This is a genomic window from Corynebacterium jeikeium (genome assembly GCF_000738175.1).
In the GTDB taxonomy this organism is placed as follows: Bacteria; Actinomycetota; Actinomycetes; order Mycobacteriales; family Mycobacteriaceae; genus Corynebacterium; species Corynebacterium jeikeium_C.
This window is the reverse complement of record NZ_JFCH01000008.1, coordinates 1-56,323: the sequence shown is the minus strand read 5'-3', so window position 1 is coordinate 56,323 and position 56,323 is coordinate 1. Positions and strand designations below refer to the sequence as shown.

51 protein-coding genes, 2 tRNA genes and 1 other RNA gene are annotated in these 56,323 nt (G+C 64.3%); 25 read left to right on the top strand and 29 right to left on the bottom strand.

Annotation, left to right across the window (positions count from 1 at the left end):
• Positions 1 to 90: 90 nt before the first annotated feature.
• Complete coding sequence (cspE, locus tag JQ46_RS00690) at positions 91 to 294, bottom strand: transcription antiterminator/RNA stability regulator CspE (RefSeq protein ID WP_005292238.1); 204 nt, start codon at positions 292 to 294, stop codon at positions 91 to 93.
• Positions 295 to 558: 264 nt separating this feature from the next.
• Here cspE and JQ46_RS00685 point away from each other — a divergent pair, with 264 nt between their 5' ends.
• Entirely contained in the window at positions 559 to 2,949 is a 2,391-nt protein-coding gene (locus JQ46_RS00685) for a DEAD/DEAH box helicase (protein WP_034984545.1), read from the top strand.
• Between the two features lie 60 nt (positions 2,950 to 3,009).
• Positions 3,010 to 4,350, top strand: coding sequence for an alpha/beta hydrolase (locus tag JQ46_RS00680; RefSeq protein WP_051876178.1), 1,341 nt, complete (start codon positions 3,010 to 3,012; stop codon positions 4,348 to 4,350).
• Between the two features lie 68 nt (positions 4,351 to 4,418).
• On the opposite strand, the gene JQ46_RS00675 is transcribed toward JQ46_RS00680, so the two are convergent.
• The 6 genes from JQ46_RS00675 to JQ46_RS00650 form a co-directional block, all read right to left on the bottom strand.
• Positions 4,419 to 4,742 carry an Rv3654c family TadE-like protein gene (locus JQ46_RS00675; RefSeq protein ID WP_034984543.1) on the bottom strand — a complete coding sequence of 108 codons (324 nt, stop codon included), beginning with the start codon at positions 4,740 to 4,742 and terminating at the stop codon, positions 4,419 to 4,421.
• 19 nt (positions 4,743 to 4,761) lie between these two features.
• Positions 4,762 to 5,070, bottom strand: coding sequence for a hypothetical protein (locus JQ46_RS00670; protein WP_034984541.1), 309 nt, complete (start codon positions 5,068 to 5,070; stop codon positions 4,762 to 4,764).
• A 152-nt stretch (positions 5,071 to 5,222) separates the two neighbouring features.
• Positions 5,223 to 5,582 carry a DUF4244 domain-containing protein gene (locus JQ46_RS11605; RefSeq protein ID WP_080719462.1) on the bottom strand — a complete coding sequence of 120 codons (360 nt, stop codon included), beginning with the start codon at positions 5,580 to 5,582 and terminating at the stop codon, positions 5,223 to 5,225.
• Positions 5,583 to 5,714: 132 nt separating this feature from the next.
• Positions 5,715 to 6,839 carry a type II secretion system F family protein gene (locus JQ46_RS00660; RefSeq protein WP_034984539.1) on the bottom strand — a complete coding sequence of 375 codons (1,125 nt, stop codon included), beginning with the start codon at positions 6,837 to 6,839 and terminating at the stop codon, positions 5,715 to 5,717.
• Complete coding sequence (locus JQ46_RS00655) at positions 6,836 to 8,029, bottom strand: TadA family conjugal transfer-associated ATPase (protein WP_155271069.1); 1,194 nt, start codon at positions 8,027 to 8,029, stop codon at positions 6,836 to 6,838. The genes JQ46_RS00660 and JQ46_RS00655 overlap by 4 nt, the downstream gene beginning before the upstream one ends.
• Before the next feature lie 27 nt (positions 8,030 to 8,056).
• Positions 8,057 to 9,262, bottom strand: a complete 1,206-nt coding sequence (locus JQ46_RS00650) for a hypothetical protein (protein ID WP_034984537.1) — start codon at positions 9,260 to 9,262, stop codon at positions 8,057 to 8,059.
• 154 nt (positions 9,263 to 9,416) lie between these two features.
• Here JQ46_RS00650 and JQ46_RS00645 point away from each other — a divergent pair, with 154 nt between their 5' ends.
• Positions 9,417 to 10,253, top strand: a complete 837-nt coding sequence (locus JQ46_RS00645; RefSeq protein WP_034984535.1) for an HAD family hydrolase — start codon at positions 9,417 to 9,419, stop codon at positions 10,251 to 10,253.
• Between the two features lie 9 nt (positions 10,254 to 10,262).
• Here JQ46_RS00645 and JQ46_RS00640 read toward each other — a convergent pair whose 3' ends face one another.
• Positions 10,263 to 11,048: a hypothetical protein gene (locus JQ46_RS00640; protein WP_034984533.1), complete on the bottom strand. Its 786-nt coding sequence runs from the start codon at positions 11,046 to 11,048 to the stop codon at positions 10,263 to 10,265.
• A gap of 118 nt (positions 11,049 to 11,166) precedes the next feature.
• On the opposite strand from JQ46_RS00640, the gene JQ46_RS00635 reads away from it, so the two are divergent.
• Both JQ46_RS00635 and JQ46_RS00630 read left to right on the top strand, forming a co-directional pair.
• Positions 11,167 to 11,652 (top strand): phage holin family protein, encoded by a 486-nt coding sequence (locus JQ46_RS00635; protein ID WP_034984586.1) that lies wholly within the window; start codon positions 11,167 to 11,169, stop codon positions 11,650 to 11,652.
• An 18-nt stretch (positions 11,653 to 11,670) separates the two neighbouring features.
• The gene (locus JQ46_RS00630) at positions 11,671 to 12,591 is read left to right on the top strand and encodes an alpha/beta fold hydrolase (protein WP_034984532.1); all 921 of its coding nucleotides are present in this window, start codon (positions 11,671 to 11,673) and stop codon (positions 12,589 to 12,591) included.
• Between the two features lie 11 nt (positions 12,592 to 12,602).
• Here the strand turns inward: JQ46_RS00630 and JQ46_RS00625 are convergent, their stop codons facing one another.
• From JQ46_RS00625 to nth, 4 genes are read right to left on the bottom strand one after another with little or no spacing between them, the layout of a single operon-like run.
• Positions 12,603 to 13,820: a MarP family serine protease gene (locus tag JQ46_RS00625; RefSeq protein ID WP_034984530.1), complete on the bottom strand. Its 1,218-nt coding sequence runs from the start codon at positions 13,818 to 13,820 to the stop codon at positions 12,603 to 12,605.
• Complete coding sequence (locus JQ46_RS00620; protein WP_034984528.1) at positions 13,817 to 14,707, bottom strand: NUDIX hydrolase; 891 nt, start codon at positions 14,705 to 14,707, stop codon at positions 13,817 to 13,819. Before JQ46_RS00620 ends, JQ46_RS00625 begins: the two co-directional genes overlap by 4 nt.
• On the bottom strand, positions 14,704 to 15,423 hold the full coding sequence (locus tag JQ46_RS00615) for a TlpA family protein disulfide reductase (protein WP_034984526.1): 720 nt from the start codon (positions 15,421 to 15,423) through the stop codon (positions 14,704 to 14,706). The genes JQ46_RS00620 and JQ46_RS00615 overlap by 4 nt, the downstream gene beginning before the upstream one ends.
• A 9-nt stretch (positions 15,424 to 15,432) precedes the next feature.
• On the bottom strand, positions 15,433 to 16,230 hold the full coding sequence (gene nth, locus JQ46_RS00610; RefSeq protein WP_034984524.1) for an endonuclease III: 798 nt from the start codon (positions 16,228 to 16,230) through the stop codon (positions 15,433 to 15,435).
• A gap of 213 nt (positions 16,231 to 16,443) precedes the next feature.
• Here nth and glxR point away from each other — a divergent pair, with 213 nt between their 5' ends.
• Entirely contained in the window at positions 16,444 to 17,127 is a 684-nt protein-coding gene (glxR, locus tag JQ46_RS00605; RefSeq protein ID WP_034984522.1) for a CRP-like cAMP-activated global transcriptional regulator GlxR, read from the top strand.
• Between the two features lie 127 nt (positions 17,128 to 17,254).
• On the opposite strand, the gene JQ46_RS00600 is transcribed toward glxR, so the two are convergent.
• From JQ46_RS00600 to JQ46_RS00590, 4 genes are read right to left on the bottom strand one after another with little or no spacing between them, the layout of a single operon-like run.
• Positions 17,255 to 18,085 (bottom strand): MBL fold metallo-hydrolase, encoded by an 831-nt coding sequence (locus JQ46_RS00600; protein ID WP_034984521.1) that lies wholly within the window; start codon positions 18,083 to 18,085, stop codon positions 17,255 to 17,257.
• A 28-nt stretch (positions 18,086 to 18,113) separates the two neighbouring features.
• Positions 18,114 to 18,581 carry a RidA family protein gene (locus JQ46_RS00595; RefSeq protein ID WP_034984519.1) on the bottom strand — a complete coding sequence of 156 codons (468 nt, stop codon included), beginning with the start codon at positions 18,579 to 18,581 and terminating at the stop codon, positions 18,114 to 18,116.
• Positions 18,582 to 18,609: 28 nt separating this feature from the next.
• On the bottom strand, positions 18,610 to 18,768 hold the full coding sequence (locus JQ46_RS11165; RefSeq protein ID WP_011274258.1) for a DUF4177 domain-containing protein: 159 nt from the start codon (positions 18,766 to 18,768) through the stop codon (positions 18,610 to 18,612).
• Positions 18,769 to 18,785: 17 nt separating this feature from the next.
• Positions 18,786 to 19,160 (bottom strand): WhiB family transcriptional regulator, encoded by a 375-nt coding sequence (locus JQ46_RS00590; RefSeq protein ID WP_034984517.1) that lies wholly within the window; start codon positions 19,158 to 19,160, stop codon positions 18,786 to 18,788.
• Between the two features lie 448 nt (positions 19,161 to 19,608).
• Between JQ46_RS00590 and JQ46_RS00585 the strand changes: the two genes are divergently transcribed.
• The 9 genes from JQ46_RS00585 to JQ46_RS00545 all read left to right on the top strand — a co-directional run bounded on the left by JQ46_RS00585 (position 19,609) and on the right by JQ46_RS00545 (position 31,101).
• On the top strand, positions 19,609 to 21,864 hold the full coding sequence (locus JQ46_RS00585; RefSeq protein ID WP_034984516.1) for a transglycosylase domain-containing protein: 2,256 nt from the start codon (positions 19,609 to 19,611) through the stop codon (positions 21,862 to 21,864).
• A gap of 129 nt (positions 21,865 to 21,993) precedes the next feature.
• The gene (locus tag JQ46_RS00580) at positions 21,994 to 22,941 is read left to right on the top strand and encodes a metallophosphoesterase (protein WP_034984585.1); all 948 of its coding nucleotides are present in this window, start codon (positions 21,994 to 21,996) and stop codon (positions 22,939 to 22,941) included.
• A gap of 115 nt (positions 22,942 to 23,056) precedes the next feature.
• Positions 23,057 to 23,133: transfer RNA gene (locus JQ46_RS00575), tRNA-Pro, on the top strand.
• Positions 23,134 to 24,077: 944 nt separating this feature from the next.
• Positions 24,078 to 27,344: a DUF4040 family protein gene (locus JQ46_RS00570; RefSeq protein ID WP_034984514.1), complete on the top strand. Its 3,267-nt coding sequence runs from the start codon at positions 24,078 to 24,080 to the stop codon at positions 27,342 to 27,344.
• Positions 27,341 to 27,877, top strand: a complete 537-nt coding sequence (locus JQ46_RS00565; protein WP_034984513.1) for a cation:proton antiporter subunit C — start codon at positions 27,341 to 27,343, stop codon at positions 27,875 to 27,877. The genes JQ46_RS00570 and JQ46_RS00565 overlap by 4 nt, the downstream gene beginning before the upstream one ends.
• Entirely contained in the window at positions 27,877 to 29,559 is a 1,683-nt protein-coding gene (locus JQ46_RS00560) for a monovalent cation/H+ antiporter subunit D family protein (RefSeq protein WP_034984511.1), read from the top strand. The genes JQ46_RS00565 and JQ46_RS00560 overlap by 1 nt, the downstream gene beginning before the upstream one ends.
• 3 nt (positions 29,560 to 29,562) lie before the next feature.
• A complete protein-coding gene (locus tag JQ46_RS00555; RefSeq protein WP_034984510.1) occupies positions 29,563 to 30,420 on the top strand; it encodes a Na+/H+ antiporter subunit E in 858 nt (285 codons plus the stop codon).
• The gene (locus JQ46_RS00550) at positions 30,421 to 30,699 is read left to right on the top strand and encodes a monovalent cation/H+ antiporter complex subunit F (RefSeq protein ID WP_011274270.1); all 279 of its coding nucleotides are present in this window, start codon (positions 30,421 to 30,423) and stop codon (positions 30,697 to 30,699) included.
• Positions 30,700 to 31,101 carry a Na+/H+ antiporter subunit G gene (locus JQ46_RS00545; RefSeq protein WP_011274271.1) on the top strand — a complete coding sequence of 134 codons (402 nt, stop codon included), beginning with the start codon at positions 30,700 to 30,702 and terminating at the stop codon, positions 31,099 to 31,101.
• 137 nt (positions 31,102 to 31,238) lie between these two features.
• Here the strand turns inward: JQ46_RS00545 and JQ46_RS00540 are convergent, their stop codons facing one another.
• On the bottom strand, positions 31,239 to 31,664 hold the full coding sequence (locus JQ46_RS00540) for an organic hydroperoxide resistance protein (RefSeq protein ID WP_034984508.1): 426 nt from the start codon (positions 31,662 to 31,664) through the stop codon (positions 31,239 to 31,241).
• Positions 31,665 to 31,780: 116 nt separating this feature from the next.
• Complete coding sequence (locus JQ46_RS00535; RefSeq protein ID WP_034984506.1) at positions 31,781 to 33,412, bottom strand: catalase; 1,632 nt, start codon at positions 33,410 to 33,412, stop codon at positions 31,781 to 31,783.
• Positions 33,413 to 33,493: 81 nt separating this feature from the next.
• Between JQ46_RS00535 and JQ46_RS00530 the strand changes: the two genes are divergently transcribed.
• Positions 33,494 to 34,114: an RNA polymerase sigma factor gene (locus JQ46_RS00530; protein ID WP_034984504.1), complete on the top strand. Its 621-nt coding sequence runs from the start codon at positions 33,494 to 33,496 to the stop codon at positions 34,112 to 34,114.
• A 67-nt stretch (positions 34,115 to 34,181) separates the two neighbouring features.
• Positions 34,182 to 35,456 carry a ferrochelatase gene (locus JQ46_RS00525; protein ID WP_034984502.1) on the top strand — a complete coding sequence of 425 codons (1,275 nt, stop codon included), beginning with the start codon at positions 34,182 to 34,184 and terminating at the stop codon, positions 35,454 to 35,456.
• A 93-nt stretch (positions 35,457 to 35,549) separates the two neighbouring features.
• Here the strand turns inward: JQ46_RS00525 and JQ46_RS00520 are convergent, their stop codons facing one another.
• Both JQ46_RS00520 and JQ46_RS00515 read right to left on the bottom strand, forming a co-directional pair.
• Entirely contained in the window at positions 35,550 to 36,608 is a 1,059-nt protein-coding gene (locus JQ46_RS00520) for an aspartate-semialdehyde dehydrogenase (RefSeq protein WP_034984500.1), read from the bottom strand.
• 38 nt (positions 36,609 to 36,646) lie between these two features.
• On the bottom strand, positions 36,647 to 37,912 hold the full coding sequence (locus JQ46_RS00515) for an aspartate kinase (protein ID WP_034984499.1): 1,266 nt from the start codon (positions 37,910 to 37,912) through the stop codon (positions 36,647 to 36,649).
• Positions 37,913 to 38,213: 301 nt separating this feature from the next.
• Between JQ46_RS00515 and JQ46_RS00510 the strand changes: the two genes are divergently transcribed.
• From JQ46_RS00510 to JQ46_RS00500, 3 genes are all read left to right on the top strand, one after another.
• Positions 38,214 to 39,194, top strand: a complete 981-nt coding sequence (locus tag JQ46_RS00510; protein WP_237744655.1) for a DMT family transporter — start codon at positions 38,214 to 38,216, stop codon at positions 39,192 to 39,194.
• 317 nt (positions 39,195 to 39,511) lie between these two features.
• Positions 39,512 to 41,353: a 2-isopropylmalate synthase gene (leuA, locus tag JQ46_RS00505; protein ID WP_034984497.1), complete on the top strand. Its 1,842-nt coding sequence runs from the start codon at positions 39,512 to 39,514 to the stop codon at positions 41,351 to 41,353.
• Positions 41,354 to 41,462: 109 nt separating this feature from the next.
• The gene (locus tag JQ46_RS00500; protein ID WP_155271068.1) at positions 41,463 to 43,376 is read left to right on the top strand and encodes a DNA polymerase III subunit epsilon; all 1,914 of its coding nucleotides are present in this window, start codon (positions 41,463 to 41,465) and stop codon (positions 43,374 to 43,376) included.
• Between the two features lie 309 nt (positions 43,377 to 43,685).
• Here the strand turns inward: JQ46_RS00500 and JQ46_RS00495 are convergent, their stop codons facing one another.
• Both JQ46_RS00495 and arsB read right to left on the bottom strand, forming a co-directional pair.
• On the bottom strand, positions 43,686 to 44,105 hold the full coding sequence (locus tag JQ46_RS00495; RefSeq protein WP_034984582.1) for a low molecular weight phosphatase family protein: 420 nt from the start codon (positions 44,103 to 44,105) through the stop codon (positions 43,686 to 43,688).
• A gap of 17 nt (positions 44,106 to 44,122) precedes the next feature.
• A complete protein-coding gene (gene arsB, locus JQ46_RS00490; protein ID WP_034984496.1) occupies positions 44,123 to 45,214 on the bottom strand; it encodes an ACR3 family arsenite efflux transporter in 1,092 nt (363 codons plus the stop codon).
• 79 nt (positions 45,215 to 45,293) lie between these two features.
• Between arsB and JQ46_RS00485 the strand changes: the two genes are divergently transcribed.
• From JQ46_RS00485 to JQ46_RS00475, 3 genes are all read left to right on the top strand, one after another.
• Positions 45,294 to 45,641, top strand: coding sequence for an ArsR/SmtB family transcription factor (locus JQ46_RS00485; protein WP_034984493.1), 348 nt, complete (start codon positions 45,294 to 45,296; stop codon positions 45,639 to 45,641).
• Between the two features lie 66 nt (positions 45,642 to 45,707).
• Positions 45,708 to 47,114 (top strand): MurT ligase domain-containing protein, encoded by a 1,407-nt coding sequence (locus JQ46_RS00480; protein WP_034984490.1) that lies wholly within the window; start codon positions 45,708 to 45,710, stop codon positions 47,112 to 47,114.
• A complete protein-coding gene (locus tag JQ46_RS00475; protein ID WP_034984489.1) occupies positions 47,115 to 47,906 on the top strand; it encodes a type 1 glutamine amidotransferase in 792 nt (263 codons plus the stop codon).
• On the opposite strand, the gene JQ46_RS00470 is transcribed toward JQ46_RS00475, so the two are convergent.
• From JQ46_RS00470 to JQ46_RS00445, 6 genes are all read right to left on the bottom strand, one after another.
• Positions 47,903 to 48,334, bottom strand: a complete 432-nt coding sequence (locus tag JQ46_RS00470) for a DoxX family protein (RefSeq protein WP_051876176.1) — start codon at positions 48,332 to 48,334, stop codon at positions 47,903 to 47,905. The genes JQ46_RS00475 and JQ46_RS00470 overlap by 4 nt on opposite strands.
• Before the next feature lie 70 nt (positions 48,335 to 48,404).
• Positions 48,405 to 49,136 carry a recombination mediator RecR gene (recR, locus tag JQ46_RS00465; protein ID WP_034984486.1) on the bottom strand — a complete coding sequence of 244 codons (732 nt, stop codon included), beginning with the start codon at positions 49,134 to 49,136 and terminating at the stop codon, positions 48,405 to 48,407.
• Between the two features lie 30 nt (positions 49,137 to 49,166).
• Positions 49,167 to 49,481: a YbaB/EbfC family nucleoid-associated protein gene (locus tag JQ46_RS00460; RefSeq protein ID WP_005292353.1), complete on the bottom strand. Its 315-nt coding sequence runs from the start codon at positions 49,479 to 49,481 to the stop codon at positions 49,167 to 49,169.
• Positions 49,482 to 49,597: 116 nt separating this feature from the next.
• A complete protein-coding gene (locus JQ46_RS00455) occupies positions 49,598 to 52,402 on the bottom strand; it encodes a DNA polymerase III subunit gamma and tau (protein WP_034984483.1) in 2,805 nt (934 codons plus the stop codon).
• A 43-nt stretch (positions 52,403 to 52,445) separates the two neighbouring features.
• Positions 52,446 to 53,024: a suppressor of fused domain protein gene (locus JQ46_RS00450; protein ID WP_034984482.1), complete on the bottom strand. Its 579-nt coding sequence runs from the start codon at positions 53,022 to 53,024 to the stop codon at positions 52,446 to 52,448.
• A 141-nt stretch (positions 53,025 to 53,165) separates the two neighbouring features.
• Positions 53,166 to 54,449, bottom strand: coding sequence for an aminotransferase class I/II-fold pyridoxal phosphate-dependent enzyme (locus JQ46_RS00445; RefSeq protein ID WP_034984481.1), 1,284 nt, complete (start codon positions 54,447 to 54,449; stop codon positions 53,166 to 53,168).
• Positions 54,450 to 54,659: 210 nt separating this feature from the next.
• Between JQ46_RS00445 and JQ46_RS00440 the strand changes: the two genes are divergently transcribed.
• The gene (locus JQ46_RS00440) at positions 54,660 to 55,703 is read left to right on the top strand and encodes a magnesium and cobalt transport protein CorA (RefSeq protein ID WP_034984480.1); all 1,044 of its coding nucleotides are present in this window, start codon (positions 54,660 to 54,662) and stop codon (positions 55,701 to 55,703) included.
• Between the two features lie 11 nt (positions 55,704 to 55,714).
• On the opposite strand, the gene ffs is transcribed toward JQ46_RS00440, so the two are convergent.
• Positions 55,715 to 55,809: signal recognition particle sRNA small type (ffs, locus tag JQ46_RS10860), an RNA gene on the bottom strand.
• Positions 55,810 to 55,979: 170 nt separating this feature from the next.
• On the opposite strand from ffs, the gene JQ46_RS00435 reads away from it, so the two are divergent.
• A tRNA-Ser gene (locus tag JQ46_RS00435) sits at positions 55,980 to 56,068 on the top strand.
• Positions 56,069 to 56,323 lie beyond the last annotated feature (255 nt).

Genomic DNA, 56,323 nt, shown 5'->3' with positions numbered 1-56,323 from the left:
GCAACCGGGGTAGGCGCGGCCTTAACCGGCGAAGCCCCCGCCTGGGCGCGATATGCACCGCTGGCGGGGGCTTGCTAAAACCCTGTGGGTTTAAAGCGCCGTGACGTTCTGAGCCTGCGGGCCCTTGGCGCCCTCGCCGATCTCGAACTCGACCTTCTGGTTCTCCTCGAGGGTGCGGAAGCCGCTGCCCTGGATCTCAGAGTAGTGGACGAAGACGTCGGAAGATCCGTCGTCCGGGGCGATGAAGCCAAAGCCCTTCTCCGCGTTGAACCACTTGACGGTTCCCTGTGCCATGAATTTCTACCTATCTTATTGAATCTGTCCGGCGCAAGTCTTCTGCGACCACCAAACGCCGAGGTCGGAAGATACTTCGTTTCCAACCCATTCGGCCCAAAACCCAACGAGACCCCACCTCACGCCGAGGCGAGCGGAAAAGTTCCGAGGATTTTAATAACCACACGACAGTCTGCCACGTTGCGGGTTAAACATTCGGACGAGTGTGGATTCCGCAGGACAATAACTTGTATCCACCCCCTAATGGGTCTAGAACTGACTTTAATGTCCGACCCCACGCCCCCTACCCCAGACTCCGCGCCCGACGATCCCGCGGGCAGCACGGCAAACAGCGCAGCGAGCGGCACAGCCCCGTCGTTCGGCGAGGAACTGCTGGCCGATCTGACGCCCGAATTTCCGCGCTCCACCGTCACCCATACACGCACCATCCCCGCCCGCCCATCACAGACGGCGCAGTGGCCGGACTGGGCCGACGAGACTCTGGTGAAATACCTGCATGAGCAGGGAATTCCTACCCCCTGGTCGCACCAGGTGGAGACCGCGAACCACGCGCACGCGGGCCGGGATGTGGTGGTTGCCACCGGCACGGCGTCCGGAAAGAGCCTCGGTTACCAGCTAGCGGCCCTGAGCGACCTCGCTACGGCGAGCACCGCGACGGCTCTTTATATTGCACCGACGAAGGCCCTGGCGCAGGACCAGCGGGCGGCGCTGGCGCGGATGTGCGCGGGCGCGGCGAACCTGAACGACATCATGGTGGCCACTTACGACGGCGACACTCCGCCTGAGACGCGACGGGTGATCCGCGACCAGGCGCGGGTGATTGTGACGAACCCGGACATGCTGCACGCCTCGATCCTGGGGAATCCGCAGTCGTGGAGCCGGCTGCTGCGCACGCTGCGCTATGTGGTGATCGACGAGTGCCACGTGTACCGCGGGGTGTTTGGCGCGCACGTGGCGATGGTGCTGCGCAGGCTTTTGCGGCTGTGTGGGACGGCGCCGACCATCGTTTTGGCGTCCGCGACCAGCGTGGATCCGGCGGCACACGCGCGCCGGCTGACGGGGCGGCCAGAGGTAGTGGCAGTGACCCATGACGGGGCACCCGCGGGCGAGCGAACCGTCGCGCTGTGGGAACCCGGATTCCTGCCGGACGTGGAGGGCGAGAATGGCGCTCCGGTGCGGCGGGCGGCGAACTCCGAGGCTGCGGACGTGATGGGGTTGGCGATCGCCCAGGGCGCGCGGACGCTGACTTTCGTGCGCTCCCGGCGCAGCGCGGAGGTGGTTTCCGTCGCCGCCGCGGAGAAACTGTCGGCGCTGGGGCGCAGCGCGGATGCGGTGCGGGTGGCGGCCTATCGCGCGGGTTACACCCCGGAGGATCGCCGCGAGCTGGAGCGTCGCTTCGACAACGGCGAGCTACTGGGCATCGCCTCGACGAATGCACTGGAGCTGGGCATCGACGTCGGCGGGCTAGATGTGGTGGTGACCAGCGGCTTCCCTGGCACTATCGCCAGCTTCCGGCAGCAGGCCGGGCGCGCGGGCAGGCGCGGGCAGGGTGCGCTAGTGGTGTTGGTCGGCGCAGACGATCCGATGGATACGTACCTTCTGCACCACCCGGAGGCTTTGCTGGATCGGCCAGTGGAGAACACAGTGTTCGACCCGACGAACCCCTACGTGCTGGCAGACCACGTGGTGTGCGCGGCCGCGGAGAAGCCCCTGTCCGAGGCGGAGGTTGAGCACTGGGGCGCGGAGCGAGTGGTGGAGCACCTGCTGCGCCAGGGCGCACTGAAGCGCAGGCCGCGAGGCATATTCGCAGACCTGAAGGTAGCGGAGCAGGTGCATTCGCGGGTCTCGATTCGCGGCGGGGCGGCGACCCAGGTGGCGATTGTGGAGGCCGATTCCGGCCGACTGCTGGGCACGGTGGATCAGTCGCGCGCGACGTCGGACGTGCACACCGGGGCGGTGTATATGCACCAGGGCGAGACGTTCGTGGTGCAACTGCTGGACCTGGAGGAATCCGTGGCGTGGGTGCGGCCGGAGTTCCCGGAGTACACCACCCAGGTGATCCGCGATACCGACATTGCGGTACGGCGCACCCGGGGGACGCGCAAGGTCTGCGACGGGGTGTGGCTGGCGGATGTGGACGTGGAGGTTTCGCATACCGTCAGCGGTTATCGTAAGCGCCTGCCGGGTGGCGAGATCCTGGAGACCGTGCCTCTGGACGTGCCGCCGGAGTCGCTGCGCACCCGCGCGGTGGCTTATACCGTGGATCCGGACGTGCTGCTGGATCTGGGACTGCCGGAGCCGACGTGGCCGGGGACGTTGCATGCTGCTGAGCATGCAGCGATCGGCCTGTTGCCACTGATTGCGACGTGCGACCGTTGGGATATTGGTGGTGTTTCTACCGCTTTGCATGCGGATACGGGTTTGCCGACGGTGTTTGTGTACGACGGTTATGCGGGTGGTGCGGGTTTCGCCGAGCAGGGCTTTGCACGCTTTGCCGAGTGGATGGCCGCCACCGCCGAGACCGTGGAGACCTGCGAGTGCGAGTCCGGTTGCCCGTCTTGTGTGCAGTCGCCGAAGTGCGGTAACGGCAACGATCCGCTGTTCAAGGCGGGCGCGGTGTTGTTGTTGCGGGCACTGGCCGGGGCGGCGGGTTAGTTCACTGTTTTTTCTTTGGGACGCCCACATCCCGGCTTGCCTAAGAATATACTTTTCCGCATGAAGTCTTTTCCTGGGAAAAATCACAATGGGTTCCGGCGGAGTTTTAAGGCGAGCATTGCCGCCACGATGTCCTTGATTGCGTTGTCCGGGATGGGCGGGGTGGCCACCGCGCAGTCCGCGGCGCCGTCTGGGCTCCAGTCGAGCGCTTCCGCGCTGGTCAACAAGGGCGAGCCGATGCGTACCCCGGCTCCCTTCGCGGGCAGCCCGGTGGATAGTGGGCTGAAGATCGGCGCGGTTCCAGCTAAGGCGGGGGCGCTGATGAACACTGTTCCACTTGATCCGGCTGTCGGCTTGACCGCTGCTGGCCAGCAGTTCCGTTTTAGCTACTCGACGACCAACCAGCACGGGGCGGTATCGCCTTCCACCGGCGCGGTGTTCTTCCCGAAGGGCAAGGCTCCGGCTGGTGGCTGGCCAGTGCTGGCGTGGGCACACGGAACGGTGGGGCTGGCGGATCAGTGCACCCCGTCAATGAATCCACGCTCCCAGCGGGATCAGGACTATCTGAACCATTGGCTCAACCAGGGGTATGCGATCGTCGCCAGCGACTATGCGGGTATGGGCACCGAGGGACTGATGAGCTACCTCAACGGCAAGTCCACCGCCGCTAACGTGGTAGATTCCGTGATCGCCGCGCAGGATCTGCCTGCGGTGAAGCAGGGTGGCCAGAAGCTTTCCCGCAACTGGGCGGTGATTGGCCAGTCCCAGGGCGGCGGCGCGGCCCTGCACGTCGCTTTGCGCGCCACGAAACGGAGCCAACAGGCGAACCTGAACTTCCTGGGCACGGTGGCCACGGGCGCTCCGGCTTATGTAGAGGAGATCGTATTGGCGGGCAGCCCGACCTTCCCGCCCGTTCCCTTGCCGGCAGGGTTGAACACTTACGCGATGTATATTGTCGCGGCGTTCCGGGAGGCCAACCCGAACGTGGACGTCGATTCCGCCCTGACTGACGAGGGCAAGCGCATGGTGAAGGCCGCTGAGGATTCTTGTTATCCGGAGCTTTCCGAAGCCCTGAAGGGCACGAATGTTGCCCGAGCGTTTTCGAAGCCGCTCCGCGAGGTGCCGGGCCTGGAGCCCGCGCTGCGCGAGTTCATGCAAACGCCTGCGACCGGCTACGATAAGCCGGTTTTCCTGGGCCACGGTCTGAAGGACATGGACGTACCCACCCCTATCGGCATCATCTTGAACACGGACATGTGGATCAACCAGTTCATAGGGGATATGCGCAGCCGTAACCAGCGGGTGGAGGTGCACTGGTATCCCACCGATCACGGCGGGACCGTCCCCGCTTCGCAGGTGCACTCCACCCCGTTCCTGGCTGAGCTGTTCCGCAACGCTTAGCCTGCGTAAGCGCGGCTTTGCGCCACGCCCCGCGCCACATCGCGGTACGCCCGCAGTACACTGCCTGGCTACTCCGCCGGCCCGGCAGTGGCCTGCGCCTTCTGCGGGAGGATACGCGAGTTCGATCCCATGCGGGTGGTGACGTCCACCGTCACGAACTCGCCTTTGACCTCGCAGCTTTCCACGTCGGCGCCGTTCGCGCCGGCGATGCTGCGCGCCGTATCGCACGGCTCGCCCTCGCCCGTCTGCACCACCATCGCGGCCGATAGCGCGGCTAGGTCCGCGGCCGTACTGGCCTGCTCCTTGTGTCCCAGCATGGCGCTGCCGAGCGCCAACAGGGAAACCATCGACAGGATGCCGAGCGTGATCATCGCCCCATAGACGGTGCTCATGAGCTCGTCTCCACCTCCCCTATTCCCCGTCGGGCTCCACCAGCGTGACGGCCTCGCCGTGAACGTCGAACAGCGCCCCGTCCTTGGTGACTTTCACCCGCACAAGCGGCGATTCCGCACTACCTTCGCGGGATGTGGAGACGTCAGCGGTGGCGTCAATCTGCCTAGCGAGAGCAACCCCATCGCCGCCGCGCGCTTCGGCCCGGGCCACGGTCCGTGCCAGTGATTGCGCCGTGGCGGCCTGTGACATGGTGACCAATCCCGCGGCGGATCCACCCGCGACGAGCGTTATGGCGGACAGGACGATAGCGCCTTCGACTGTGTTCATGTTCGTTCCTGGTTAAAGATTGTTGTGTGTAGTTCGTGATGTTGTAGTTCGTGGTGCGTATTTTTAGTGACGCCCCCACGCGCCCGAGCCTTGAAGAGCTCAGGAACGCGGGGCGCTGTGTGACCCCGGAGGCTAGCGAGGAGCCTTCCGGGCTACTTCGTGTTCAGTGCTCTATCGAAGATTCCACTGAGTGCCTGTTCCACGGTGTCCGAGGTCACGACGGTGTACAGCAGCGCTCCGAGTGCAGCTGCAGCGACGCATCCCAAGGCGTATTCCACCGTCGACATACCCCGATCATCGGCGTATCGACTATAGATAGCACCAATAATCTGGTTCCACCAACGGGTGATTGGGTGCAGGTCAGAATACGTTTCTTCCGAGATTCCAATGCTCGGATCCGTCTTGACCGGCGCAGGCTGGAGTTGCTCCGGCGCCACATCCGGCGTGAAAGCGGTTGACGTGGGTGTAGTTGGAGTGAGGGTAGTTGGCACGGTGATGGTTGGAGTGGTCATGGTCAGTATCCTTCCCCGGCGGTACGAAAGGCGCGCCGCCGTGTTGAGTGAGTTGTGATCGGTAGATGTCGGATGTCGGTGTGAGTTGCTTCTCCGGGAGTGGCCCTTACCTCGCGTCGGTACCCATAGCTCCTAGAGCGAGGCCATTCCGATGGCCAGCGGTATCAAGCCGACGAAGACGAAGGCCGGGAGGAAGCAGAGGGTCAGTGGTGCCGCTAAGGCGATCAAGACCTTTTCGGCTCCGGCGGTTGCCTTATCGGCGGCAACGCGGCGGAGGTGTTCGGCCTGTTGATGCATTCCATCGGCAAGCGATGTTCCGGCGCGGGTTTGCTGCGCCGCTTGGCGGGCGATGGGGCCAAAGAGGGAATGCTCGGCCAGCGTAAGCCAGGCGTCTTTTCCTCCACCGAGGTTCAGCAGCGCCATGGCGCGGCCGAGTTTCCCTTCCCCATCGTGTTCACCATCGTGGATTAACTGCCCCACCCCCACGTCCCAGGCTGGCAACAATGCCTTTCCGGCACGCAGCGCAGCCGCGGAAACGTCGAGGGCGCGGGCCGCATCCAGCGGACCCAAGGGTGTGGAGCCAGCAGGTCCGGCCCGCACACCCACTCCGCCCAGCGGTGATGTGGTCAGCGATTCGCTCAGATGCTCCGTCCACAGGGTGCCGGCGCACACCAACCCCACCCCGGCCAAGAAAAGCAGTACTCCCAGCACATTCGTCAGCAGGAAAGTCAGCGTGCCCAGCCCGCTGCTCTGCCCCAACACCACCGCGCCAACCGGCAGTGCCAGCAGCACCGTGACCGTTAGCCGCGCGCCCGCCGTCGCGGAGGTGGACTTGGAAATGTGCGCCAACTGCGCATCAATGTCGGTCACGTGTGCCCGTGCCAGCGCTGACAACCCCACGCCGTGGCGGTGGGAAATGCCCCAAATGTGAAATAGATGGGCCAGGAATCGAGGGGTGTCGCTGCCCGGCGCGGAACTAGCAGACTCTGCGCCCGGCGCTGCGCCCAGACGCACCTTCACGCAGGCGACGTCCAGCTCGTGACGCAGCGCCTCGGACTTCAACCCCTCAGCCGCGTGCTCGACGGCTTCCAGGGGGCGGGCGCCTGCAGCTACTTCGCGGGCGATGGCATCCACCACATCGCGCACGTCGGCCAGGGTTTTCATCTGCCGGCGCGTCCGCAGCATCCGTCCCACCACGATCTTGAGGGTGAAGGCCACCATCAATGCGGCCGCCACCACCGCAAGTGCTGGAATCATAGCGCTCCCCCTCCACAGCCCGGCTCATCGCTGAACTCCTCAAACCCCTCGCGGGCGCCGTCGCGCCAGTGCCACAGCACCTCGATGCGCGCCCGCTCGTCGCCGACCAGCCGCCCGATGTGCGTCAGCCGTCGCCCCTGCTCTGTGCGCGAAACGTGCAACACAACGTCTATCCCGTCGATTACCTGGCGGGTCAGTGCAATCCGATCCAGCCCGGCCATCGCGCCCAGCGCCTCCAGCCGCCCGGGCACACTGGCCGGGTCGTTCGCGTGGATGGTGCCCGCACTGCCCGCATGCCCGGTGTTCAGGGCAACCAACAGATCCGCCACTTCGGGGCCGCGGATCTCACCCACCACGATGCGGTCGGGACGCATGCGCAGGCTCTGCTTCACCAGCGCCGTCATGGAGATCGCCCCCGCCCCCTCCGCATTGCCTTCGCGGGTAGCTAGCGCCACGACGTGCGGATGGTCGATCAGCAGCTCCGGGGTGTCCTCCACCACGAGCAGCCGCTGGTCGTAGGCCACCTCCGCCAGCAGCGCGGCCAGCAGGGTCGTCTTCCCCGCACCCGTCCCGCCGCTAATCAGGATGTTCCTCCGCGCCCGCACGATACGCCGCAGCACATCCGCCGTCTCCTCGCTTGCCAGGCCGCCTTGCACCAGCGCGTCTAGGGAGTTCTTCTGCCCCTTGATCGCGCGCAGGCTAATGCAACTTCCGCCCGCCGCCGGCGGAGCCAGCAGTGTATGCACGCGGATCGCCTGCGCCGGTACGTCCGGAGGCAGCTCGCGCAGCACCCCGTCGGCAAAGGGCCGGGCCTCGTCCAGCCGCTCCCCGCACAGCGTTGCCATCCGCACCGCCAGGTCGCGCGCCGCCTCCACGCCTATCTGCACTCCATCTATGGGCTGCATTCCCTCGCCCCGATCCGCCCACACGCTGCCATCCCCGTTGAGCACCACGTCCGTCACCTGCGCATCCTGCAGCGGTCCTGCCAACGGCCCCAGCCCGCTAAACTCCCGCTGCAGAGTCCGCACGTTCTCTACACTCGCCTTTCCGATCAAATGCAGACTCCGCGAAAGATCGTGCTCGTCCGGCCTGCTAATCCCCTGTTCGGCCAGGTCGTCGCGCACGATCGCCAGCAGCCCGCGCTCTGGTTCCGGCTGACTGTTCCTGGTCTTCTTTCTTCGTGACGCCACCTGCGTCTCCCCCGTCCCTGTTATCCCCTAGCTCGCGATTGGTAGCGCGCAGTTGCCGACGATGTGCTGGATCTTCTCCCACACCTCGCGCACCGGCTCGCGGGCGCGGTCGTGCTTCAGCGAGCTTTCAATCCAGTACTCGGCCTCGCCTCGATCCAGGGCGGCAGTGCACTGGTCGTCGTGGCGAATCACTGCCACCGGAACCTCGTCCATCATCATCGCGGCGACAGCCACAGAGGTGGAAGCACCGGGAACTTCCCGCAACACGATCAGCGGCTTGGTTCGGTCGTTTTCCAGCATTCTGTTCCGCAGCGCGCTGGCGGCGGTCGCTCCCTGGATGGTTAGGGGTGCCACCAGGATGTGCACGTCGGGCTCCCCTTCACCCCACTGCTCCTGCCATCCGGCGCTCGCGCTATCGGCCACTGGCAGGCTGCGGCCACAGTCCACCACCAGGTCATCCGCATGCATCAACCCGGCTAGCTGGCCCACGTCCAATCCCCTACCGCCGCTGTGCGCCCCGAAAGTCGGGTAGCGGTCGGCGTAGATCACGGGAACGGCTCCGCCATCCGCGCTGATCTTCTTGCCGCCCGCGCTGTCGAAGCCGAGCATCAGCAGGTGGCTGCGCAGCTGGTCGAAGTCGCAGTCGGCGGGGATCTGGTTGCGGGTCAGCCCCGGCCGCCGCTCTTTGCCCAGCACCAGGTCCAGGCCGCAGGAATGCGGGTCGGCGTCCAGCAACACCGCAGGCCTTCCCTCGCAGGACATGTAGTAGGCCAGCTGCGCTGCAAACAGGCTGGATCCCGCACCACCTACGGCGGAGCTCACCGCGATGCGCACGGCGTCGTTCGAACCAATCATCTCCGCCAACACCATCGCCCCGCCGGCATCCAAGGTAGGCTCCAGCTGATCCACGCGGATCGCCCGCACCAGCCGGTGGCGGGTCAGCTCGCTCTCCCTATCACTCAGCACGATCGCCGAGTTCTGGCAGGTAAACCCGTCTTTCCGATCTAGCTCGCGGAGGAGGTTCGCCTCAAACTCCTCCGTACCATCGTGAATGATCATCGGCCGGCGGGTCACCGCCACGACCATGCGCGCCTCGTTGTTCCACAGCGGATCCGCGATGTCCACGATCACCGGCCGAAGCTGTTCAGTTCGCTCCCGCCCCTTCTTCCGTGCTGCCGCTTTTGCCTTCTTGGCTACTGCTTTGCTCTGCTTCGCTGACTTCCCTGCGCCCATGAACCAAAGGCTCCCAGCTGCACGCTGGTAAAAGTACCCCTGATTTTTTGGCTGTGGAAAAGTCGGGTTGGCGTCATAAAAAAGGGTCTAGACCCTGTGAATAACCCGAAACGCAACAAGATTAGAGTGACATAAGTGGTGCAATTTGACTAGAATGACGCATGTGACTCAGCACCAGGACCCACCGCGCACACCGGGCGCAGAGCGAGTTTTGGCCATCTTCGACCTCGATAAGACCATCATCGACACGTCGGCATCCCTGGCCTACCGCCGCCCGATGGCCGAACGCGGCCTGCTCAACACCGGTGAGGTGCTGAAGATGATGGCGATGCTGGGCAACTACATGCTCTCCACCCACTCTGAGGAGGGCCTGGAATCCACAAAAGAGGCCCTGACCAGGATCATCAAGGATCGCGAATCCGAGCCCCTGCGCCAGGTCGCCCAAGACGCCCTGCAGGAAGTCATCACCCCGTTCATCTACGCCGAGGCGCGCGAACTGATCGAATGGCACCGCAAAATGGGCCACCGTATCGCCATCGTGACCGCCTCGGCCTCCGTCATGGTGCAGCCCATCGCCAAGGAACTCGGCGTGGACCACCTGTTCGCCACCGAACTGGAGGAAAAGGATGGGCGCTTCACCGGTGCCGTCACGCACTTCAACAAGGGGCATGCCAAGGTCGAGCGCATCCTAGAGCTCGCCCGCAAACACGGCTATGACCTGGGGAAAAGCTACGCTTATTCTGACGCCGCCACAGACATCCCCATGCTGAAGCTGGTGGGCAACCCGGTTGCCGTGAACCCGGATCGTCCCCTGAAGAAGCAGGCGACGGAGGCCGAGTGGCCGATCCGCCAGTTCATCCGCCCGGAACCGCTGTTCCCGCAGGCAGCGGTGATCGCCGGGGCGGGCGCCACCCTGGCGCTGCTCGGCATTGCCGCGACCGGTCTGGCGATGTGGTGGCGCGGGCGCGAGGAAGGTTCAGACGAGGCCTAGCGGCTACTTCTACTTCGCGTCCGCGATCGACTTGCCCTCCAGCGAGCCCTCGGACAGGCCCGTGGCATGGAAAACAATCCACTCGGCCACGCCCTCCGGGGTGCCGCTGGCGAATCCCTCGGCCTTTGCCTGGTACTCGTCGCGCCGACGGTTCCACCAGACCTCCGGCACACCCAGGCCGCGCGGATCCAGGCCGGTGGCGATGGTCGCCAGGCGGGAGCAGGCGCGGGCGGTCACGCCGGTGGCGTCCGCGAAAGGCTGCAACGTCAGCAGCTCGCCGTGGATCACCGCAGACAGCACCGTCGCGTTTACCTTGGTACCACCGGTAATGAACTTGCCCAGCAGCTGCAGTCGCGCATCCGTGGAGCGGCGCGGGCGCCCTGGCACCAGGAACTCCGCATCCCCCGCGGCCTTCTGACGAAACGCCGGGTCGGACATCTGCGGGCTAGCAACCGCGTTGATGCGCGCGATGATCTGCAGCGGGGCGCGCCGCCAGGTAGTCACCGTCTCCGTCACACCGTCCGGCGCCAGCAGCTCCGCGGCACGCAGGGCGCCGGCCAAGATCGGGTCCTCCACCTGGCCGTCCTCGGGCAGGCGCGGGGAACCACCGTCCAGTTGTGCCGAGGCACGCGCGCCGCGCAACACTGACTCCGCACCCGTGACATCCCAGCCACGCAGGTTAGCGGGGTGGCGGTGCAGGCGCGCCAGGTGGTCGTTGGCTTGGGCCACTGCCTCCGGCACTCCGGGCAGTTCGGCCAGTCCAGCAAGAGGGTCTTGCGCAGAATTGTCAGACATATTTAAGACAATAATGCACCCGCGCGCGCAATCTTCCCCGTGGTCTGGCAAACTAGGGGGAGTCAATTAGGTGTAACCCCCAGGAGTTTTAACAGTGAGCAACAACGATCACGATGGCATGTTCACCGACCGCGATAGCTTTAACCCGAAGGTTAATGCTATTCCGCTGTCGGACGTGGATAGCCATGCCAATGGTCAGGCCAGCATCAGTGACCTGGTGAAGGATGCCTCCGCGCAGGTTTCCTCCCTGGTTCGTTCCGAGGTCGAGCTGGCAAAGACCGAGATCGCTACTTCCGCCAAGAAGGCCGGCATCGGCGTGGGTCTGTTCGGCGCTGCCGCCATCATCCTGGCCTACAGCTCCTTCTTCCTCTTCTTCACCATCGCCGAGGCGCTGGATACCTTCATGTGGCGTTGGGCGGCCTTCCTGGTCGTCTTCCTGTTCATGCTGGTTCTGGTTGCCATCCTGGCTCTGGTCGGCCTGAAGCAGGTCAAGGGCGTGAAGAAGCCGGAGAAGACCATCGAGTCCGTCGGCGAGCTGAAGACCGTGATCCCGCAGAAGGGCAACAACTCTTCCTCCGCGCGCCGCCCGGGAATGTACACCTAAATCCCCCGCGCGCCTGAGATGACTTCCGAAGATTCTCACGCTGTAGATCCGCACACCCCGCATGCCACCTTCGTGCATTCGCGGGGTGTGCGTCTTCGCGTAGACGTACAAGGCCCCCGCAACGCACCATTGGTGCTGCTGATCCACGGTTTCGGCGGCGGAGCTTTCGACTGGCGCCCGCTAATGCAGCAGCTTGCGGGCGAAGACCTGCGCTTGGCCGCCGTGGACCTGCGCGGCTATGGCCGTTCGGATAAGACCCCGCGCGGCTACGACCTCACCACCGCCGCCAGCGACATGGCCGGGGTGATCCGCGGCCTGGGGCACACCACCGCCACCGTCGTTGGCCACGGCTACGGCGGCATGGTTGCCTGGACTTTGGTGGCTCACAACCCGGAGCGCGTCCGCAGCTTCGTCACCCTTTCCGCCATCAATCCGCTGCTGCGTTTCCGCAGGATCCTGGCCCAGCCGTTCTCGCAGCCGCACTTCGCTCGCCGTCTGCTGTCCGCCCAACTGCCGCGCCTTCCGGAACGCAAGCTGTTGGCCGATAACGCGGCGGCGGCCGAAAAGATCTTTAGGGCGGGTGTGGCCCCGGGTTTTAGGGATACGGACGCCTACTTCCGCAGCGCCGCACTCCGCCGCGAAGCAATGCAGGTGGATAAGGTGGCCCACCTTTCCTGCGAGTACCTGCGCTGGCCTTTCCGTAGCCGCTTCCGCCCCGAGGCGATGCGCTTCGAGCGAACCTTCCCCGCGACCACACCTGTGCCGCTGCTGGCGGTGGATGGCAGCATGGATCCGATCTACGACGAATCCCTGGCGCAGAAGTCCGCCCGGAGGGCCGATACCGCCGAGCACAAGGTGCTTTACGGCGTGGGCCACTACCCGCACGTGGAGGATCCGCCGTGCGTCGCGGAACTACTCCGCGAGCACCTGCGCGCTTGAGTCGCTAGTCGCTAGTCCGCCACACAAGCGCCCGTCGCTGGGCTGCCCTGGTGCGAGGTCACGTCCCCGACGTGCTTCATGACTTCTTCCCTGGTCAGGGCGTAGCCGGTATCCTCCTCGTTGATGTCGGCACCGAACACGACTCCCAGCACGTGGCCGTCCTTGTCGATCAGCGGGCCGCCGGAGTTACCCTGCACCACGGAGCCGCGCAGCGAGTACGCCTCGCGCTCCACCCGCTCATCCGCGTAGATGTTTGGTCCGCTGACCACGAATTTCTCGCGGATGCGCGCAGGGGTGGCCTTAAACGGCCCGCCGTTGGGATAGCCCATAACGATCGCATCCTGGCCCTGCTGCCCCTCGCCTTCTGCCCACTTCATCGGCACAAAGGGCAGGTTCTCGCTGCGGAGCAGGGCGATGTCCACCTGCGGGTTGTAGTACACCACCCGTGCCTCACGCGGGCCGTCCTTCGTCATCAGCGTGACCTCGTTAGTTCCGGCCACCACGTGCGCGTTGGTCATCACCGTATCCTCGGCAACCACCCAACCGGTGCCCTGCAGCATGCGGCTGCACTGTTCCGCCTGGCCAACCACGCGCAGCACGCTGTCGCGGGTGTTCTGCACCGCCGGGGAACGCATCAGGGCGTTGTCCGGCGGATCGACCTCCGCGGTGGGCAGGTTCTCCATCGGGTCGGCGATCATCGGGAAACCCGAGTCGTTGATCAGCTGCGAGGTCTGCGCGGGCAGCTGCTTAAACCACACCGGGGCGGCGTTGCCCACCGCACCGAGGATCTTGCTTCCCTTGATCGTCTTCCCGAAGCCGCCGACGTTCCCGGTGGCGATCAGCACGAGGATCAACCACACGATCAGCAGCGTTGTAAAAACCTGCACAATGGAACCGACGACGGAATCCGCCCTTAGAGCCTCCCGCGTGCGGATATTATCCCGCAGTTTCGCGCCAAAGCCGGAGCCGATGGCGTAGCAGATCACCACGACGACCGTCACGGTGAGCAGTGCTGCGAAGAAGCGTGCGCTGGCGCTATCAGGCACTTTGTCCTCGGCAAAGTGCACGGCGAGCGGAATTAGCTTCAGACCCAAGTAGCCGCCCAGAGCCACCCCGACGAAGCTCAGCGTGGCGCTAAACCCGCCCTGCCGGAATCCGGAGATCGCCGCGCCAAGGCAGATGAACACCAGCACAATGTCGAGGATCATCGACCCCGTAGCTCCGCTCATGGTGCGCCTCCGTTCCTGCCCATCTTGTTGGCCCTGTCGAACCCTTCCCGCATCTCGCCGAGCGCCTCGCCATTGGCGGAGCCGGCCAGCGTTTCGAAAAGGTTCCACGGCCCCTCGGCACCGCTATCGCCGCCGCTGGACCACGGTTCCTCCCAGCCCGCGCGGCGCAGCAGGGCGCTGATCACCCCGCCGGTGAAGCCCCACAGAACCAGCGGGTTTTCCTCGCCGATGTGCAGGTTCCAGGCCGGTCCGCGCCAGCCGGCGAAGCCCACCTCAAAGCGCCGTTCCGGGTTTACCAGCTCGCCCAGGGGGTAGGGCTCGACCCAGTCGTTTTCGGTTGTAGGGCAGCTTACCGCATGGGGTTGACGCCACCACGCCACCACGGGCACCACTGCGAAATTTGAGCGATCAATGTAGATCGGCTGCAGCACTGCAAACGGCTCCACCGTGTCCGGGTTCAGCCCCGTTTCCTCCTCGGCCTCCCGCAGGGCGGTCTCCACCGGCCCAGCGTCGGCTGCCTCCAAACGCCCGCCGGGGAAGGCCACCTGTCCGCTGTGGTTGCGCATGGTCGGCGCGCGGTGGGTTAGAAGCATGGTTGCGTCGGTGGGGATGGACTGCCTGCCTGTGGTTCCGGCGGGGCGGGAGAAGGTGGCGTCACCAGAAAGAAGAATCAGCACCGCCGAGTAGCGGGGCGGGCGGCCGTGCTCGTCGACCTCCGGCACGATCCGGGCGGAGTCGTTGAGGTACTGGTGGATGTCCACCTCACGGCAGTCGCGGGCGAAGTCGTGCAGCCATTCGGGCAGGTTGGAAGGCAGTTCTGGCTGCTTTTGCATGCGTGCGAGCCACCGGTCTAGGTGGGTGTTCGGCTGCGAATTCGAGCTGGTCATAGAACCTCCTGCACCGCCTTTTCCATTTCCTCGGCGCTGTGGAAGGTCTGCGCGTACAGGTGCGCGCGGGTGCCGTCCGGGTTGTAGACCACGGTCAGCGGCACCACCTTCGGCAGGTTCGCCGCGAAGTCGAAAGTGTGGTTGGAATCCTGGAAGCTGGGCAGTTTATCCACCTCCAGGTCGCGCAGCATGTCCGCTCCGGCTTGGCCCTTGGCATCCAGGTGCACTCCCACGACATTCCACTCGGGGTTCTGCTCGGCGAGTTGCTGTACCACCGGCAGTTCCTCACGGCAGGGGGCGCACCACCAGGCCCAGACGTTCACGACCGCAGGCTTGCCCGCCAGGCGTTCGGCCAGGGAGGTCTGCGACGCGCCTGCGCTGCCTGCACTGCCTGTACCGCCCTCTGTCAGGCAGGGAAGGTGCACGTCTTTCAGCTCCGCCTCGGGGCTCACAGTGACTTCGCCCTCACCTTCACTCGCGCCCGCGCCTGCACCTTCTGGGCAGCGGACCTCGTTCGCTACCTCGATAGGCCCGTCGTCCGCTGGGGCCGAAGGGGCGTCCTCCTCCACAGAAGAAGTAGGCGCACCTACATCGTCCGCAGAATCATCGCGCAGCGCGGCAATCAGCGGCACGCAAAGAATCGCAATGCCAACAACCAGCGTGACCGCGATGATGATCGCGCGCGTGCGGGCGGAGTGTTCGACAGGTGCAGACATAACAGGAAATCAGTCTACCTGGCCTGCTTCCCCAAACCCCGCCATATCTAATAGGTGGTCGCGGTCGTCCGACTTAATCATTGTTGACGCCACCTCAGGGTCAGCCGGCCCCGCCATCCCGAAGCTAGGGCACTGCCGCGCCAAAAAGCAGGCTCCACAGGCCGCCCGGCGCGAATGGCAGATTCGGCGACCGTGGAAGATCGCCCGGTGGGAATAGAGGGTCCATTCCTTGCGCTCGATGAGCTCCATGAGGTCGCGCTCGACCTGTACTGGGTCTTCGTGCTCCGTGAGCTTCCAGCGGCGGGCCAGGCGGCCCAAGTGCGTATCCACGGTGATGCCCGGCACGCCGAAAGCGTTTCCCAGCACCACGTTTGCGGTCTTGCGCCCCACGCCGGGGAGCTTCACCAGCTCCTCGAGCGTGCCGGGGACCTCGCCACCGTGCTTCTCCACGATGGCCTGGCCGAGGCCCACGATGCTCTTGGCCTTCGAACGGTAGAAGCCGGTGGACTTGATGAGCTGCTCGACGTCCTCGAGGTTCGCCTCCGCATAGTCGGCGGCGGTGGGATAGCGGCGAAACAGTGCCGGGGTTACGGCATTGACGCGCTTATCGGTGCACTGTGCGGACAGGACGGTAGCCACCAGCAGCTCGAGGGGATTGTTAAAATCCAGCTCGCAGTGTGCGTCCGGGTAGGCCTCGGCGAGCATGCGGTTGATCTTGCGGGCGCGGCGCTTGCGGCCCAGCGGGGTTTCCTTGCCCTTCGCGGCGATGTGCGCGCCGATGCGCGGCAGGGTTGGTTGGCGAGTCATAGAACCTTCCACTTCGACGAAAAAGAAGTTCTGCGAGCAAAAGCGGCAGCTAATAATATTTTCAAATGTACCTTCACCCCGAATTGTGCTGTGACATAGTTGGGTATGATCTAACAAAAGAGACGAACCATACATATTTAGCGTGATGCACGCTACACAGGTGAGGTGGTCACCCGCGCCACCGCGATGCCAGAAACGGAAGTGAAACTAAGGATGGCAGAAGTATCCGAAATACTATCGAGGGCAGGCATCTTCCAGGGTGTTGAACCCACCGCAGTGCGCACCCTCATTGAGCAACTGGATACCGTTAAATTTCCTCGTGGCACCACCATCTTCGACGAGGGCGAGCCAGGTGATCGGCTGTACATCATCATCAGCGGTAAGGTGAAGCTCGCCCGCCACTCGGTGGATGGGCGCGAGAACCTGCTGACCGTCATGGGCCCCTCCGATATGTTCGGCGAGCTGTCCATCTTCGACCCGGGCCCGCGCACCTCGTCTGCCATCTGCGTGACGGAGCTGCACGCGGCGACGATGGACTCCACAATGCTGCACAACTGGATCAGCGAGCACCCGGAGATCGCCGAGCAGCTGCTGCGTGTGCTGGCCCGCCGCCTGCGCCGCACCAATAATTCCCTGGCGGACCTGATCTTCACGGACGTTCCCGGCCGCGTTGCCAAGGCCCTGCTGCAGCTGGCGAACCGTTTCGGCACCCAGGAGGGCACCGCTCTGCGCGTGCACCACGACCTGACTCAGGAGGAAATCGCCCAGCTGGTTGGCGCCTCCCGCGAGACCGTGAACAAGGCGTTGGCAGAGTTCGCCCACCGCGGCTGGATCCGCCTGGAGGGCAAGTCCGTGCTTATCTCCGATACCGAGCGCCTGGCCAAGCGCGCTCGCTAGAGCGGCGCGCCACTTTGGGCAGCGCTAGAACTGCACGCTCCGGGTAGAGATATAGAGGGCACACAAAAAGCCCGCACCAGCTGGTGCGGGCTTTTTCAGTCGGCTGTAGCCTCTCCGCTAGTCTGCACTAATCCTTGTCTCCGCGCAGGAAGCGCAGCGTCACGCGGGTGGACTGTGCCGCGGCGTTACGCAGCACCGGATCCACATCCGTGTAGATCTCATCGACGACCTCGTTCACCGAAGCGTCATCGCCCAGCTTCTTCAGGGCTTCCTTAACCTGCTCCAGGCGCTGCTCGCGGCGATCGATGTACTTCTGTGCAACCTCCGCCAGGTTCGGCTGGTCCGGGCCGTGGCCGGGCAGCAGCGGCTTGTCCTGCCCGCGCTCGCGCAGCTTGGCGAGGGTCTCCAGGTAAGCCCCCAGGTCACCATCGGTCTCGGAGATCATGGTGGTGTGGCGGCCGGCGAGAGTATCGCCGGTGATGATGCCTTCCACGTCGGAATCGTCGGTGCCGCCGTTGGAGTGGATAAAGAAGGACACACAGTCGGAGGTGTGGCCCGGGCAGTGGACGACCTCGATGGTGGGGGTGAGCCCCTCGAAGGAGATGATCTCCCCGTCCTCCAGCTCGTCGGCTGCGATGCAGTACTGCTTATCGAAGGCGCGCACCGGCGCGCCAGAGATCTGGCGGAAACGCTGAGCACCGTTGGCGTGGTCAGCGTGGCGGTGGGTCAGCAGCACAACGCCGATCTCCGCACCGCCCTCGGTGGCCTTGGTGTTCAGCACATTCAGGTGACCCTCGTCCTGCGGACCCGGATCCACCACAACGGATACTTTGTCGTTTTCTCCCCTAATCACCCAGGAGTTCGTGCCCTCAAGGGCAGCGTAGCTGGGGTTCGGCGCGAGAACGACGCCGACGTTCGGGGTTACTGGACGTAGTTGACTATAAGCGGGGTGCTTCATGCCTCCCAGTGTAGATCGAACCGCGAAATTATGCGCTGATCTGCGCGACGATCTCTACCTCTACGGGGGCATTCAGCGGCAGCGCGGCCACACCAACTGCGGCGCGGGCATGCACTCCGGCTTCGCCGAAGATTTCTCCCAATAGTTCGGAGGCACCGTTGATCACGCCTGGCTGCCCGCCGAAGTCTGCGGTGGAGGCAACGAATCCATTGACCTTCACGATCCGCTCGATGTTATCGATCCCCACCAGGTCGTCGATCGCGGCAATGGCGTTCAGCGCGGCGGTACGGGCGGCGTCATAAGCCTGCTCCTCGGTCACCTCAGCGCCGACCAGCCCCGTGACGGGCAGCTTGCCGTCCACGAAGGGCAGCTGACCGGAGGTGTAGACGATGTTGCCACTGCGCACGGCCGGCACGTAGGCGGCGACGGGTGCTGCTACCGGCGGCAGCTGCAGGCCGAGTTCTTCTAGTTTTTGGCGAAAGTTCTGCTGTGCCATATTTATTACTTCTGTTGCCTCTTTTGCCCTACTGCTCCAGCGGGCGCTTCATGTAGGCAACGTGCTGCTCACCAGTCGGGCCGGGCAGCACGGAGACGAGCTCCCAGCCATCCTGTCCCCAGTTATCCAGGATCTGCTTAGTAGCGTGAGTGAGCAGCGGTACGGTTACGTATTCCCAGTTAGTCATGGGAACTACTGTAATGGTTACTTCTTTGCCGCGCTGGCAGCCTCGAGCTGGCCTGCGAAGAAGTCTGCCCAGCTGGTGATCTCGGGGTGCTTGCGCAGCAGCGCGCGGCGCTGGCGCTCGGTCATGCCGCCCCACACGCCGAACTCCACCTTGTTATCCAGGGCGTCGGCGCGGCACTGCAGCACGACGGGGCAGTGGCGGCAAATGGCCACGGCCTTGCGCTGGGCGGCACCCTTTACAAAGAGCTCGTCCGGATCCACGTTGCGGCAGTGTGCCTGAGTGATCCACTCGCCACGATTGCTAAAGGACTCGCGGGTCGTGATCTGTTCAGCAGGCTGGCAGGTCGGCTTGGAGCCGCCGGTCACCTTCGTGCGGGCAAGCGATGCAGTCATTGTCTTCCTCCGAAACGTGCCTCCAGCAGGGGCGGCCCTCGCGCCTTGTGCGTCGGTTGTCGTTTGGTACCGCCAACTGCCGTAGAGGCTTGCTGTAGTAGTAATTTTATTCACACGTTTTTAGAAGTGTCGAATAGGTCACATTTTGGGGGTAACTGATAGCCACGCGACACTTATTAAGTATGGATTCAACTGACCAGCGAAAACTGTAGATCTGCTACCCGCCCCACGACCTTTTCTTTTTGACGCCCTCACGATCCCGCTGGTCAGCCCATCAGAAAATCGTGTTGCGCGTCACAGCCGGAACTTTTCCCAAACCAACGCCAGAGCAAATCTTTTCCACTAAAGGTGCACAGGTCTGCAAAGGGGGTGATCACCCCCGCTGGCTGGCGTGTGGGCGTCACAAAGAAAGGGCAAAAAGGCTAAAGGGTTGTCCGGGGCGTGGGTTATGGTGATAGCCGTGGACGCACCGAAGGCATTTCTGAAACTTTTCCTCGCCATCCTGGCCGGTGGCGTGCTGCTAGCCGCCGCCATCCTGCCTTTCGCGGGCGCGGGCGGCTGGGTGGTAAACGCCAGCACGGACGCGATGAACTCCAATGTGCAGGACATTTCCGAGAACAACTCGGTGCCGCTGCGCTCGCGGATCACCGACCGGGACGGCAAGACAATCGCCTGGGTGTACAACCAGAACCGCACTGAAGTGCCCTCGGACAAGATCTCCCAGGCAATGAAGGACAGCATCGTCGCCATCGAGGACCGGCGCTTCTACCAGCACAAAGGCGTAGATATCCGCGGCACCCTGCGCGCGGCGGCGGCGAACGTCTCTAGCGGTGGAGTCTCGGAAGGCGCGTCGACGATCAATCAGCAGTACGTGAAGAACTACCTGTGGCTGATCGAAGCGGAGAACGAGGACGAGGCCGCCCAGGCCATCGAAACTTCGCTGCCCCGCAAGCTGCGCGAGATGAAGATGGCCGGCGACCTGGACGAAAAGCTGACTAAGGACGAGATCCTGACGCGCTACCTGAACCTGGTCTCCTTCGGCAACAGCGCCTTCGGCGTGCAAGCCGCGGCGCAAACCTACTTCGGCGTGAACGCGGCGGATCTGAACGACAATCAGGCGGCTTTCCTGGCCGGAATCGTGCAATCCACCAGCGCGCTGAACCCGTACACCAACCCGGAGGGCGCGAAGCAGCGGCGCGATGCCGTGCTGCAGGCGCGCGTGAACGCGGATAGCCTTTCGCAGGCCAAGGCGGATGAGCTGGCGAGCAAGCCGCTGGGCGTGCTGGAGGAGCCGAAGGTTCCCGCCAACGGCTGCATCGGCGCCGGTGGCTCCGGGTTCTTCTGCGATTACGTGATGGAGTACCTAGACAAGAAGGGAATCTCCAAGGACGAGGTGGCCAAGGGCGGCTACACCATCCGCACCACGCTGGATGCGCAGGCGCAGAAGCATGCGGAGACGGCCGCCCGCAGCAAGGTCTCCCCGGACCAGGAGGGCGTATCCGCCGCGACGAACTACATCACGCCCAAGGGTGGCAAGCATCAGGTGTTGGCCATGGCCTCCTCGCGCAAGTACGGCCTGAGCCAGGACGAGCGGGAATCCGTGCTGCCACTGCCCCACTCGCTGCAGGGGCACGGCGCCGGCTCCGTGTTCAAGATCTTTGCAGCTGCGGCGGCGCTGGAGGACGGCATGGGGCTCAACACCAACCTCGCCGTGCCCACCCGCGCCGAGGTGGAAGGCATGGGTGCAGGCGGCGCACCCGGCTGCCCGCCGAACAAGTACTGCGTGGAAAATGCGGGCTCCTACAAGCCCAACATGACGTTGAAGGAAGCGCTGGCGACCAGCCCGAATACTCCCTTCATCGAGATGGCGGAGAAGCTGGGCATGGAACGCATCACGGACATTGCCATCAAGCTGGGTCTGCGTTCCTACAAGAACGAGGGCAGCTTCGACGGCGAGAACTCCGTGGAGGAGTACGTCAAGGACAACAACCTCGGCTCCTTCGTGCTGGGCCCCACGGCCGTCGACCCGCTAGAGCTTTCCAACGTGGCCGCCAGCCTGGCCGACCACGGGCGCTGGTGCGAACCCACGCCCGTGCTGTCCGTGAAGGACCGCAACGGCGAGGACGTGGAGATGGAGAAGGTGGACTGCGAGCAGGCCATCGACAAGAAGATCGCCGACGCACTGGCCAACGGCCTGGGCAGCGACGTGCAGCAGGGCACGGCTTCCGCCTCCGCCCGCGCGGCGGGTTGGAGCGGGCCGCTGTCCGCCAAGACGGGTACGACGGAAACCAGCTTCTCCGCCGCGTTCCTGGGCTTCACCTCGGGCTGGGCTGGATCCTCCTACATCTTTAACGACGGCGGTACGGCGAAGAACCTGTGCACCGCGCCAGTACGCCAATGCGGCAAGGGCAACCTCTACGGCGGTAACGAGCCCGCACAGATTTTCTTCGAGGCTTCGAAGCCGATGATCAAGAAGTACGGTGGCGGCAAGCTGCCTTCCTACGACAAGAAGTACGACGCTGGCACGAACCCCGGTAAGTGGGGCGCACCCGCGTCCACCGGCGGATCGGGAGGTGGTGCCCCGAGTGGCGGCAACTCCGCGCCCGCCCCGCAGGCCCCACAGGGCCAAGGAGAGCTGGACCTCCCGCCGGAGATCCGCCGCGGCCTCGCGGACCTCGATGACTTCCTGAGCCAGCTCCGCTAGCCCATTAGCTCCGCCGCGCGTGACGCACGGCGGGTATGTCCCGCCCACGGGCGAAACGATACCCTGGGGAACGTGAAGAACAATCGTCGGAACTCCTCAGCGAACTCGCCAGCCCAGCCCCGCAAACGTCTGCTCACCCCCGCCAACGTGCTGAAAAGCGCGCTCGGAATTGGGGCGGTCGGCGCGGCGGTCGCTGCGGCGTCATATAAAGAAACCCTAAAATTCCAGCTACACGAGGTAACAGTGCCGCTGCTTGAGCCCGGCACGCTACCCGACGATTGGGATAGCTTCCGACTGCTGCACGTCAGCGACCTGCACATGCTGGACAAGCAGAAGCAAAAGCAGGAATGGGTCGCCGCGCTGGACCGCCTGGACCCGGACCTGGTGGTCAACACGGGCGACAACCTCGGCGAAAAGGACGGCGTGCCGGGAGTGCTCCGCGCGCTCGAGCCACTGCTGGAACGCCCCGGAGTGTTTGTGTTCGGCAGCAACGACTATTTCGCACCGCGCCCTGTGAACCCCTTCATCTACCTGCTGGGCAAGAAGCGCAAGCCCTCCCAGGTGCAGCTGCCATGGAAGGGGATGCGCGCGGCCTTCATCGAGCGCGGCTGGCACGATGCCTCGAACGCCACCGTCGAGTTCGCCATCGACCCCGCGGCGACTGGTTCGCTGACCAGCCCGTCGAAGATCAAGCTGGCTATCGCGGGCGTGGATGACCCTCACCATGAGCTGGACAATTACTCGCGGATCGCGGGGCACCCTAATAATGACGCCGACCTGGCCATCGGACTGAGCCACTCCCCCGAACCGCGCGTTCTGGACCGCTTCGCCGCCGACGGATACCAGCTGGTGCTGAGCGGTCACACGCACGGCGGGCAGCTGTGCCTGCCGGGTGGGCGCGCCATCGTGACGAACTGCGGCATCGACAGGAGCCGGGCGCGCGGGCTTTCCCGCTGGACCGAGCGCATGTGGCTGCACGTGACCAACGGGCTGGGCAGTTCTAAGTACGTGCCTTTCCGCATCTTCTGCCGCCCGTCGGCGACGTTGATCCACATCGTGGAGAAGCCGGCGGAGTAGCCCAAAAGGCCCGATACGCTGCCATTTTGAAAAATGCCCCCTGTGCGGGCTATAGTAATTCGAGTTGCAGCCGTTGGCTTTGCACAGTTCGCAAAACTAACGTGCCGCTCCAGACCGGGATATGGCGCAGCTTGGTAGCGCACCTCGTTCGGGACGAGGGGGTCGCAGGTTCAAATCCTGTTATCCCGACCATTAGAACCCGCTGGCACCGAAAAGGTGCTGGCGGGTTTCGTCGTTGCCGGGAACCTGGGAACCCCGGCGGGCTGCAGCCAGCACCCCGCCCAGCGCGCACCCCTCATTTAGCGCGCCTCGTTTAGCGCGCCTCAGCCAACCCCTTCCGCTGGGCGCTGCCGCCCATACCCCTCCGCTGGGCCTAAATGTCGCTAGAACGGGAATACGTTAATGACATTGATTTGCAAGTTTGCAAAAGTACAGGTCAGAGCGTTTTCATTTTTTGATGCCCATCAACCTCTTGCGCGCATTCCCGTTCTAACGACATTTCACCGCCATCGAGAGCCTTTTGAGCCCGGTGCGACCCTATTTGAACCACCGCAGACCACGTATTCCCGTTCTAACGACATTTCACCTCACTCAGAGCTCCAGAGTCTCACCCAGCGCCCTACCCAGCATCACCCAGTACCACCCAGCGCCCTACCCAGCACCACCCAGCACCACCCAGCGCGCTCCTCATTTAGCGCCCCCTCGTTTTGCGCGCCGCACCCAGAACCGCACCCAGAACCGCACCCAGAACTGCAGCCAGAATCGCAGCCAGCACCCCACCCGGCGCCTCCCCGACAAATCCCCTGCACACGCAGGCGCCAGGCCAAGCACCCTGAACAGTCCTAAGGGGCGCCTGATAAACTGTGACCGTCGTATAACTATTCCGATCACGTCGCGTCGTGATGGACCGGAATTATTTTGCCGGCACCCCAGTGGATCACTTGAATAACTTTGACACCTTCAGGCCTCATTGGGCCCGCGATCTAGTTCGGCTCAGCACGACCTTCTGATGTCGGAGCTCAGCACGGCTCCGCGAGGTCGTCGCTTTGCGACGGCACCGTGATGCCGTACGTGGTTATTCAGTGAATATTCAAGGTGATCGAACAACTATAGAAACATTGGGGTGTTGAACCAACGTGGCTCTCCTTGCCATCCCCGTCACCGTCGCGGTGGCGCTCATCCTCGTTCCCTTGCTGGTCAAAACACTTGATCGAAACGCCGGTTGGCCCTTAGGCCTGACCTTCCTGGGACTCGCAGGATATGTGATCAAGCACGCCGACCCGATACTCAACGGAGAGACAGCCACCTGGTCCATCACCTGGATCAAAGGCTTCCTCACCGGAGCCGGCGGTGCGGCGGGCGCTGCGGGCGCCGGCGGTGCAGCCGGTGGTACGGGCGCTGCCAGCGAAGGAGGGCTAGAGCTGGCCCTGAAGATGGACTCCCTGGGCCTGTTCTTCACCCTCCTGGCGCTGCTCATCGGCGCCGTCGTGTTCATCTACTCCGCCGCCTACCTGCACAAGGGCGACAAGATCATGAGCTTCTACGTGCTCATGACCTCCTTCATGCTGGCAGTCCTCCTGCTGGTTCTGGCCGACGACGTTGCCCTGCTGTTCATCGGCTGGGAGCTGGTCTCCCTGGCCTCGTTCTTCCTCATCGCCCGCTCGGGCTCCGGCGGCGAGGCTGGTTCCATCCGCACCCTCTTGCTGACCTTCATCGGCGGCCTGTTCCTGCTGGCCGGCCTGGGCATCGGCGTGATCACCACGGGCACCACCAACCTTTCGGCCATGCTGCACTCCCCCGCCTGGGAGGGCCAGGACGTCCGCCTGGCTATCGTCGCCGTCCTCATCGCCCTGGCGGCGTTCTCGAAGGCCGCGCAGATCCCCTTCCACTTCTGGCTGCCGGAGGCTATGGCCGCGGACACCCCGGTTTCCGCCTTCCTGCACGCCGCCGCCGTGGTCAAGGCCGGCGTGTACCTGCTGCTGCGCTTCTCCGGCCTGTTCGAGGGTGTGATGGCCTGGCACGTCCTGCTGATCGTCATCGGCATGACCACCGCCATCATGGGCGCCGTGTTCGCCATCCAGAAGACGGATCTGAAGAAGCTCACGGCCTACTCCACGGTCTCCCAGCTGGGCTGGATCGTCGCCACCATTGGCGTGGGCACTCCCTTCGCCATCAGCGCCGCGCTGGTTCACACGGCCGCCCACGCGCTGTTTAAGTCCTCGCTGTTCATGATCGCCGGCGTGGTGGATCACCAGGCCGGGTCGCGTGACATTCGTCGCCTGGGCCCGCTGTGGCGCCAGATGCCCTTTACTTTTGTGTCCGCTGTGATCGCGGCGGCGTCAATGGCTGCTATTCCCCCGACCTTCGGCTTTGTGTCGAAGGAGGGCATGCTCACCGCGTTTGAGGAGGCGCCGTTTAACAACACCGGCGTGATCGCCCTGCTGATCGCGGCTGGCATCGGCGCGCTGGCCACTTTCGTGTACTCCGCGCGCTACGTTCTGGGTGCGTTCGTCGATGGACCGAAGGATGTCTCGCACGTCAAGGAGGCTCCGGCGAACCTGTGGATTCCGGCGGTGCTGCCGGGCGTGCTTTCCCTGCCGGGTGTCGCGTTCCTGGGCGTGTTCGACGAGACTCTCGATCACGTGGTTTACGCCACGGGTCTGGGCGACGCGCACACTCATCTGGCGCTCTGGCACGGCCTGACGGTGGCGCTCTGGATCTCTCTCGCGGTGCTGATCGCGGGCGTCATTGTTGTTATTTATCGACGCCCTCTGCTCCAGCCGCTCGAGGGCAAGCGTCTCGGGGTGGCAACGGGCGCGGAGATGATCTCCGCATTCATCGAACGCTCGACCAAGCTGGGCCGTGCGTTTGGCCGCCTGGCGAACTCTGTGAACCCCAACCGGCACGTGGTGTGGATCTTCGCCTCGCTGATTGTGCTGGCGGGCTTCTCCCTGCTGGGGCCGGGTCGCCTGGAGGGGCTGGCGGATCTGCCGCCGCGTGTCGAGGGGATCGACAGCATCGTGGACCTCGTTGGCCTGGTGATTATCGGCTTGAGTGTGCTCGTGATGATTGGTACTCGCTCGCGCCTGGCTTCCGTGGTGCTGGTCGGTGTGGTCGGCGTGGGCGTTTCCTGGGTCATGCTGACACTAGGCGCACCGGACGTGGCCACCACCCAGTTGTTGGTCGAGTTCTGCGTGGTCGTCATCATGATGCTGGTGATCCGCCACCAGCCGCGCCTGTACCTGCGCGAGGGCGCAAACCGTACCCGCTTCGCCACAGTTCTGGCGGTGCTGGTCGGCGTGGTTACCTTCCTGGGCGTGTGGCTGCTCATCGGCCGCCACGAGAAGCCTGCGATCGCGCAGTGGTACTTGGAGAACACCCCGGAGATCTCCGGCGGCAATAACGTAGTCGCCGTCATCCTGGTGGAGTTCCGTGCCTTCGATACCTTGGGCGAGCTGACGGTGCTGGGCATGGCGGGCATCGTCATCGCCGCACTGATCAAGTCCATCCCCCGTTCCCCGGTTCCGGGTTACGGTCCGGGTTCCACCGCGGAGCTGTTCCGCGCTCCGGGTTCCACCCGCTTCCCGGATGTGCACAAGGTTCCGGAGCTGGCGCCGTTCTACTCCAAGTACCTGCGCTCCACGCACCTGAACTCCATTAACTCGCGGATGACGATGTACCCGCTGATCCCGATTCTGGCGCTGCTGTCCGCCGCCACGTTCTGGCGCGGCCACCAGTCCCCCGGCGGCGGCTTCGTCGCCGCCCTGATCGCGGCCTGCGGCATCTTCATGTACTACCTGGCTCAGGCCCGGGCCAAGAAGATGTTCACCGACCAGGTGGCCTACACCTTCGTCGGCGCGGGCATAGCGATGGCGCTGATCACTGGCCTGATCGGCTACTTGCATGGCGGCTTCCTGGCGCCGATCCACGCCGATATTTTGGGCCAGCACGTGTCCACCTCGCTGATCTTCGACGGCGGCGTGTACCTGGCAGTGCTCGGCCTGGTGGTCATCGTCATCAACCAGATGGGCGGCCGCGAGCGCCCGGGTACTGACCCGGCAACGCTGAAGTCTAAGTTCCGCGCTCAGACTGCCACGCAGAAGATGGGTCCGAACTCCAAGGGCAAGCGCCCCACGCCCATCGAGGGCAAGGCGGATCCCGCCAAGAAGCCCTCGCCTGTGGCTGTGACTGTCGGCGGCAGCAACATCCCGCTCAACCCCTCCCAGGTCTCCGCTGCTGCGAAGGCGGAGGAAGAGGCCCACCGAGCTGAGCGCGAAGCGGCCCGCGCGCCGGTGAAGAACGTCAAGGATGGGGCTGAGGCTAAGGCTGCGGAGCCTGATGGCGTCGCTAAGAAAAACACCGAACAGCAAGAACAGCACGAGGAGAAGGGAGAGAACCAGTGATCATCGCAGCTATCATCGCCATCCTGATGGGCGGCGGCGTGTACCTGGTGATGCAGCGCGGAATGCTGCGCCTCATCATGGGCATCACGCTGATGAGCCACGCGGTTAACCTCCTGATCCTCGCTGCGGGCGTCGGCGCGTGGCGCATGGATCCGCTGATGGATCGCGCGACCCCCGAGCAGGCAGCCGACCCGCTACCCCAGGCGTTCGTGCTGACGGCAATCGTGATCTCCATGGCCTCCACCGCCGTGATGCTGGCCATGGCCGCGCTCGGCCGCGACGACGACACATTCGGCAGTGACGACGTAGAGACCGCCTCCCGCCGCCTGCGCACCCTGCAGACGATGGGCTGGAAGAACTACGAGGAAGCCAAGGCCCACGGTGGAGTGGTCAAGGAGCACGAGGCTAAGAAGCTCGGTGCGAACGACTACACGGAGGTCCACTCCACCGCCGATGAGGACGGCCCAGACGAAGCCGCGGCCAGCACCACCGACAAGGCACGTGCTAACGATCAGAAGGGAGCGCAGAAGTAATGACCGAAGGTTCCCTCCTCAGTCTGTTTATCGCCGTCCCGCTGCTGGCTGCGGCCGTTGCCGCGATGGCTCCGTGGATGAGCCTCCGCCGCGCGCTGGGCCTGCTGGTGCCGGCATTCGGCATCGTCGGCGGCGTCTGGGTGCTGGTGAAGGTCAACGAGCCGAATACGGTGCTAGTCGATAACGTCGGCGGGTTCGTGGGCGGCATCTCCATCCCGCTGGTAGCCGACAACCTGGCGGGCATTATGATCCTGACGACCTCCGTCGTCGCCCTGATCGCCAACTGGTTCGCCGACGTCGTCGGCGAGACGCGCACCCGCTTCTACCCCGCCCTCACGCTCATGCTGATCGGCGGCGTGTGGGGTGCACTGCTAACCGCGGACTTGTTCAACCTGTTCGTGTTCATCGAAGTCATGCTGATGCCCTCCTTCGGCCTGCTGGCGATGACCGGCACGTGGGCTCGCCTGGCGGCGGGCAGGATGTTCATCATCGTGAACCTGGTGACCTCCCTAGTGCTGCTGAGTGGCGTGGTACTGGTCTACGCCGTGGTGGGCACCACCAACCTCGCCGCCCTGGCGGGTGCAGCCGGACCCCGCGGCACCGAGTTTGCCGAAGGAGTCTTCGGCAACCAGTGGCAGCTAGTGGTCCCGCTGGGCGTGGTTCTGCTGGCGCTGGCCGTGAAGGCGGGCGTGGCGCCGGTCCACACCTGGCTGCCCCGCGCCTACCCTTCCACCTCCCCGGCCGTGATGGCGCTGTTCTCCGGCCTGCACACCAAGGTCGGCATCTACGCGATTTTCCGCGTGTACCTGACCATCTTCGAGGGCGACCCCACCTGGTCCTGGGCCATCCTGGTGATCGTGGTGCTGGGCATGCTGATCGGTGGTTTCGCCGGCCTGGGCGAAACCACGATGCGCAGCGTGATCGCCTACCAGATGGTCAACGGCATCCCGTTCATCCTGATCAGCCTCGCATTCCTCAGCCACGATGCGCGCCTGATGATCAGCGCCGGGCTGTTCTACATGCTGCACCACATGATTGTCGCCGGATCCCTCATCATGGCCTCCGGCGCGATCGAGGAGACCTACGGTTCGGGCCGCGTGCGCAAGCTCTCCGGGCTGATGCGCCGCGACCGCTTCGTCGCTGTCGTCTTCGCGGCGGGTGCGCTGGCGATCGTTGGCCTGCCGCCGTTCTCCGGCCTGTGGGGCAAGCTGGCGCTGGTCTTCGGCGTGGCCCAGGACGGCACGTGGAAGACCTGGTTGGCCATCGGCGCGATCATCGTTTCTTCCATCGGCGCTCTGGTCTCCATGATCTACGTGTGGCGCGAGGTGTTCTGGGGCCGTCAGATGAACGCCAACGAGGCCGACCCGGAGCTGCGCGTACCGCGCCGCTACGTGTGGCCGTCCGCAGTCATGATGCTGATTTCCGTGGGCATGTTCATCGGCGCCGGGCCGGTCTTCCAGCAGGTCAACAAGGCCGCCGATAACCTGACCGACACGACCGCTTATGTCGAGGCAGTCCTCGGCGATCCGGATGAGGCCGTCGGCGCGGTCCTGCCGCCCGGCCCGAGCGGATTGGATAATGTTCCTGCCGGTGCGCGTAGTACTACGAACGATGACACCCACAGGGAGCATGCCGAACGCGAAAGCAAGGAGCAGCAGGCTCAGGACGGGAAGGGCCACTAAGCCATGGCAAAGTTCAGTATTGTCCAAGCAGTGAAGTCCACCGGCCACGCGCTGAAGTACGCCGCCTGGCTGGTCGGGCAGATCATCAAGGAGTCGGTCGTCATGGCGACCGATACCCTCGGCACCGGCCGCAACATCGCGCCGGTGGTGATCTACTACCCGCTGCGTGTAACCAGCGAGCGGGACATCGCAGCCCTCATCGCCTCGATCACCATGACCCCCGGCACGCTCTCCCTGGGCGTGACCGGCCCGAAGGAGGTCGACTACGACGCAGCCGCCGGCGAGCGCAGCACTAAGGATGCCTTCGCCGTAGCCCGCTCGGAGTTCAACACCCACGGCCTGGACCACGTCCAGCGCTTCCTCGCGGTACACGCCATGTACGGCGCCGACCCCGAAGAGCTGCTGGCCAGCCTGGCCGACATGGAGGAGCACCTCGCCCCGTCGGTGAAGGAAAAGCCGCTGCACTTCGACGTGCAATACCTGGTGGAGAAGGGCCGTCCGGGCCCGCGTGGTTTCCGCGGTTCGCGCGGTGGCCGTGCATCCGACGAGACGGTCTTCGACGTGGAGAAGGTGGATTCCACTCCGCACGCCGCCGCGTTCGTCGCCGCGATCCTGCAGTCCGACGAGGAGGAGAAAAACCCCTCCGACGTGCGCGACATGGATCGCAAGGAGCGCTACGAGATCGCCCGCCGAAACGCCGAGCGCGCCAGGGCCCGGATCTCCAATGCAACCCCCGATATTGATACTTTCCGCGGGGACAACCTGGGGGCGTCCAAACCCGACCAGGAAGGCCGCACCAAACCGGGAGAGACCTTGTACGACCCGTTGTATCCGAAGAACAACCCGAAGGAAGGCAAGTAGATGGAGCCCAGGGACCTACTAAATATCCTGGTGGGCATCGCCGCCGCCATTGTTGTTGTCGCGCTGTTTACGGTGCTGTGGCGCGCTGTTTCTACGCATAATGACGCCCGCCGCGCCGTCCTTTCCGACATGGTGTTTATGGCGATGGCCGGCCTGTTTTTGTGTTATTCGATCTTCCACCGCACGGCGATCACCTATGAGGTCGCACTGTTCGCCGGCCTGTTCGGCGCGCTGTCGACGATCGCTTATGCCCGCATCATTTCTCGAGGGAGGCGCTAAATGTCCACAACAATTCTCGCCGCCGCCGGCGAAATGGTCGAGTTCAGCGAGCCGGGTTGGCTCGGCGCGATTACCGCGGGTGTGCTCGCCATTCTCGGGGCGATCTTCATCTTTGTTTCTGCCCGCGCGATGTACCTTGCTCCGGACGCCCTCAGTCAGGTCAACATGGTCGGTCCAGCTGTCGGCGTGGGGCTTCCCCTGCTGATCAGCGCCAACCTGGTTTACTCCTGGTCGACGGAAGGGTTTGTGCTGGGCGAGTTGATCCGCGCGATCGTCGCCATCACTGCGCTGCTGGTGATCGGCGCCGTCGGTTCATACGTGATGGGCCGCGCGCTGCATGCGACGCACTGGGATCACACTGTGCCGCTGTCCGGTGGTCAGAAGGCGAAAGAGCCCAAGTAGCGCCTGCGGGCGCAACCTCAAGACCAGTAGCACCAATAGAAAACGAGTCCGCCCCCACTTCCTCGGTGGGGGCGGACTCGTTTTTGCTTTAGCGGCGCCAGCTGCCGGGCAGCTGGCCACCGGCCGCTGCGGCGGAACTAGCCGACGACGGCGACGGCCTCAACGTCGATCTCGCCGCGCATGGCCTTGGAGTAGGGGCAGAATGCGTGAGCGTCCGCGACCAGCTCATCGGCCTTGGCCTGGTCCACGCCGAAGACTGTGGCGGTGATCTTCGCGGACAGGCGGAAGCCCTCCGGAACCTTGTTCAGGGTGGTCTCGACGGTGACCTCCGGGGACTGGCTCATCTCCACGCCAGCCTCCTTGATGGTCTTCTGCAGGGCGCCGTTGAAGCAGGCGGCCCAGCCTGCGGAGACCAGCTGCTCCGGGTTCGTGCCCTCGCCGGAGCCGCCCAGTGCCTTCGGTGGACGAACGTCCAGGTCGATCTGGCGGTCGTCGGTGGCTACGTGGCCGTCGCGGCCGCCGCCGGTAGAAAGTGCCTTTGCTGTGTACAGTGCCTCGCTCATGAGTGAACCAATCCTTTCGCCAAAACTGTCTGTTGGTCGTCGTTAGTTGCTGTTTGATTCTTTTGCGGCGCCCAGCCTACGTGAACCGGCGGGCGCCGCGCTGTGGCCAGTGGCGGCTACTTGCCGGTGAAGATTTCCTTCACCCGGTCGCGCAGGTTCTCGTCGACCTTGCCCCAGTAGGTCCAGCACTGCTCGGCCACCTGGTCAGACACACCGTCCATCGCGCCTGCAATGTTGTTTGCCAAGCGCTCCCGGGCGGCGTCATCCAGAACCTCGCGCACCAGCTGGCCCGCCTGGATGAAGTCATCGTCCTCCGGGTGGCGGACGTATGCCCCGCGGGTCAGGTCGGTGCCGTGCAGGTCGTCGTACAGGCCCAGCTCCTCCGCGGCGGTCACGGCGGATTCCTGGCCGCGGCCAAAGCCGTACTGGGATTCACCGGCGGCCACGCCCTGCTCGACGGCACCGGAGCCGTCGTTGACGTCGTTTGTGCCCTCGCCGCGCTCGAAGCGATTCGGGGAGTACACCGGAGTACCAGCCGGCGGGAACTCCTGGTTACCCGCGCCGTCCTTGGCGGTGTAGTAGTTCTTCTCCGCCACAATGGAACGGTTGGAGGGCAGCTGGTGGAAGTTCACGCCCAGGCGGTAACGCTGCGTGTCTGCGTAGGCGAAGGAGCGAGCCAGCAGCATCTTGTCCGGAGACAGCCCAATGCCCGGCACCAGGTTCGACGGCGCGAAAGCGGCCTGCTCGATCTGGGCGAAGAAGTTCTGCGGGTTCTCGTTCAGTGTGAAGTGGCCGACCGGAATCAGCGGATAATCCTTCTGGGACCAGGTCTTCGTCAGGTCAAACGGGTTCCAGCGGTAATCTTCCGCCTCGGCGACAGGCATGATCTGCACCTTCACATCCCACGTCGGGTAATCGCCGCGTTCGATGGCGTCATAAAGATCCTGGCGGGAGGAATCAAAGTTGCCCGAGGCAACAACCTTGGCGGCTTCCTCGTCGGTGTAGAAGTCCCAGCCCTGGCGGGTCTTGAAGTGGTACTTCACCCAGAAACGCTCGCCGGCGGCGTTGATCCACTGGTAGGTGTGGGAGCCGAAGCCGTCCATGTGGCGGAAGTCCGTCGGGATGCCGCGGTCGCCCATCAGGTAGGTCACCTGGTGTGCGGTCTCCGGGGAGCGGGTCCAGAAATCCCACTGCATGTCCGCGGAGCGCAGGCCGGAATCCGCCAGGCGCTTCTGGGAGCGGATGAAGTCGGGGAACTTAATGCCATCGCGCAGGAAGAACACCGGGGTGTTATTACCCACGATGTCGTAGTTGCCCTGCTGGGTGTAGAACTTCAGCGAGAATCCGCGCACGTCGCGCACCGCATCGGGGAAGCCCTGCTCGCCCGCGACGGTGGAGAAGCGGGCCAGCATCGGGGTCACGCGCCCCGGCTGGAACAGGTCCGCCTTGGTGTACTTGGAGACGTCCTCGGTGATGGTCAGCTCGCCGAAGGCGCCAGAGCCCTTGGCGTGCACGTTGCGCTCTGGGATGCGCTCGCGGTTGAAGTGCGCGTGCTTTTCCACCAGGTGCACGTCGGAAAGCAGCAGCGGCCCCTGCTGACCCACGGTCGCGGAGTGCTCCTCGGTGCTGACCGGGGAACCGTTCACGTTCGTCGAGGCCCCGGAGTAGGGGCACACGCCACGGGAGGCGACGTCCTTGGCCGTGGTGATTGGGTCGTTATTGGTGCCGTCATTATTCGTAGCAGTCATGGGTACCTCCAGATACCTAATAGCGTTGGCTATGTAATCCACCTTGCCAGAATCTCCACACCCGCGTGTTAGGCTTTGTCCATGACCAGCCAGGCAACCAGCAGTCAGGCGCACGATGCCGCTGTGACCGACCTCGCCCTGCGCGCCGCCAGCGGCGACCGCCAGGCGTTGACAGAATTCATTTCCGCCACGCACGACGACGTGTGGCGCCTGCTGGCTCACCTGGCCGATACCGACCGCGCGGACGACCTCACACAGGAGACCTACCTGCGCGTATTGAGCGCCCTGCCGCGCTTCGCCGCCCGCTCCACGGCCCGCACCTGGATCCTCTCCCTCGCCCGTCGCGTGTGGGTCGATAGCGTGCGCCACGATATGGCCCGCCCCCGCAGTTCCGCCACGGAGATTGAGGACGCCACCAGCGCCACCCCCGCCGCCGAAACCACTGGCGGGCAGAGCTGGGCGGAATGGGTGGACACTCGCGCCCTCATCGACCAGCTGGAGGAGGAACGCCGCGAGGCTCTGATCCTCACGCAGGTGCTGGGCTACACCTACGCCGAGGCCGCGAAGATCGCTAACGTCCGCGTGGGCACGATCCGTTCCCGCGTTGCCCGCGCCCGCGCCGACTTGGTTGAGATGGCTGGCGAGGGACAAGGTGGCGTCACCAAGAAAGAAAAGAACAAGCGCCGCTTCGGCGTGGCCTAACCCGGGTGCAGCCACGTGCGACGGCGCGTTTAAGGAACAACAGGGCCGACGGGCTAGGCTGGTTCACATGAGCACGAGCGCTAAAACCCCCGCTATCGCCCCCGATTCCGCCCTCCTGCTGCTGTCTTTCGGCGGCCCGGAGAAGGCCGAGGACGTGGTGCCTTTCCTGGAGAACGTCACGCGCGGCCGCGGCATCCCCCGCGAGCGTTTGGAGAAGGTCGGCGAGCACTATTTTGCACTCGGCGGCCGCTCCCCCATCAACGACCAGAATAAGCAGCTGATCCGCAACATCGAAGCTGAGCTGACCCGGCGCGACATCGACCTGCCCGTGTACTTCGGCAACCGCAACTGGGAGCCCTATGTGGAAGACGCACTGCAGCAGATGTCCCGCGATGGCATCCGCCACGTATACGTCTTCGCCACCAGCGCCTGGGGCGGCTACTCAGGCTGCTCGCAGTATCAGGAGGACCTACGCCGCGCCATCGTCGCGTGCGAGGAGGCTGGCCTGGAGCCGCCGAAGGTCGAGCGCCTGCCGCAGTTCCACCGCCACCCGACGTTCATCGCGGAGTTTGCCCAGGCCGTGGATGCGGCCCGCGAGCAGCTGCGTGCAGAGCACGGCGAGGAGACCGCCGCGCAGGCCGACCTGGTTTTCACCGCGCACTCGGTGCCGACGGTGGCGGATAAGGCGGCGGGCCCGCACAAGCTCGGCGGGAATCTGTACTCCCAGCAGGTGCTGGATGCCTCGCGATTGATCCAGCAGGCCAGCAGCTTCGCTAACACCCCTGGTAGTGGTGCGGATTACGGCTGGACTGGCCGGCTGGCCCGCCACGAGAACGTCGGCGGTCGTGGGGATGGGCCTGCGCACACGGGTGAGACTGTGGGTGTGGATGTGGGTACCGGCACCGACCTGGATGTTGAGCTGGTGTGGCAGTCGCGCTCGGGTTCGCCGCATGTGCCGTGGCTAGAGCCGGACGTGTGCGACCACATCGAGGCGCGTGCAGAGTCCGGCAATAAGCGCGCAATTGTGCTGTGCCCGGTCGGCTTCATCACCGACCACATGGAGGTCAAGTGGGATCTGGATACGGAGGCCCGCGATGCCGCCGCGGAGGCGGGCATCCCCTTCGTGCGGGTAGCCACCCCGGGCTTGACCGCCGGTTTCGCGGGGATGGTGGTTGATCTTGTTGTTGGTGGTGACGCCCCCTGCGCCAACCTCTCTGAGGATCAGCAGGCCGCACGCGATCTGGCGGCGAAGGTTACCGGCGAGCTGGCGACGGTTCCGGACTTCGGCCGCACGTTCAACGGCTCGCCGTGTGCGCCGGGGTGCTGCGGTAGCGAGGCCTAGCGGCTGGGGGAGCTGCCTGGCGGCCCGGCCGGTCTCGCAGGGCTAGGCACCGCGCCCGCCGTTTGGCTCGGGCGCTGCTGTACCGGCGCAGCGCTAGACCAGCAGCTCCGCGATCTGGATGGTGTTCAGAGCGGCACCCTTGCGCAGGTTATCGCCGGCGACGACCAGCACCAGGCCGCGGTTTCCATCGACGGTCTGATCCTGGCGGATGCGGCCGACCAGGCTTTCGTCGATTCCCGTGGCGGCCAGTGGGGTGGGCACGTCCACGACCTTCACGCCCGGGGTCTCGGCCAGCAGCTTGCGGGCGGTGTCCGGGGTGATTTCGCGGTCGAATTCCGCGTGGATGGTCATGGTGTGACCGGTGAAGACAGGCACGCGCACGCAGGTGCCGGCCACGCGCAGCTCGGGGATGCCCAGGATCTTGCGGGATTCGTTGCGCAGCTTCTGCTCTTCGTCGGTCTCCTCGGAGCCGTCGTCCACCAGGTTGCCGGCCAGCGGCAGGGCGTTGAAGGCGATGGGTTCCACGTAGGGGCCCAGGTCTTCGGCCTTGAGAGCCGAGCCGTCGTGCACCAGCTTGCGCAGGCCTTCTTCGTCGATGGCGCCCTCAGTGGCGACCAGGTTGTCCAGCACCTGGCGCACCAGCGCGTCCACGCCGGCCAGTCCAGAGCCGGAAACTGCCTGGTAGGAGCTGACGTGCATCTGCTTCAGGCCCGCCGCCTTGTGCAGCGCGCCCACGACCGGCATGGCGGCCATGGTGGTGCAGTTCGGGTTGGCGATAATGCCCTTGGGTGGATTCTTGACGTCCTGCGGGTTCACCTCGGAAACGACCAGCGGGACTTCCGGATCCTTGCGGAAAGCCGAGGAGTTGTCCACGACGATCGCGCCGGCTTCTGCGAAGCGCGGGGAGTGCTCGCGGGAGGTGCTGCCGCCTGCGGAGAACAGGGCGATGTCGATGCCGCGCAGGTCCTCCGTGGCGGTGGCTGCGACGTCTTCGATGACGATCTGCTCGCCGCGGAACTCCAGCTCCTTACCCGCGGAGCGGGAGGACGCGAAGAATCGTACCTTGTCCGCCGGGAAGTTCCGCTCGACGAGGATGTCGCGCATGACGCGACCGACTTGGCCGGTGGCTCCGACAACAGCGATGGTGGTCATTCGGGGATCTACCTCTTCTATCTGGTTAAGCTGCTGTTTTAGCGTCCCGTCCCAGCGTACACGGTGGCTTCCTTGTCGCCGCCCAGCTGGAAGCGTTCGTGGATGGCGCGCACAGCCTTGTCCACGTCGGTATCGCGGATCAGCACGGAGATGCGGATCTCGGAGGTGCTGATCAGCTCGATGTTCACGCCCGCGTCGCGCAGAGCCTCGCAGAAGTCGGCGGTCACGCCGGGGTGGGACTTCATGCCGGCGCCGACCAGGGAGACCTTGCCCACGTGGTCGTCGAAAATGACTTCCTGCCAGTCGTTCTGTTCCTTAATCCCCTTCAGCAGCTGCATCGCGCGGGTGGCGTCCGTGCGCGGGCAGGTGAAGGTGATATCCGTGCGGTTGTTGTCGATCTTGCTGATGTTCTGCACGACCATGTCGATGTTGATCTCGGCATCAGCGATGGCGCGGAATACCTTCGCTGCCTCCCCGGGGGAGTCCGGGATGCCGAGAACGGCGATCTTGGCCTCGGAGCGGTCGTGTGCCACGCCGGTGAGTACTGCTTCTTCCATGGGAATATCCTCCATTGATCCAGAGACGAGGGTGCCGATGTCGGTGCTATACGAGGAGCGGACGCGCAGGGGCACGTCGAATGCGCGGGCGTATTCCACGCTGCGCAGCATCAGCACTTTCGCGCCGACGGCTGCCATCTCCAGCATTTCTTCGAAAGAGATCGTGTCGAGCTTCTGGGCATCCGGCACGATGCGCGGGTCCGCGGTGTACACGCCGTCGACGTCGGAGTAGATCTCGCACACGTCGGCGTTGAGCGCCGCAGCCAGGGCGACTGCGGTGGCATCCGAGCCGCCGCGGCCGAGGGTGGTCACGTCGCGCGTTTCGCGGTTGACGCCCTGGAAGCCAGCGACGAGGCAGATCTTGCCTTCGTCCAGGGCTTCCCGCACGCGGCCGGGGGTGACGTCCACGATGCGCGCATTGCCGTGCCGCTCGGTGGTCAACACGCCTGCCTGCGAGCCGGTGAAGGATTGTGCCTCGGCGCCGAAGGAGGCGATGGCCATGGCGACCAGCGCGTTGGAGATTCGCTCGCCGGCGGTCAGCAGCATGTCCATCTCGCGTGCCGGCGGCACGGGGTTGACCTGTTCGGCCAACTCCAGCAGGTCATCGGTGGTGTCGCCCATTGCGGAGCAGACGACGACCACGTCGTTACCCTGCTTTTTGGTTTCCACGATTCGCTCGGCTACGCGCCGGATCCTCTCCGCGCTTTCCAGCGAGGAGCCGCCGTATTTCTGAACGATGAGCGCCACTGGTTGTTGCCACCTTCCGGGTCTAGTCTTAGTCAGACTTTAGACTACTTGGTCTGCCGAGGTGGGGGTAGGGTTTGGAGAACTCTTTTTGCTTTCTGACGCCAACACCCCTGCGCGCCACATGCGTCACATACGTAACACGCGCGTCGCGGACTAATGTCCGGCCCAGCCTCCGGCGTCCGATAAGGTACCCAGGGTACGAAGCACACAAAATGACGCATCAACGTAAGCGGTCAGCGCGCCCACCCGGCGCAACACAGTGCGACCAGCCAAGAAGAAGACAAAGAGGTGAGGGGGCACGATGCTCGAGAACAACGCGCTCGCAGTTGTTTTCGCGCTGGGCTCCGCGCTCACCATCGCCTGGGGGACGGTGGTACGCCACCGCATCGCCATCGCCTCCGGCGAGAACCGCAGCGGCGCCATCTGGGATGCCATCAAGCAGCCCATGTGGTGGGTCGGCGTGGCCAGCGCCCTGTTCGGATACCTCCTGCAGATCGTGGCATTGGCGTTCGGAACGCTGCTGGTGGTGCAGCCGATTCTCGTACTCTCCTTGATGTTCACACTGCCGCTGTCGGCGAAATACGACGGGCGGCGAATATCGGCGTCCGAAACAGCATGGGCGGGACTTCTGACGGTGGCAGTGGCCATCCTCGTTGTGCGCGGCAAACCTGCCGCCGGCCACCGCGAACCAGACCTGGCCGTGTGGCTGGTCTGCCTGAGTATCGGCGCAGTGATCCTGCTGGCGTTCTTCGTGTATGCACTGGAGCAGGCGGCGGCGCTGCGCGCGCTGGTGCTGGGATCGATCACCGGCGCGATCATGGGATATGTCGCCGTACTTTCGAAGGCCGTGGTGGATATTTTCCGCGATTCCGGGATGCCCGCGCTACTAGCCTCCTGGGAGCTGTGGACGTTGATCGCCTTCGCGGCCATCGGCACGGCCGTGCAGCAGGCCTCGTTTAACGCCGGCCCGCTGAAGAACTCCCTGCCGGCAATGACGGTGGTGGAGCCGCTGGTGGCGTTCGTGCTGGGCTACATCGTGCTGGGCGAGAAGTTTCAGATCGAAGGCTGGGAGTACGCCTACATGGCGGCTGCCATTGCGGTCATGACGGTCTCGACGGTGATTCTGAGCCGTAAGTCGATTGACGAGGATGAAGGCGCCGCGGAGGGCGCCGGTTCAGCCGCGGGCACAGACACTCCCACCGACTCGACCTCGAAGACGGGCGCCAACACGAACTCAGGAACGGACGCTGGAACTACAGAGGCCGAGACGGCGGCGTCATAAAGAAAAACAACAACGAAAAACCACAACAAGCACCCCACATTGAGGGACAAATTTCCCACAGTGTGGGATTTGGGGTGGTTTTTGGCGTTTCTGGGCAGTTTTGGGAGCTCTCCCTGTGACGCACCTAATACTCGGGCTATAGTAGTGACTATGACTACGCCAGCGCGCAACCTGCTTCTGCGACGCGGCGGGGCTCAAAGGTTCTAAGAGATTTGAGTTTACAGCTCAACGACCGACCGGCACCCCGTCGCGGAATTTGGCGTTGCCGGTCGGGAATAACAACCAAGAACAAACAATTCTTCTCAGGAGCCCCACCCATGTCTAACGACACTTTCATCTCCGCACCCGCCCGCATCAACACCCCGAACGGTGAGATCCCCGAAGGCCAGCCCGCCTGGAACAAGCAGCGCAACTCCACCATGCCGCACGCGCGCTACCAGCCGTTCTTCGAAGAGGTAGAGGAAATCACCCTGCCGGACCGCACCTGGCCGGACAAGGTCATCGACCGCGCACCGCAGTGGTGCGCCGTGGACCTGCGCGACGGCAACCAGGCGCTGATCGACCCGATGAGCCCCGAGCGCAAGCGTCGCATGTTCGAACTGCTGGTGGACATGGGCTACAAGGAGATCGAGGTCGGCTTCCCGTCTGCCTCCCAGACCGACTTCAACTTCGTCCGCGAGATCATCGAGAAGAACATGATCCCCGACGACGTCACCATCCAGGTGCTGGTTCAGGCGCGCGAGCACCTGATCCGCCGCACTTTCGAAGCCTGTGAGGGCGCGAAGAATGTCATCGTCCACTTCTACAACTCCACCTCGAAGCTGCAGCGCAAGGTTGTGTTCCGCAAGGACAAGGAGGCCATCAAGAAGCTGGCCACCGACGCAGCCGAGCTGATCAAGACCATCGCCAAGGACTACCCGGACACGAACTGGCGCTGGGAGTACTCCCCCGAGTCCTACACCGGCACCGAGGTCGCCTACGCCAAGGAAGTCTGCGACGCAGTCGTCGAGGTTATGGATCCGACACCGGAGAACCCGATCATCCTGAACCTGCCCTCCACCGTCGAGATGATCACCCCGAACGTGTACGCAGACTCCATCGAGTGGATGCACCGCAACCTGAACCGCCGCGACTCCATCATCCTGTCGCTGCACCCGCACAACGACCGCGGCACCGGCGTGGCCGCCGCCGAGCTGGGCTACATGGCCGGCGCCGACCGCATCGAAGGCTGCCTGTTCGGCAACGGCGAGCGCACCGGCAACGTCTGCCTGGTCACCCTGGGACTGAACATGCTGACCCAGGGCGTGGACCCGCAGATCGACTTCTCCGACATCGACCAGGTGCGCCGTACCGTTGAGTACTGCAACCAGCTGCGCGTGCCGGAGCGCCACCCCTACGGCGGCGACCTGGTGTTCACCGCATTCTCCGGCTCCCACCAGGATGCGATCAACAAGGGCCTGGACGCCATCGCGGAGAAGATCGACCCGGACGCCACCGCCGAGGAAGTCACCCAGGAGGCGATGGTCGAGAAGACCTGGGAGGTCCCCTACCTGCCGATCGACCCGAAGGACGTCGGCCGTTCCTACGAGGCCGTGATCCGCGTGAACTCCCAGTCCGGCAAGGGCGGCGTGGCCTACATCATGAAGACCGACCACAACCTGCAGCTGCCGCGCCCGATGCAGGTGGAGTTCTCCTCCGTCGTGCAGGCCGTCACCGATGCCGAGGGCGGCGAGGTGAACCCGAAGGCCATGTGGGACATCTTCTCCGGCGAGTACCTGGACCGCGTCGCCCCGATCGAAACCATCTCCCTGACCGTCGATGGCGGCCAGAACGAAGGCGAAGAGGCCAAGGTCACCGGCCAGATCGAGTTCAACGGCGAGGGCAAGACGGTACAGGGCCGCGGCAACGGTCCGATCAATGCGTACTGCAACGCGCTGGAAGAGCTGGGCTACGACGTGGAGGTGCAGGAGTACAGCCAGCACGCCCGCACCTCGGGCGACGATGCCGAAGCCGCCGCGTACGTCCTGGCCGAAATCAACGGGGCGAAGTACTGGGGCGTGGGCATCGCCAGCTCCATTACCTACGCTTCGCTGAAGGCCATCACCTCCGCGGTGAACCGTTCGCAGGATGCCGCCGCTGGGGTTTCCCAGGGGGTCTAGGGGGCTGGCCTTAGCCACCCCGTCGCTCGCCCGGCAGGCTGTCCGCCTCTCGCCCGCAGCCTGCGGGCTGCCAGCGAGGCACGGTTCCCCGCTGGGTAGTATGTAGTCCATGAACGAGAACGATCACTCGGCCGCCCCCGGCCCCGAGCACACCGGCGCGCGCCGCCCAAGGCGCCCGCGCCGCAGGGTAACTCGCCCTGCAGGTTCTCTCGCTGTTTCTTTTTCGGACGGTACTTCTTCGGACGCTAGTACTTCGGACGCCCCCTCCCCCGCCCACAACCATTCCCCCACAGGCGCCGAAGGGCGCTCTGAGCCGGGGGCAGAAGTGTACTCCGCTCCGGTTGAAAACCCCGAGTTCCGAGCTGCCGCGGATTCCAGCGGGAGCGTCAGCGGGAGTTCCCGCGAGGACAACGACCAGTCGAGCCCCCGCGAGGAGCTCGAGTCCGCTCTGCACGACCTCCCCTCCAAGGAGGAGGCCCCCTTTGCGGCCGTGAGCATTTCCACCTCCGGCATTCACCCGAAAACCTCCCGGCTGGTGGCACTTTCCGTAGTCTTTTTCGGCCCTGGCGCGGAAGTCCCCGACGACGCTGCAAACCCCGACGAACTGCCGACCATCAACATCGGCCAGGAAGTCAGCGCGCTGACCCGCCACCTCAACCCCGGCGAAGACGCCGGCCCCTGGCACCTCCACGGCTACCAGGTCAACGAGCTCTCCCAGGCGCTGGGCTTCAACTCCAGCGCGCAGCTGATCCACCAGGCCTTGGACGGGCGCACGCTCATCATGCATGAGTCCGACTTCGTGTGGGGCTTCATCACCCACGAGTTCAAACTGTCGCAGCGCTCAGCGAACCGCGGCCGTCGCAGCCGCGGCCGCGGTCGCGGTGGTCGGCGCCAGCCAACGCCCGCACCGGTTTCCATCATCGACACACTCGCCACCGCCCGACGCCAGGCCATCGACTCCACCGACCCTCGCCTGCGCGCCATCGTCGCCAGCTACAACCGCGCCGCCGAAGCTGCCGCCGACCCCACCACCGAGCCTGCTACCAGCGCAAACACTCCCGCAAACGCCGGCCGATCCGCCGTGCTAGCCCCTGCGACGGCGCTGCCGGAGGTGGGCGCGGCGGCGTCACTAAGTAAAAAAGACATCGACCCCGACGAGCTGCTCGAGGCGAACGCGCGCCTCACCGCCGCCCTCGCGCTCGCGCAGCAGCGCAACGGCGAGCTGACGGTGCTGGACCCTGAGAACCTCGCGGCCGATCAATTTGGGCTGCGCCGTAGTGGCCTTCGTATTGACGCCGCTAACTCTCCCCGCCCATACGTAAACCCCGGGGCGTGGAAGAGCGGTGAGCCACTGGTCGAGGGGATGGAGTTTGTGGTCAGCCCGGATGTGGCGATCGACCCGGACGTGCTGATCGGCCAGGGTGTCGCCGCGGGGCTGGCGTATAGCGAGAAGCTGAATCGTCGCAGCTCGCTGGTGGTGTGCAACGAAAACTACGAGCTGCGGGGCAAGGCGATGCACGCCGACCGAAAGAACATTCCCCTGATCCGGGACGAGGACTTCCTGGCTCTGCTGGATAACGTGCAGCCCGGCGAGAGGGAGGCCGTTCCGGCGAAGCCTGGTGCGGACGCCCGCCCGCGGACCAGCGGGCTGGCCGGGCCGCGTGGCGGGTCTGGCGGCTCGGGCGGCAGGTCCAACTCCGGTGGCTCCAACTCCAACGGGCCCGGCGGTTCCGGTTCCGGCGCCAACAAATCCAATCACTCCGGTAACTCCGGCGACTCAAGCAACTCCCAAGGCCACGACCAGGGCAAAAGCCGAGGAAGCCACAGCTCAGGAGGCCAGAAGGGGAAGATCCCCGGGCCTAGCAACAAACGAAATCGTCGCAGGCGTCGGCGCCGCAAGGGCTCCGGCGGGTCCGGCGGGTCCGGCGGATCGGATAGCTCCCGCGGCAAGAATGGCTCCGGTGGATCCGGTGGCAAGAATAACGGTGGCGGCAACCGTGGCGGCAAGAGCAATTCCCACTAGCCCCATTGAGATCACTAGCCCCACCAATACCACGCCGGAACCTCCCAGCTGGCTTGCAAAGTTACGGATGTCCCAAATCTTCCACTTTCAGCAGCTAGCAAGTGTGAAGCAAAAATATGCACCCACTCTGACCTGCGCAAATAGAAAGCTATAAAAACAGAGTGGAAGATTTGGGACATTGATCCCTTTTAGTGTCGGAAATGTTGCAAACTCGCGGCAAACCTACGACGTCCGTCAGGCTGATTTGCACCCACCCGAGCCCGCGGGCGCCAATAAAAACGCTCAAACGGGCTCGGAGACTGTCCGCTCTCAATCGTCAAGCAACTCGGCAACGAGCGACTGCACGCGGGCGTCGATATCATCACGGATCAGCCGCATGCGCTCCATGCCCTCTACCCCACGCGCGGAAGGCTCGTCAGTAACCCACCGCTGAAGATTGCCTCGCGCTTCATCTGGAAGCTCGAGCTGCGCATCCTTTCCGAGAATGATCACGCGATCAACATCCCGCAGCAAAGTTGAATCAACATCCTTCGGGTGGCCGCCGGCCATATCAGCGCCGACTTCACTTATAGCTTCCACCGACTCAGCGTTTAGCTTTTCGGCTGGTTTGGTGCCAGCGGAATATATCTCAATCATCTCACCAGCATGCTTTTCGGCTAGAGCAGCAGCCATCTGCGACTTCCCGCCGTTACCTACACAAACAAAGAGAACTTTAGGTTTCGTGCTCATTTTGATTCGCTCCCTCATTAACCGAATCGTTTGGGGCTACCCGACCGAGTAGGCAGCGTCGGATCCCCGGCGAAAAGTTTTGGCCCTATCCAGAGCATGACGTAAACCAGTCCAACGAGCACCGGAATCTCAATAAGCGGGCCAATAGTTCCGGCCAATGCCTGCGCAGAAGTCGCTCCAAAAGCCCCGATTGACACAGCGATAGCAAGCTCAAAGTTATTTCCCGCAGCAGTAAAAGAAACCGATGCAGACTGAGCGTAGTTCAATCCCGTTGCCTTTGAAACGACCAAGCTAATCGCAAACATGCCAGCGAAGTATGCAACCAGCGGAACAGCCGTACGTGCCACCGCCCAAGGGTGCTCGGAGATCTGCTCCCCTTGCAGTGAAAACAAGAGCACGATCGTGTACAACAGCCCCACCAATGCAAGTGGAGAAATTGCCGGCAAAAACCTAGTTTCGTACCACTCCCGCCCCTTAATCTTTTCACCAAACACCCGAGAGGCGAGACCAGCTGCCAGTGGGATACCCAGGAATACTAAGACAGAAATCACGATCGACCAGAACGAGAAGTCTGCCGAGGTTGTAGGCAACCCCAACCAACCGGGAAGTACTTGCAGATAGAACCACCCCAACACGCCAAACATAAGCACCTGGAATACTGAATTAACTGCCACCAGTACCGCAGTTAATTCTTTATCGCCGCAAGAGAGGTCCGACCAGACCAGAACCATTGCAATGCACCGAGCTAGGCCAACGACAATCAAACCGGTGCGCAGTTCAGGCTCATCAGGCAAACACAGCCACGCCAAGGCAAACATGAATGCCGGCCCCACAATCCAGTTCAAGACAATGGAAACCGCCATCAAGCGTCTATCAGAAGCGATCCGGCGAGTCTTGTCATACTGAACCTTTGCCAGGGGCGGGTACATCATTACCAATAAGCCGAGTGCGATAGGAAGCGAAATGCTTCCGACTTCCAGATCCCTAAGCTTTGCTCCAACCCCCGGAGCCACACGGTTCACCAACAGCCCTGCAACCATTGCGAGGATAATCCAAACGGGCAAGAACCGATCCAAAAATGACATACCGGAGCGCGAAGGAGCTGTCATGTAACCTTCTCTAAGTATTGACTAGTATCAATATTAAACTAAGTGTCGTATTGATGCCTGTCAATATACGATTGTTGACATGGCCAATCCAGAGATTTTCCCGCTTTCTGACCCCTCAACATGCTGTTCACTAAGTAGCGGGCCATTGTCGGACCTCGAGGCCACCCGGTATGCCGCTTTATTCAAAGTCCTGGCCGACCAGGCCCGCCTGCAAATACTCTCTCACTTGGCAGCCAAGGGCTGCGAGCCTATCAGTGTAAACCGGCTGGCAGATATTACTGGGCTTAGCCAGCCCACGGTCTCACACCACCTAAAGCGGCTTACCGATGCAGGTCTGCTCCGCAAAGCCCGAACAGGTCGCACTGTCACACACCTAGTAAAGCCCGAACTCTTCGCTGAACTTCGCGCTGTTCTCCAAATGGACTAACGCTCGCCATCTCCGGCGCGCCAGCCTCCTAATTCCAGCACGCCCCTGCGAGTACACTTAGTCCCCATGGATAACTCTGATCGAACCGGCGCACAGCCTGCGGGCACGCAGCACTCCGGGCAGCAGGGCACGCAGCACTCCGGGCCGCAGCCCGCCGGCACACGCCGCTCCACACTGCAGCGGTTCCGCAGCTCCGTTGCGATTCGCATGGCGCAGCTGGCTACGTGGGCGTCAAGAAAGGCAGGGCGAGGGGCCGGCGGCATGATCGGCGGCCTGGTCGGCGGAGCAATCGACCCGCAGCTAATGGCAAGCCTCGGCGCCGGCAAGGATGGCAAGAAGCGTCCAACGGTGCTGGTCACAGGCACAAACGGCAAGTCCACTACCACCCGTATGCTGGCCGGCGCCGTCCGCACAGCCGCGACCGTCTGCACTAACGAGGGCGGCGACAACATGGACGCGGGCGTGATCAGCGCGCTGCTTGCCGGCCGCGACGCTGACACAGTCGTGCTGGAAGTCGATGAGCTGCACGTCCCCAAAATCGCCGAGAAACTCGACGCGGACGTGCTGGTACTGCTGAACCTCTCGCGCGACCAACTAGACCGCGTGGGTGAGATCAACAAGATCGAGCGCACCCTCCGCGCGTGCATAGAGGCCCGCCCCGACATGCAGGTCATCGCGAACTGCGACGATGTTTCCGTAACCTCCGCCGCCTGGGACTCCCCGAATGTCCAGTGGGTCAGCGCCGGCTTCGGCTGGGCGGGCGATTCCACCAGCTGCCCGCGCACGGAAGGCGCGATCATCCACCGCACTGGCGAAGACGGCGTGGTGGACTGGTACGCCGCAAAAAAGCTCCCCGATGGCCGGGAATTCCGCAGGCCAACCCCCGATTGGCGCATCACGGACGATGGTCTGATCGACCGCGAGGGCAACCTGCACCCGATGAACCTGACCCTCCCGGGCAACGCGAACCGCGGCAACGCAACCCAGGCCGTGGCCGCCGCCGTGGCTTTGAGCGAGCTCCTCCCCCGCCGCATCTCCACCGAGCAGGCCATCGCCGCCGCGGAGAAGGTGGATAACGTCGCAGGCCGCTACTCCGTGGTGCACTTCGGTAACCACGAGGTGCGCCTGATGCTGGCGAAGAACCCTGCCGGCTGGCAGGAAGCCCTGTCGATGGTGGACCGCACCGCCGATAGCCTCGTGATCAGCGTGAATGGGCAGGTCGCCGACGGCCAGGACCTCTCGTGGCTGTGGGACGTGCGCTTCGAAAACTTCGAGGGCGTACACGTCGTGGCCGCCGGCGAACGTGGCACGGATCTGGCGGTCCGCTTGGGCTACGCAGCGGTCGAGCACAATCTGATCAAGGACACGGTCGAGGCGATCCGTTCGTGCCCGCCGGGCCGCGTGGAGGTTCTGGCGAACTACACGGCGTTCCGTGACTTGAAGCGGGTGCTGGACAAGGAAGGGGAAGCGTAAATGAGCACTGAGCTGAACATCGGCCTGATCCTACCGGACGTTCTGGGCACGTATGGCGACGATGGCAACGCCCTAGTGCTGCGCCAGCGCGCCCGCATGCGTGGCCTGTCGGCGGAGATCCACCCGATCCACCTGGGCGAGCCCGTCCCGGAGTCCCTGGACGTTTACACCGTCGGCGGCGGCGAGGATACCGCGCAGGTTCTGGCTGCGGAACACCTGATCAACGACGGCGGCATTGCCCGCGCGGTCGCCGCTGGCCGCCCGGTTCTGGCTATATGCGCAGGTCTGCAGGTGTTTGGCCGGTCCTTCACCAGCCATGGTCGCACGGTTGAGGGGTTGGGTCTTATTGACGCCACCACGTCCCAACTCGCCGAGCGCATGATCGGCGAGATTGCCTCCACCCCGGCAGCCTCCGCCGTGACCGGCGGGGCAGGCCTGACCGAACCGCTGACGGGATTCGCTAACCACATGGGTGCGACGATCCTGGGCGCGGATGCAGAGCCGCTGGGGCGCCTGACCCGCGGCACGGGCAACACCGATAACCACGGCGCAGAGGCCGCTGGGCTTTCCGGCGAGGATGCCCACCGGCAGACGCGCGCCGAAGGCGCCGTGCAGGGCTCCGTGGTGGCGACGTACATGCACGGCCCCGTCCTGGCCAGGAATCCGCAGTTAGCGGACTGGTTGTTGGCCCGCGCGATGGGGGTTGCGCTCACCGAGCTGCCCGAGTTCCAGGGTGAGCTGGCGAAGCAGTTGGAGCGCGAGGTGGCGTCGCTAAGAAAGGAGCGCCTCTAAGCGCCGAGCTTGGCCACGCTAAGGATCATCGGCAGCTGAAGGGGGACGCGCGCGAAGGCGATGGCGCGCGCGGGCTGCGGTTTGGCACGCCAGTCCCAGGCCATCTTGATGTTGCCGGGGAGCACACCGACTAGGAAGAGTGCGGCGGCGGGAGCGATTGTACTGCGCAGCGCGCCGCGCCATTCGGGCTTCAGGCTGCACGCCACGATGCTGGTGGCCAGGGCGATTTCCATGGCTCCTGAGCCGAGCGTCCAGGCTCGCGGGGTGCCGGGGAGTTCCTCCGGAACGATTCTGTCGAAGCCCTCCGGCTTAACAAAGTGCAGCACGCCTGCGGTGCCGAAGACGGTTCCCCATACGGCGGAGCGAATGCCGGCCGCACGGGAAAGGCGGTGCGGACGGAGGGCGTTGCGCAAAGGGTTTTTACTCATGGGCGCCACTGTAGTCCCGCCACCGTAGTCCCGTCGTTATAATCCCGTCGTACTACAGGGGCTACAGAAACTACAGCGCGGTGCGCCCCGCAAACGCGCGGGATAGCGTGAGCTCGTCGACGAACTCCAGGTCCCCGCCCATCGGAATGCCCGAGGCCAGGCGTGTGACCGTCAACCCGGGGAAGTCGCGCAGCAGGCGGCCGAGGTAGGAGGCCGTCGCCTCGCCCTCCGTGTTCGGATCGGTGGCGATGATGACCTCGGTGATGTCGGGGGCTTCGTCGTACTCAACGTCCGCGCTCTCAACGTCGCCCGTTCCCGCGCCGCTGGATTCGCCACCGGCGGGTGTGTCGGCGTCGCCAAGAGAAGCCCCGCCGCCCTTCGCACCGAGCGCTACGTCCGGCAGCGCCCCGCCGATGCGCTGTACCAGGGGCGTGACGTTCAGTTCCTTCGGCCCGATCCCGTTGAGTGGGTCGAGTGCCCCGCCGAGCACGTGGTAGCGCCCGCGGTATTCCGCGGTGCGTTCGATCACCTGAATGTCTTTGGACTCCTCAACGACGCAGATGATGCTTTTGTCGCGGTTGGAGTCCGCGCAGATCCGGCACACATCTTCTTGGGAGATGTTGTGGCAGATTCGGCAGAACGTCACGCCGCGCTGCAGGCGGCCGAGCGCGTTTTGGAAGCGCTCGATGTCCTCCGGCTCTTCGTTCAGCAGGTGCAGCGCGATGCGTTGCGCGCTTTTCGGCCCGATGCCGGGCAGCCGGGAGAATTCGTCGATGACGTCCTGTAGTGGTCCTTCGAACAACTAGGTCTCTCTTTGGAGTTCTTAGAAGGCTTAGAAGCCCAGGCCGCTCATGCCCTGGGACAGCGGGCCCATCTTCTCCTCGGCGAGGGTCTGCAGCTTCTGGTTGGCGTCCTTAAACGCGCCGAGCAGCAGGTCCTTCAGGGTGTCGATGTCCTCGGGGTCGACGATCTTCGGGTCGATCTCCATGTCGGTGACCTCGCCGGAGCCTGCGACGGAGATGGTGACCAGGCCGTTGCCTGCCTCGCCCTTGACGGTGGAGGCGGCGATTTCGCGCTGTGCTTCCTGCAGCTGTGCCTGCATCTGCTGGGCCTGCTGCATCAGCTGGTTCATGTCTGGCTGGCTCATTTTGTTTACCTTTCGTCGAGGTTTCTCGTGCTTGGTTTTGTTCTTCCACAACTGTACCGGTCGGCCCGGACAGGCGTGTTAGGCACCTTCGCGTGTGCGGGTGGTTGTGTTCACGCTTAGCGAATTCTCTCCGCGCCGAGGCTCTTTTCGATCAGTTCACCTGCGATTTCCAGCGGCGTGCGGTGGTCGCGCTCGCCAGGTGCGGCCTCGAGGTCGGCGAGTAGCTCGTCGCGTTCTCTTTGTTCTGTTCTTTGTGACGCCCCCTCGGCCCCAGCAGCACCCGCCCCCGCGTGGGGCTGGCGGTTCGCGGCTCGGGACGGGGGTTCTTGCGTCCGCGCGGGCGACCCAGACGGGGCAGGTGATGCGGAGGGTCCCGACGGCGAAGAGGATCCAGAGGAGCCGGACGGGCCGGAGGAGTCAGACGGATCAGAGGGGTCCGAGGGTTCGGGCGGCAGCGGCGCGTCGGCGGCTGGGTCAGCTGCCGCGGGGTTCGCGAGGGGATCTGCGGCGTTGGCCGCCGCCCCGCCACCCCAGTTGTCGACAGGGCTGTCTCCGTAGGCATCGACTGGCGGCTCGTCGGGTAGCGGGACGCCGTTGAAGCCGTTTTCCATGTTGTATTTCTTGCGGGCCTTGGCTCGTTCGGCGCGGGCGCGCCAGCCTGAGTTCGGGTCTTCCTGCGCGGCGGCTTCACTCGAATTGGCTGCAGTTCCAGCCCCCGCGCCGGCCGCTCCCCGGCTGCCAGCAGTGGCGCCCGCTGCACCGGCCGCTCCAGCGGTGCCCGCCGCTGCGCCTGCGTTGCGGTGGGAGTGCGAGGTCTTGCGCATCGCTTCTTCCATCGCGCGGGCGCGCTCCAGGGCACTGGAGGCTGCACTGCGGGAGGCCGCTGCGTCCATCGGGGTTTCCGCTGGCACAGGGTTCACCGGTGTGGAGGCTGGAGTTTGTCCCTCACCGGCGGAGGGCTGTGCCGCCGCCGGTTCAGCTTTTCCCGGCTCATCGCCTCCTGCAGGCTCGGCAGCTCCAGTAGCTCCGCCGCTTCCGGCGGCTCCGGCGCCGACAACTTCGTCGCCGACATAGACGACGATGCGGGCGGGACTTCCCGTGACACTCTGGATAGCCTGCGAATACACCTCCGCGTTCTTCGCCCCGTTGACTAGGCGCGCCAGTGAGCCGGTGTGGTGGTCCACGTGAACCTCGCCCGCAGTGGGCTGGGACGCGCGCGGTGTAGCGCCTCGGAGGGCGATCCAAGCGCTGAGGTCCAGGTCGTGGATGGCATCCATGATCCGCGCCCAGGAACCCGAATCGATCGCAGCGGGTGTTTCCGCTGAAGTCTCCGCCGGTTCAGAATCTGTCGGCGCCGGTGATGCCTCCGCATTTGCTGCGTTCTGAGTCGGGGACTCGGCTTCCGCTGCGCTGGCCTGGCGGTGGCGCTGCATGATGTCGCGCGCCCGGCGCGCCTCGGCGATGGCCGGAGACTCCTGCGCGGTTTGCTGCGCCGACTCCTGCTCCGTCTCAGCCGGTGTCTCCGGCACTGCCTCCTTTGCAGTCTCCTGCGGTTCCTTCGGCGCCAGGGAGGCTTCCGCCGCTACCGGTTCGGAGGACTCGGCGGGCTGAGCCGGGGGCTGCTCCGCTGCGTCCTGCGCAGCCTTCCTGCGCCGGGCGAACATCTCCGCCCGGCTGCCGCGCACGCCCGTGCCAGTGCCTGTCCCAGCACCCGAACCCGCTCCAGCACCCGCGCCCGCACTCGAGCCGGCACCGCTACCGCCAGTCCCGCCATGCCCCTTCTCCAGGGCCTCCACGCGCTGCGCCAGCGCCTCCACCGTCATGCCGGCGGCGGGCAGCGCCATGCGTGCGCACAGAATCTCCAGCAACAGTCGCGGAGCCGTGGCGCCGCGCATTTGCGCCAGCCCCTCATTCACCAGGGATGCGCAGCGGGTCAGTGTCGCCTGCCCCATCTTCTCCGCCTGCTCGCGCAGCACATCACGCGACTCCGCAGGCGCGTTCACCAGCCCACGGTCAAAGGCATCCGGCACGGCCTGCACCACCAGCAGGTCGCGGAAGCGGTCCAGCAGATCCTCGCTGAAACGGCGCGGGTCGTACCCCGCATCAATCACATCGTCGACCACTGCGAACAGTGCGGCGGAATCGTGCTCTGCCAGCGCATCCACGGCACGGTCGATCAGGGTGGAATCCGTCACACCCAGCAGAGCCAGTGCGCGGTTGTACGTCACGCCCTCCGGGCCAGCACCGGCCAGCAGCTGGTCCATGATCGACAGCGAATCACGCGGCGAACCGCCACCCGCGCGGATGACCAGCGGATACACCGCATCCTCCACCGGCACCCCCTCGCCGGACACCACCGATTCCAGCAGCCCGCGCATATCCGGCGGCGCCAGCAGGCGGAACGGGTAGTTGTGGGTTCGGGAGCGGATCGTCTGCAGCAGCTTTTCCGGCTCCGTCGTGGCGAAGATGAAGATCAGGTGCTCCGGCGGCTCCTCCACGATCTTCAGCAGGGCGTTGAAACCCGCCGTGGAGATCATGTGCGCCTCGTCGATAATGAACACCCGGTAGCGCGATTCCGCAGGCGCGTAGAAGGCGCGTTCGCGCAGTTCGCGCATGTCGTCCACGCCGTTGTGCGTGGCGGCGTCCAGCTCCGTCACATCCAGGTTCCCCGGCCCGCCGGGCGCTAGCGACACGCAGGATTCGCACTTTCCGCAGGGCGTGGACGTCGGCCCTTCCACACAGTTCAGCGAGCGGGCCAGGATGCGCGCCGACGACGTCTTGCCGCAACCGCGTGGCCCGGAAAACAGGTATGCGTGGTTGATCCGCCCGCTATCCAGCGCCACCGACAACGGCTCGGTCACGTGAGATTGCCCCACGACCTCGGCAAACGTCGCCGGACGATATTTCCTATAAAGTGCCACGAACCTACCCTACATTCCACCTAAGACGACCCGTTGCGGTCGCCTAGCGCCATATGTCGTTGATATTGACGCCCTCACGCACCAACCGCTCCTGCACCGCGGCCACACCGGCCGTCTGCGCGAGCTCAAGCTCCTCGTCCGTCAGCATCACCAGCTGCGCGACGATGGTCAGCCGGCCCGGGTGGGTGAACTCCACGTCGGTCTCGCCTTCCTTCGAGTGGCGGCCCGCGCCCTCGGAAGTGACCTCGTGGACGTGGGGCACGCCCTCGTCCCACACGTAGGGAACCACCAGCAGGCCGTTGCGGGCGGTGATCTTCCGCTCGGAGTCAGCATCCATCTGCTGCACAACATCCGGCAGCATTGTGCCGGGCTGCGGCGGCCAGTGGCCGGGATCCTGGGAGATCATCGTCGCGGCGTGGGCCAACAGGTCGGCGGCGGTATCGTCATGTCCGGTGACGACGGTTAGCAGCTCCACGCGCAGGTCAGAACCGTCCTCGGTCTCCAGGCCGGATTCCATGCGCCCGGCGTCGATGGTCATTGCGACCGTCTCGGCCAGCACGGGCTCGTCGTCGCCCTCCTGGGGTGTGCCGTTCTGGGACGAGGGGGCGTCACCAAGAAACACCTCGGCGACAGCGAACTCGGGGAAGGAATCGGCGACCTTGCGGCGTGCGACGGTCGGCTCGCCGGGGAGTAGCCCCTGGACCCAGACCAGTGTTTCGTCGGTGTTGATGGTGACCTCCTGCTTGCTATTTGAAGGTGCTGGTTAGCGCTGGCCCGCGTCGTGCTCGACCATCTCGATCGCGGCGTAGAGAACGCAGGTGGCGAAGCCGTCCATGGCGACCTCCAGCTGCTCGATCGTCGGCATGGAAGGAGCCAGGCGCAGGTTGCGGTCGTTCGGATCCTGCTTCAGCGGGTAGGTCGAGCCCGCAGCGGTCAGAGCCACGCCGGCCTTCTTCGCCAGCTCCACCACGCGACCAGCGGTGCCGTCCAGCAGGTTCACGGAGATGAAGTAACCGCCCTCCGGAACGGTCCACTCGGCAACGTTGAGGTCGCCCAGGCGGCGCTGCAGGATCTCCACCACGCGGGTGAACTTCGGCCCCAGGGAGCCCGCGTGCTTGCGCATGAGGTCGCGCACGCCCTCGGCATCCTTCAGGTACTGCAGGTGAGCCAGCTGGTTGACCTTGTTCGGTCCAATACCACGCACGTTGGCGATCTTCTTGTACCACTCCAGGTTCTCCGTGGAAGAGGCGAAGAAGGCCAGGCCAGCGCCCGCGAAAGTGATCTTGGAGGTAGAGGACATGGCCCAGAAGCGGTTCGGGTTGCCCGCCTTTTCGGCGACGTCCAGGATGTTGATGATCTCCGGGAACTCGTCGGTCAGGGTGTGGACGGCGTAGGCGTTATCCCACACGATGCGGAAGTCCGGCGCGTCGGTTTCCATGGCAGCCAGGGCCTCGGCGGTCTGCTGCGAGAAGGTTACGCCCGTCGGGTTGGCGAACATCGGCACGGCCCACATGCCCTTCACGGCCGGGTCCTTCGCCAGCTCGCGCACCTGATCCATGTCCGGACCTTCGTCCGTCATGTCGACGGTCAGCATCTCGAAGCCGAACAGCTCGGTGATGGAGTGGTGGCGGTCGTAGCCTGGCACGGGGCAGATCCACTTCAGCTTCTCCTCCGCCGACCAGGGGCGCTCGGAGTCGTTGGTGCCGAAGGCGTAGGCCCAGCTGATCAGGTCGAACATGATGTTCAGACTGGAAGCGTCCCCGGCGATGACGTTATCCACCGGCAGGCCTAGGACGTCCGCCCACAGCTGGCGGATCTCCGTCAGGCCGACCCCACCGCCGTAGTTGCGCACGTCCACTCCGGAGGGCGAGGTGAAGTTCTCTCCCGGAAGACTCAACAGATCCACCGAGAAATCCAGCTGCTCGGCCGAAGGCTTACCGCGCGTGAGGTCCAGGTTGAGCCCCTTGGAGTGCAGCTCTTCGTAGGCCTGGCGGACGTCCTCCTTCATGCTGAGGAGGAGCTCTGCGTTTACGTTTTCGATCTTCATGTAGATTCTCTCCCGCTTGTGGCGTGCTGGGGTTTACCCTCGGTGTGGCTTACCTTTGCCAGTCTAACGGACGTGCCGGACACCGCCCCCGCCAGAGCGCACCCGCGCAGCTTGCCGCACACTGACGGGTTATGGTGCATAGAGTTTGCATAGAGTAACCGTGCGTCAGATCTCGCCGGATGTAGTTGAAATAGTTGGAAAGGATCCACTATGACAAAAACCGAACCCAACCGAGTCCGGGTCCCCGTCGAACGCGCCATCCGCGAGTGCCGCCTTTACGTCGAGGGCAAGCAAACCCCCGGCCAGGCGAACTATGCCACCGCACTGAAGGAGATCGAGGATCTAGCTACCCCCAGCAGGGGCAGCTTTGTGCTGGTCTCCTTGGAGGAGCCTTCGGAAGAGCAGATGATGAAGGTGGCGAAGTGCTACGACGTCGACGAACTCATCGTCGAGGATGCCGTGACCGCCCACCAGCGCGCCAAGCTGGAGCGCTACGAAAACCAGCTGTTCACGGTCGTCCGCTCCGTGCAGTACGCGGGCAATAAGGATCTGATCGACCGGCGCGACCTCATCCAAACCGGTGAGGTGCAGATGGTCATCAGCCAGAAGTTCATCATCGTGATTGCCCACGATACGGAACTACCCGACCCGGAAGTCCGCCTGCACCAGGCACCCGAGCTGCGCAGTGCAGGTCCGATGGCCATCGCGTGGGCCATCACGGACTACCTGGTCGACGAGTACACCCGCATCTCCGAGGCGCTGGAAGACCGCGTGGACAGCCTGGAGGAGGAGGTCTTCACCCTCCGCGCCGAGACGAACATCGAGAATATCTATACCCTGAAGCGCGAGATCCTGGAGATGCGCCATGCCATTGGCCCGCTGCTCCCCGCGCTGCGCGCGCTGATCGATAACCACAGGGATCTAACGACGAAGCACGTCAGGGCTTTCTTCCGCGATGTCTTGGACCACGCCATGCTGGCCAAGGACAAGATCGACTCTTTCGACGAGCGCCTGAGTTCCCTTATCCAAGCCAGCTCGGCGATCATTTCGCTGCGTCAGAACCAGGACATGCGCACGATTTCATCCATCATCGGTATGGCCGCGCCGCCGACGATGATCGCGGGTGTGTACGGCATGAACTTCGACAACATGCCGGAGCTGCACTGGGAATACGGCTACTACTACAGCCTGCTGCTGAACCTAGCGGTGATTCTGCTGATGTGGTGGTGGTTTAAGCGCAAGAACTGGCTGTAGCGCGGGCATAAAAAAGGGGACCCCGCGCACCCGTCAGAGCTCGTTGACCCTTGCTGCATTCCTGCCCTGGGGGAGTTCACAAGATACACGCCGCGCGGAATCCGTTGCCCATACTAGCCCACGCGCGCTCGTTGTTCCAAAGGCTCGTTCTTTCTTATTTATCGACGCCCACTTTCCAACCCCTAGCACCGGATTTGGAATCTAAAGGCAGCGTTGTGTACCCTTTCATGAGTACGTCGAAGCCACGGCTTTTCCGTGTGTTTTGCCGTTCGACATGGAGGATTCGACTAGCGGCCTATGTCACACGCCTGGAACGCGTGCGGGAGTCACATCCCTCGTGGGTTCAAATCCCACATCCTCCGCCATGTCATGAGTCGCGACATAGTTGACACTTCAGTCGCGACATCATGGACAAACTGGCGTCTCGGTTTTTCTTTTTCCGAGGCGCCGTTTTCACTTTTAGGTCAGGGGTGGCTGGCCTTTCTTCCAATAAGGTTTTTGGTAATTGCGAGACGTGTCGATGTAGGGTTAAGGGTCAAAAGGGGATGCGGACGGAATCTTGGAGGATTCCATCATGAACCGCTCATACACCAAGGAGCAGCGACGCATAGCTCTGCAGG

Excerpts from the sequence above, each read along its gene's own strand:
- cspE (WP_005292238.1), bottom strand. The coding sequence starts at position 294 with ATGGCACAGGGAACCGTCAAGTGGTTCAACGCGGAGAAGGGCTTTGGC.
- JQ46_RS00685 (WP_034984545.1), top strand. The coding sequence starts at position 559 with ATGTCCGACCCCACGCCCCCTACCCCAGACTCCGCGCCCGACGATCCC.
- JQ46_RS00680 (WP_051876178.1), top strand. The coding sequence starts at position 3,010 with ATGAAGTCTTTTCCTGGGAAAAATCACAATGGGTTCCGGCGGAGTTTT.
- JQ46_RS00675 (WP_034984543.1), bottom strand. The coding sequence starts at position 4,742 with ATGAGCACCGTCTATGGGGCGATGATCACGCTCGGCATCCTGTCGATG.
- JQ46_RS00670 (WP_034984541.1), bottom strand. The coding sequence starts at position 5,070 with ATGAACACAGTCGAAGGCGCTATCGTCCTGTCCGCCATAACGCTCGTC.
- JQ46_RS11605 (WP_080719462.1), bottom strand. The coding sequence starts at position 5,582 with ATGACCACTCCAACCATCACCGTGCCAACTACCCTCACTCCAACTACA.
- JQ46_RS00660 (WP_034984539.1), bottom strand. The coding sequence starts at position 6,839 with ATGATTCCAGCACTTGCGGTGGTGGCGGCCGCATTGATGGTGGCCTTC.
- JQ46_RS00650 (WP_034984537.1), bottom strand. The coding sequence starts at position 9,262 with ATGGGCGCAGGGAAGTCAGCGAAGCAGAGCAAAGCAGTAGCCAAGAAG.
- JQ46_RS00645 (WP_034984535.1), top strand. The coding sequence starts at position 9,417 with ATGACGCATGTGACTCAGCACCAGGACCCACCGCGCACACCGGGCGCA.
- JQ46_RS00640 (WP_034984533.1), bottom strand. The coding sequence starts at position 11,048 with ATGTCTGACAATTCTGCGCAAGACCCTCTTGCTGGACTGGCCGAACTG.
- JQ46_RS00635 (WP_034984586.1), top strand. The coding sequence starts at position 11,167 with ATGTTCACCGACCGCGATAGCTTTAACCCGAAGGTTAATGCTATTCCG.
- JQ46_RS00630 (WP_034984532.1), top strand. The coding sequence starts at position 11,671 with ATGACTTCCGAAGATTCTCACGCTGTAGATCCGCACACCCCGCATGCC.
- JQ46_RS00625 (WP_034984530.1), bottom strand. The coding sequence starts at position 13,820 with ATGAGCGGAGCTACGGGGTCGATGATCCTCGACATTGTGCTGGTGTTC.
- JQ46_RS00620 (WP_034984528.1), bottom strand. The coding sequence starts at position 14,707 with ATGACCAGCTCGAATTCGCAGCCGAACACCCACCTAGACCGGTGGCTC.
- JQ46_RS00615 (WP_034984526.1), bottom strand. The coding sequence starts at position 15,423 with ATGTCTGCACCTGTCGAACACTCCGCCCGCACGCGCGCGATCATCATC.
- nth (WP_034984524.1), bottom strand. The coding sequence starts at position 16,230 with ATGACTCGCCAACCAACCCTGCCGCGCATCGGCGCGCACATCGCCGCG.
- glxR (WP_034984522.1), top strand. The coding sequence starts at position 16,444 with ATGGCAGAAGTATCCGAAATACTATCGAGGGCAGGCATCTTCCAGGGT.
- JQ46_RS00600 (WP_034984521.1), bottom strand. The coding sequence starts at position 18,085 with ATGAAGCACCCCGCTTATAGTCAACTACGTCCAGTAACCCCGAACGTC.
- JQ46_RS00595 (WP_034984519.1), bottom strand. The coding sequence starts at position 18,581 with ATGGCACAGCAGAACTTTCGCCAAAAACTAGAAGAACTCGGCCTGCAG.
- JQ46_RS11165 (WP_011274258.1), bottom strand. The coding sequence starts at position 18,768 with ATGACTAACTGGGAATACGTAACCGTACCGCTGCTCACTCACGCTACT.
- JQ46_RS00590 (WP_034984517.1), bottom strand. The coding sequence starts at position 19,160 with ATGACTGCATCGCTTGCCCGCACGAAGGTGACCGGCGGCTCCAAGCCG.
- JQ46_RS00585 (WP_034984516.1), top strand. The coding sequence starts at position 19,609 with ATGGTGATAGCCGTGGACGCACCGAAGGCATTTCTGAAACTTTTCCTC.
- JQ46_RS00560 (WP_034984511.1), top strand. The coding sequence starts at position 27,877 with ATGACCGAAGGTTCCCTCCTCAGTCTGTTTATCGCCGTCCCGCTGCTG.
- JQ46_RS00555 (WP_034984510.1), top strand. The coding sequence starts at position 29,563 with ATGGCAAAGTTCAGTATTGTCCAAGCAGTGAAGTCCACCGGCCACGCG.
- JQ46_RS00550 (WP_011274270.1), top strand. The coding sequence starts at position 30,421 with ATGGAGCCCAGGGACCTACTAAATATCCTGGTGGGCATCGCCGCCGCC.
- JQ46_RS00545 (WP_011274271.1), top strand. The coding sequence starts at position 30,700 with ATGTCCACAACAATTCTCGCCGCCGCCGGCGAAATGGTCGAGTTCAGC.
- JQ46_RS00540 (WP_034984508.1), bottom strand. The coding sequence starts at position 31,664 with ATGAGCGAGGCACTGTACACAGCAAAGGCACTTTCTACCGGCGGCGGC.
- JQ46_RS00535 (WP_034984506.1), bottom strand. The coding sequence starts at position 33,412 with ATGACTGCTACGAATAATGACGGCACCAATAACGACCCAATCACCACG.
- JQ46_RS00530 (WP_034984504.1), top strand. The coding sequence starts at position 33,494 with ATGACCAGCCAGGCAACCAGCAGTCAGGCGCACGATGCCGCTGTGACC.
- JQ46_RS00525 (WP_034984502.1), top strand. The coding sequence starts at position 34,182 with ATGAGCACGAGCGCTAAAACCCCCGCTATCGCCCCCGATTCCGCCCTC.
- JQ46_RS00520 (WP_034984500.1), bottom strand. The coding sequence starts at position 36,608 with ATGACCACCATCGCTGTTGTCGGAGCCACCGGCCAAGTCGGTCGCGTC.
- JQ46_RS00510 (WP_237744655.1), top strand. The coding sequence starts at position 38,214 with ATGCTCGAGAACAACGCGCTCGCAGTTGTTTTCGCGCTGGGCTCCGCG.
- leuA (WP_034984497.1), top strand. The coding sequence starts at position 39,512 with ATGTCTAACGACACTTTCATCTCCGCACCCGCCCGCATCAACACCCCG.
- JQ46_RS00500 (WP_155271068.1), top strand. The coding sequence starts at position 41,463 with ATGAACGAGAACGATCACTCGGCCGCCCCCGGCCCCGAGCACACCGGC.
- JQ46_RS00495 (WP_034984582.1), bottom strand. The coding sequence starts at position 44,105 with ATGAGCACGAAACCTAAAGTTCTCTTTGTTTGTGTAGGTAACGGCGGG.
- arsB (WP_034984496.1), bottom strand. The coding sequence starts at position 45,214 with ATGACAGCTCCTTCGCGCTCCGGTATGTCATTTTTGGATCGGTTCTTG.
- JQ46_RS00485 (WP_034984493.1), top strand. The coding sequence starts at position 45,294 with ATGGCCAATCCAGAGATTTTCCCGCTTTCTGACCCCTCAACATGCTGT.
- JQ46_RS00480 (WP_034984490.1), top strand. The coding sequence starts at position 45,708 with ATGGATAACTCTGATCGAACCGGCGCACAGCCTGCGGGCACGCAGCAC.
- JQ46_RS00475 (WP_034984489.1), top strand. The coding sequence starts at position 47,115 with ATGAGCACTGAGCTGAACATCGGCCTGATCCTACCGGACGTTCTGGGC.
- JQ46_RS00470 (WP_051876176.1), bottom strand. The coding sequence starts at position 48,334 with ATGAGTAAAAACCCTTTGCGCAACGCCCTCCGTCCGCACCGCCTTTCC.
- JQ46_RS00460 (WP_005292353.1), bottom strand. The coding sequence starts at position 49,481 with ATGAGCCAGCCAGACATGAACCAGCTGATGCAGCAGGCCCAGCAGATG.
- JQ46_RS00445 (WP_034984481.1), bottom strand. The coding sequence starts at position 54,449 with ATGAAGATCGAAAACGTAAACGCAGAGCTCCTCCTCAGCATGAAGGAG.
- JQ46_RS00440 (WP_034984480.1), top strand. The coding sequence starts at position 54,660 with ATGACAAAAACCGAACCCAACCGAGTCCGGGTCCCCGTCGAACGCGCC.